The 56,507-nt window shown below is 57.5% G+C and carries 56 protein-coding genes and 1 pseudogene (2 of these 57 only partly in view); 33 read left to right on the forward strand and 24 right to left on the reverse strand.

Going from position 1 to position 56,507, the window contains the following annotated elements; translation table 11 throughout:
• Positions 1–199, reverse strand: the beginning of a protein-coding gene (locus tag ACA046_RS28930) for a sigma-54-dependent Fis family transcriptional regulator (RefSeq protein ID WP_497675415.1). It extends 1,706 nt beyond the left edge of the window; only the first 199 of its 1,905 coding nucleotides appear in the window; the start codon lies at positions 197–199; its stop codon lies beyond the left edge, outside the window.
• 290 nt (positions 200–489) lie between these two features.
• On the opposite strand from ACA046_RS28930, the gene exaC reads away from it, so the two are divergent.
• The 11 genes from exaC (at position 490) to ACA046_RS28985 (ending at position 12,241) form a co-directional block, all read left to right on the forward strand.
• Positions 490–2,010, forward strand: a complete 1,521-nt coding sequence (gene exaC, locus ACA046_RS28935) for an acetaldehyde dehydrogenase ExaC (RefSeq protein WP_003219398.1) — start codon at positions 490–492, stop codon at positions 2,008–2,010.
• 205 nt (positions 2,011–2,215) lie between these two features.
• The gene (eat, locus tag ACA046_RS28940) at positions 2,216–3,664 is read left to right on the forward strand and encodes an ethanolamine permease (RefSeq protein WP_497675416.1); all 1,449 of its coding nucleotides are present in this window, start codon (positions 2,216–2,218) and stop codon (positions 3,662–3,664) included.
• Between the two features lie 52 nt (positions 3,665–3,716).
• Entirely contained in the window at positions 3,717–5,111 is a 1,395-nt protein-coding gene (locus ACA046_RS28945) for an ethanolamine ammonia-lyase subunit EutB (protein WP_497675417.1), read from the forward strand.
• A complete protein-coding gene (gene eutC / locus ACA046_RS28950) occupies positions 5,108–5,956 on the forward strand; it encodes an ethanolamine ammonia-lyase subunit EutC (RefSeq protein WP_497675418.1) in 849 nt (282 codons plus the stop codon). The genes ACA046_RS28945 and eutC overlap by 4 nt, the downstream gene beginning before the upstream one ends.
• 92 nt (positions 5,957–6,048) lie before the next feature.
• Positions 6,049–6,507, forward strand: coding sequence for a GNAT family N-acetyltransferase (locus ACA046_RS28955; RefSeq protein WP_167665715.1), 459 nt, complete (start codon positions 6,049–6,051; stop codon positions 6,505–6,507).
• A gap of 239 nt (positions 6,508–6,746) precedes the next feature.
• A complete protein-coding gene (locus ACA046_RS28960; protein WP_076014107.1) occupies positions 6,747–7,403 on the forward strand; it encodes a DedA family protein in 657 nt (218 codons plus the stop codon).
• 6 nt (positions 7,404–7,409) lie between these two features.
• On the forward strand, positions 7,410–8,240 hold the full coding sequence (locus ACA046_RS28965) for a M90 family metallopeptidase (protein WP_459024054.1): 831 nt from the start codon (positions 7,410–7,412) through the stop codon (positions 8,238–8,240).
• Between the two features lie 93 nt (positions 8,241–8,333).
• The gene (ppa, locus tag ACA046_RS28970; protein ID WP_003176323.1) at positions 8,334–8,861 is read left to right on the forward strand and encodes an inorganic diphosphatase; all 528 of its coding nucleotides are present in this window, start codon (positions 8,334–8,336) and stop codon (positions 8,859–8,861) included.
• Between the two features lie 214 nt (positions 8,862–9,075).
• Entirely contained in the window at positions 9,076–9,852 is a 777-nt protein-coding gene (locus ACA046_RS28975) for a LexA family transcriptional regulator (RefSeq protein WP_497675419.1), read from the forward strand.
• Positions 9,853–10,221: 369 nt separating this feature from the next.
• A complete protein-coding gene (locus ACA046_RS28980; protein WP_497675420.1) occupies positions 10,222–11,433 on the forward strand; it encodes a tyrosine-type recombinase/integrase in 1,212 nt (403 codons plus the stop codon).
• Positions 11,434–11,533: 100 nt separating this feature from the next.
• Positions 11,534–12,241, forward strand: coding sequence for a hypothetical protein (locus tag ACA046_RS28985; RefSeq protein WP_497675421.1), 708 nt, complete (start codon positions 11,534–11,536; stop codon positions 12,239–12,241).
• On the opposite strand, the gene ACA046_RS28990 is transcribed toward ACA046_RS28985, so the two are convergent.
• Together ACA046_RS28990 and ACA046_RS28995 are read right to left on the reverse strand one after the other, a co-directional pair.
• A complete protein-coding gene (locus ACA046_RS28990; RefSeq protein ID WP_497675422.1) occupies positions 12,236–13,291 on the reverse strand; it encodes a YagK/YfjJ domain-containing protein in 1,056 nt (351 codons plus the stop codon). The two genes, ACA046_RS28985 and ACA046_RS28990, sit on opposite strands and share 6 nt — an antisense overlap.
• 491 nt (positions 13,292–13,782) lie before the next feature.
• Positions 13,783–14,052 (reverse strand): helix-turn-helix transcriptional regulator, encoded by a 270-nt coding sequence (locus ACA046_RS28995; protein WP_497675423.1) that lies wholly within the window; start codon positions 14,050–14,052, stop codon positions 13,783–13,785.
• A 767-nt stretch (positions 14,053–14,819) separates the two neighbouring features.
• Here ACA046_RS28995 and ACA046_RS29000 point away from each other — a divergent pair.
• Together ACA046_RS29000 and ACA046_RS29005 are read left to right on the forward strand one after the other, a co-directional pair.
• Positions 14,820–15,788 (forward strand): DUF932 domain-containing protein, encoded by a 969-nt coding sequence (locus ACA046_RS29000; RefSeq protein ID WP_497675424.1) that lies wholly within the window; start codon positions 14,820–14,822, stop codon positions 15,786–15,788.
• A gap of 67 nt (positions 15,789–15,855) precedes the next feature.
• Entirely contained in the window at positions 15,856–16,050 is a 195-nt protein-coding gene (locus tag ACA046_RS29005) for a hypothetical protein (protein ID WP_497675425.1), read from the forward strand.
• Between the two features lie 11 nt (positions 16,051–16,061).
• Here ACA046_RS29005 and ACA046_RS29010 read toward each other — a convergent pair whose 3' ends face one another.
• Positions 16,062–16,409, reverse strand: coding sequence for a helix-turn-helix domain-containing protein (locus tag ACA046_RS29010; protein ID WP_497675426.1), 348 nt, complete (start codon positions 16,407–16,409; stop codon positions 16,062–16,064).
• A gap of 285 nt (positions 16,410–16,694) precedes the next feature.
• On the opposite strand from ACA046_RS29010, the gene ACA046_RS29015 reads away from it, so the two are divergent.
• Both ACA046_RS29015 and ACA046_RS29020 read left to right on the forward strand, forming a co-directional pair.
• Positions 16,695–17,354, forward strand: a complete 660-nt coding sequence (locus ACA046_RS29015; RefSeq protein ID WP_497675427.1) for a hypothetical protein — start codon at positions 16,695–16,697, stop codon at positions 17,352–17,354.
• Between the two features lie 36 nt (positions 17,355–17,390).
• Positions 17,391–17,738, forward strand: coding sequence for a hypothetical protein (locus ACA046_RS29020; RefSeq protein ID WP_497675428.1), 348 nt, complete (start codon positions 17,391–17,393; stop codon positions 17,736–17,738).
• A 233-nt stretch (positions 17,739–17,971) separates the two neighbouring features.
• On the opposite strand, the gene ACA046_RS29025 is transcribed toward ACA046_RS29020, so the two are convergent.
• The 5 genes from ACA046_RS29025 to ACA046_RS29045 form a co-directional block, all read right to left on the reverse strand.
• Positions 17,972–19,780, reverse strand: coding sequence for an AIPR family protein (locus ACA046_RS29025; protein ID WP_497675429.1), 1,809 nt, complete (start codon positions 19,778–19,780; stop codon positions 17,972–17,974).
• Complete coding sequence (locus tag ACA046_RS29030) at positions 19,780–20,793, reverse strand: PD-(D/E)XK motif protein (RefSeq protein ID WP_497675430.1); 1,014 nt, start codon at positions 20,791–20,793, stop codon at positions 19,780–19,782. Before ACA046_RS29030 ends, ACA046_RS29025 begins: the two co-directional genes overlap by 1 nt.
• Complete coding sequence (locus ACA046_RS29035; RefSeq protein ID WP_497675431.1) at positions 20,793–23,612, reverse strand: Z1 domain-containing protein; 2,820 nt, start codon at positions 23,610–23,612, stop codon at positions 20,793–20,795. The genes ACA046_RS29030 and ACA046_RS29035 overlap by 1 nt, the downstream gene beginning before the upstream one ends.
• Positions 23,613–23,625: 13 nt before the next feature.
• Positions 23,626–25,071 (reverse strand): ATP-binding protein, encoded by a 1,446-nt coding sequence (locus ACA046_RS29040; protein WP_497675432.1) that lies wholly within the window; start codon positions 25,069–25,071, stop codon positions 23,626–23,628.
• A gap of 88 nt (positions 25,072–25,159) precedes the next feature.
• Positions 25,160–26,761 (reverse strand): DNA cytosine methyltransferase, encoded by a 1,602-nt coding sequence (locus ACA046_RS29045; protein ID WP_497675433.1) that lies wholly within the window; start codon positions 26,759–26,761, stop codon positions 25,160–25,162.
• A gap of 29 nt (positions 26,762–26,790) precedes the next feature.
• Between ACA046_RS29045 and ACA046_RS29050 the strand changes: the two genes are divergently transcribed.
• On the forward strand, positions 26,791–27,204 hold the full coding sequence (locus tag ACA046_RS29050) for a very short patch repair endonuclease (protein WP_497675434.1): 414 nt from the start codon (positions 26,791–26,793) through the stop codon (positions 27,202–27,204).
• A gap of 31 nt (positions 27,205–27,235) precedes the next feature.
• On the opposite strand, the gene ACA046_RS29055 is transcribed toward ACA046_RS29050, so the two are convergent.
• Positions 27,236–28,228, reverse strand: a complete 993-nt coding sequence (locus ACA046_RS29055; protein WP_497675435.1) for a hypothetical protein — start codon at positions 28,226–28,228, stop codon at positions 27,236–27,238.
• A gap of 282 nt (positions 28,229–28,510) precedes the next feature.
• On the opposite strand from ACA046_RS29055, the gene ACA046_RS29060 reads away from it, so the two are divergent.
• Positions 28,511–29,320, forward strand: coding sequence for a hypothetical protein (locus ACA046_RS29060; protein ID WP_497675436.1), 810 nt, complete (start codon positions 28,511–28,513; stop codon positions 29,318–29,320).
• A 334-nt stretch (positions 29,321–29,654) separates the two neighbouring features.
• Here ACA046_RS29060 and ACA046_RS29065 read toward each other — a convergent pair whose 3' ends face one another.
• Positions 29,655–29,966 (reverse strand): DUF6124 family protein, encoded by a 312-nt coding sequence (locus ACA046_RS29065; protein WP_459024059.1) that lies wholly within the window; start codon positions 29,964–29,966, stop codon positions 29,655–29,657.
• Between the two features lie 398 nt (positions 29,967–30,364).
• On the opposite strand from ACA046_RS29065, the gene ACA046_RS29070 reads away from it, so the two are divergent.
• The 4 genes from ACA046_RS29070 to ACA046_RS29085 all read left to right on the forward strand — a co-directional run bounded on the left by ACA046_RS29070 (position 30,365) and on the right by ACA046_RS29085 (position 36,486).
• On the forward strand, positions 30,365–31,009 hold the full coding sequence (locus ACA046_RS29070; protein WP_497675437.1) for an NAD(P)H-dependent oxidoreductase: 645 nt from the start codon (positions 30,365–30,367) through the stop codon (positions 31,007–31,009).
• Positions 30,948–31,292, forward strand: a complete 345-nt coding sequence (locus tag ACA046_RS29075; protein WP_497675438.1) for a MerR family transcriptional regulator — start codon at positions 30,948–30,950, stop codon at positions 31,290–31,292. The genes ACA046_RS29070 and ACA046_RS29075 overlap by 62 nt, the downstream gene beginning before the upstream one ends.
• Positions 31,293–31,487: 195 nt before the next feature.
• A complete protein-coding gene (locus ACA046_RS29080) occupies positions 31,488–36,101 on the forward strand; it encodes an RHS repeat-associated core domain-containing protein (RefSeq protein WP_497675439.1) in 4,614 nt (1,537 codons plus the stop codon).
• A 1-nt stretch (position 36,102) separates the two neighbouring features.
• Positions 36,103–36,486 (forward strand): hypothetical protein, encoded by a 384-nt coding sequence (locus ACA046_RS29085; protein WP_497675440.1) that lies wholly within the window; start codon positions 36,103–36,105, stop codon positions 36,484–36,486.
• An 84-nt stretch (positions 36,487–36,570) separates the two neighbouring features.
• Here ACA046_RS29085 and ACA046_RS29090 read toward each other — a convergent pair whose 3' ends face one another.
• Positions 36,571–36,726, reverse strand: coding sequence for a hypothetical protein (locus tag ACA046_RS29090; protein ID WP_497675441.1), 156 nt, complete (start codon positions 36,724–36,726; stop codon positions 36,571–36,573).
• Positions 36,727–36,896: 170 nt separating this feature from the next.
• On the opposite strand from ACA046_RS29090, the gene ACA046_RS29095 reads away from it, so the two are divergent.
• The 4 genes from ACA046_RS29095 (at position 36,897) to ACA046_RS29110 (ending at position 42,039) form a co-directional block, all read left to right on the forward strand.
• Positions 36,897–37,139, forward strand: a complete 243-nt coding sequence (locus ACA046_RS29095) for an exodeoxyribonuclease VII small subunit (protein ID WP_003209964.1) — start codon at positions 36,897–36,899, stop codon at positions 37,137–37,139.
• Entirely contained in the window at positions 37,136–38,023 is an 888-nt protein-coding gene (gene ispA / locus ACA046_RS29100) for a (2E,6E)-farnesyl diphosphate synthase (RefSeq protein ID WP_497675442.1), read from the forward strand. The genes ACA046_RS29095 and ispA overlap by 4 nt, the downstream gene beginning before the upstream one ends.
• Before the next feature lie 110 nt (positions 38,024–38,133).
• Complete coding sequence (dxs, locus tag ACA046_RS29105; protein WP_497675443.1) at positions 38,134–40,032, forward strand: 1-deoxy-D-xylulose-5-phosphate synthase; 1,899 nt, start codon at positions 38,134–38,136, stop codon at positions 40,030–40,032.
• A gap of 141 nt (positions 40,033–40,173) precedes the next feature.
• Positions 40,174–42,039 carry a TonB-dependent receptor domain-containing protein gene (locus tag ACA046_RS29110; RefSeq protein WP_497675444.1) on the forward strand — a complete coding sequence of 622 codons (1,866 nt, stop codon included), beginning with the start codon at positions 40,174–40,176 and terminating at the stop codon, positions 42,037–42,039.
• On the opposite strand, the gene ACA046_RS29115 is transcribed toward ACA046_RS29110, so the two are convergent.
• From ACA046_RS29115 to nrdR, 10 genes are all read right to left on the reverse strand, one after another.
• Complete coding sequence (locus ACA046_RS29115; protein WP_459024079.1) at positions 42,036–42,836, reverse strand: cobalamin-binding protein; 801 nt, start codon at positions 42,834–42,836, stop codon at positions 42,036–42,038. The genes ACA046_RS29110 and ACA046_RS29115 overlap by 4 nt on opposite strands.
• On the reverse strand, positions 42,836–43,255 hold the full coding sequence (locus ACA046_RS29120; protein ID WP_497675445.1) for an MFS transporter: 420 nt from the start codon (positions 43,253–43,255) through the stop codon (positions 42,836–42,838). Before ACA046_RS29120 ends, ACA046_RS29115 begins: the two co-directional genes overlap by 1 nt.
• The gene (gene ribA, locus ACA046_RS29125; protein WP_076016667.1) at positions 43,252–43,869 is read right to left on the reverse strand and encodes a GTP cyclohydrolase II; all 618 of its coding nucleotides are present in this window, start codon (positions 43,867–43,869) and stop codon (positions 43,252–43,254) included. The genes ACA046_RS29120 and ribA overlap by 4 nt, the downstream gene beginning before the upstream one ends.
• A gap of 128 nt (positions 43,870–43,997) precedes the next feature.
• Positions 43,998–44,951 carry a thiamine-phosphate kinase gene (gene thiL, locus ACA046_RS29130; RefSeq protein ID WP_497675446.1) on the reverse strand — a complete coding sequence of 318 codons (954 nt, stop codon included), beginning with the start codon at positions 44,949–44,951 and terminating at the stop codon, positions 43,998–44,000.
• 18 nt (positions 44,952–44,969) lie between these two features.
• Complete coding sequence (gene nusB, locus ACA046_RS29135) at positions 44,970–45,470, reverse strand: transcription antitermination factor NusB (RefSeq protein ID WP_076016665.1); 501 nt, start codon at positions 45,468–45,470, stop codon at positions 44,970–44,972.
• Positions 45,467–45,943 (reverse strand): 6,7-dimethyl-8-ribityllumazine synthase, encoded by a 477-nt coding sequence (gene ribH, locus ACA046_RS29140; protein ID WP_003209986.1) that lies wholly within the window; start codon positions 45,941–45,943, stop codon positions 45,467–45,469. Before ribH ends, nusB begins: the two co-directional genes overlap by 4 nt.
• Positions 45,944–46,033: 90 nt before the next feature.
• Entirely contained in the window at positions 46,034–47,125 is a 1,092-nt protein-coding gene (gene ribBA / locus ACA046_RS29145) for a bifunctional 3,4-dihydroxy-2-butanone-4-phosphate synthase/GTP cyclohydrolase II (protein WP_076016664.1), read from the reverse strand.
• A 16-nt stretch (positions 47,126–47,141) separates the two neighbouring features.
• The gene (locus tag ACA046_RS29150) at positions 47,142–47,804 is read right to left on the reverse strand and encodes a riboflavin synthase (RefSeq protein WP_497675447.1); all 663 of its coding nucleotides are present in this window, start codon (positions 47,802–47,804) and stop codon (positions 47,142–47,144) included.
• Between the two features lie 34 nt (positions 47,805–47,838).
• Complete coding sequence (ribD, locus tag ACA046_RS29155; RefSeq protein ID WP_459024088.1) at positions 47,839–48,975, reverse strand: bifunctional diaminohydroxyphosphoribosylaminopyrimidine deaminase/5-amino-6-(5-phosphoribosylamino)uracil reductase RibD; 1,137 nt, start codon at positions 48,973–48,975, stop codon at positions 47,839–47,841.
• Entirely contained in the window at positions 48,972–49,442 is a 471-nt protein-coding gene (gene nrdR, locus ACA046_RS29160) for a transcriptional regulator NrdR (RefSeq protein ID WP_003209990.1), read from the reverse strand. The genes ribD and nrdR overlap by 4 nt, the downstream gene beginning before the upstream one ends.
• 139 nt (positions 49,443–49,581) lie before the next feature.
• Here nrdR and ACA046_RS29165 point away from each other — a divergent pair, with 139 nt between their 5' ends.
• From ACA046_RS29165 to trxA, 3 genes are read left to right on the forward strand one after another with little or no spacing between them, the layout of a single operon-like run.
• On the forward strand, positions 49,582–50,040 hold the full coding sequence (locus tag ACA046_RS29165; RefSeq protein WP_076016662.1) for a YbaY family lipoprotein: 459 nt from the start codon (positions 49,582–49,584) through the stop codon (positions 50,038–50,040).
• Entirely contained in the window at positions 50,037–50,717 is a 681-nt protein-coding gene (locus ACA046_RS29170; RefSeq protein ID WP_459024091.1) for a class I SAM-dependent methyltransferase, read from the forward strand. The genes ACA046_RS29165 and ACA046_RS29170 overlap by 4 nt, the downstream gene beginning before the upstream one ends.
• A gap of 33 nt (positions 50,718–50,750) precedes the next feature.
• The gene (trxA, locus tag ACA046_RS29175) at positions 50,751–51,623 is read left to right on the forward strand and encodes a thioredoxin (RefSeq protein WP_497675448.1); all 873 of its coding nucleotides are present in this window, start codon (positions 50,751–50,753) and stop codon (positions 51,621–51,623) included.
• A 3-nt stretch (positions 51,624–51,626) separates the two neighbouring features.
• Here trxA and ACA046_RS29180 read toward each other — a convergent pair whose 3' ends face one another.
• Positions 51,627–51,974, reverse strand: coding sequence for a hypothetical protein (locus ACA046_RS29180; RefSeq protein WP_459024094.1), 348 nt, complete (start codon positions 51,972–51,974; stop codon positions 51,627–51,629).
• A gap of 135 nt (positions 51,975–52,109) precedes the next feature.
• Here ACA046_RS29180 and ACA046_RS29185 point away from each other — a divergent pair, with 135 nt between their 5' ends.
• The 5 genes and pseudogenes from ACA046_RS29185 to ACA046_RS29205 all read left to right on the forward strand — a co-directional run.
• The gene (locus ACA046_RS29185) at positions 52,110–52,721 is read left to right on the forward strand and encodes a DUF2796 domain-containing protein (RefSeq protein WP_459024095.1); all 612 of its coding nucleotides are present in this window, start codon (positions 52,110–52,112) and stop codon (positions 52,719–52,721) included.
• Positions 52,722–52,869: 148 nt separating this feature from the next.
• Positions 52,870–53,580, forward strand: a complete 711-nt coding sequence (locus tag ACA046_RS29190; RefSeq protein ID WP_459024097.1) for an ABC transporter ATP-binding protein — start codon at positions 52,870–52,872, stop codon at positions 53,578–53,580.
• Between the two features lies 1 nt (position 53,581).
• Positions 53,582–54,847 carry an ABC transporter permease gene (locus ACA046_RS29195; RefSeq protein WP_497675449.1) on the forward strand — a complete coding sequence of 422 codons (1,266 nt, stop codon included), beginning with the start codon at positions 53,582–53,584 and terminating at the stop codon, positions 54,845–54,847.
• 11 nt (positions 54,848–54,858) lie between these two features.
• Positions 54,859–55,380 carry a DUF3299 domain-containing protein gene (locus ACA046_RS29200; RefSeq protein ID WP_459024100.1) on the forward strand — a complete coding sequence of 174 codons (522 nt, stop codon included), beginning with the start codon at positions 54,859–54,861 and terminating at the stop codon, positions 55,378–55,380.
• 96 nt (positions 55,381–55,476) lie between these two features.
• Positions 55,477–55,725, forward strand: a pseudogene (locus tag ACA046_RS29205) (OmpW family outer membrane protein); the annotation flags it as partial.
• Positions 55,726–55,742: 17 nt separating this feature from the next.
• On the opposite strand, the gene ACA046_RS29210 reads toward ACA046_RS29205, so the two are convergent.
• Positions 55,743–56,507, reverse strand: a protein-coding gene (locus tag ACA046_RS29210; RefSeq protein ID WP_497675450.1) for an IS3 family transposase (it continues 386 nt past the right edge of the window). Within the gene, positions 55,743–56,507 belong to an annotated coding region that runs on past the window's edge; the region does not span the whole gene.

The raw sequence follows: 56,507 nt of genomic DNA on the forward strand, positions 1-56,507 counted from the left end.
GTTCGCGGCTTTCCAGCAGGCGGCCATGTTCGAGCACCGTGGGCGCGATGGTCAGCGCGGGGTCGAGGTGATAGTCCTCCAGGCAACGCAGCCAGGAGCGGGCGATGGACGGATCGCTGCCGGGGCCGTGCAAAGGGTCCTGGCCACGGGTGACCGTCAGGACTTGCTGGGCATGGCGACTGAAATGATCGTTTTGCATGTTTTTATTATTCTCCCTGCGTGAGCTACACCACCGCGCGCGAATGCCCAGCATCCTCCAGCGCCCCGACCAATGCAATCCCGACCAGACCCATGGGTCACAGGCTGTACCGTTTGTGGCACAAACTGTCACCCAAGCTGTACCAAGCCTGTCACAGCAACGGCTTGCAATAACCTCAAAACCCTTGATTTGCGGGGCCCGCAAGGCACTGGCCCGACCTTTGCTCTACGCTTTAACAAGCACAACCGTGCGTCCTCCAATAAACACAAAAAAGCCAGGAGATACCCACCATGCGTTACGCACACCCCGGTACTGAAGGCGCTATCGTTTCGTTCAAGGCCAAGTACGGCAACTACATCGGCGGTGAATTTGTCGCGCCGGTCGATGGCAACTATTTCACCAACACCTCGCCGGTCAACGGCAAGCCCATCGCCGAATTCCCGCGCTCCACAGCCAAAGACATCGACAAGGCTCTGGACGCCGCCCACGCCGCCGCTGACGCCTGGGGCAAAACCTCGGCTCAGGACCGCTCGCTGGTGCTGCTGAAAATCGCCGACCGCATCGAACAGAACCTCGAACTGCTGGCTATCACCGAGACCTGGGACAACGGCAAGGCCGTACGCGAAACCCTGAACGCCGACATCCCGCTGGCCGCTGACCACTTCCGCTACTTCGCCGGCTGCATCCGCGCCCAGGAAGGCAGCAGCGCCGAAATCAACGAACACACCGCCGCCTATCACTTCCACGAGCCGCTGGGCGTAGTCGGCCAGATCATCCCGTGGAACTTCCCGCTGCTGATGGCCGCCTGGAAACTCGCGCCAGCCCTGGCTGCCGGTAACTGCGTGGTGCTCAAGCCTGCCGAGCAAACCCCGCTGGGCATCAACGTGCTGATGGAACTGATCGGCGACCTGCTGCCGCCAGGCGTACTGAACGTGGTGCACGGCTACGGCAAAGAAGCCGGCGAAGCCCTGGCCACCAGCAAGCGCATCGCCAAGATCGCCTTCACTGGCTCCACACCAGTGGGCTCGCACATCATGCACGCGGCCGCCGAGAACATCATTCCGTCCACCGTTGAACTGGGCGGCAAGTCGCCGAACATCTTCTTCGCCGACATCATGAAAGCCGAACCGCAATTCATCGAGAAAGCCGCCGAAGGCTTGGTGCTGGCGTTCTTCAACCAGGGCGAAGTGTGCACCTGCCCTTCCCGCGCGCTGGTGGAAGAGTCGATCTACGACGATTTCATGAAAGTGGTGATGAAGAAGGTCGAGTCGATCAAACGTGGCGACCCGCTGGACACCGACACCATGGTCGGCGCCCAGGCGTCCGAGCAGCAGTTCGACAAGATCCTGTCCTACCTCGAAATCGCCAAAGGCGAAGGCGCCGAGCTGCTGACCGGCGGCAAGGTCGAGAAGCTGACCGGCGATTTGGCCACCGGCTATTACATCCAGCCGACCCTGCTCAAGGGCACCAACAAGATGCGGGTGTTCCAGGAAGAAATCTTTGGCCCGGTGGTGAGCATCACCACGTTCAAGGATGAAGCCGAAGCCCTGGCGATCGCCAACGACACCGAGTTCGGCCTGGGTGCCGGCCTGTGGACCCGCGACATCAACCGCGCCTACCGCATGGGCCGGGCGATCAAGGCCGGGCGCGTGTGGACCAACTGCTATCACCTGTACCCGGCGCATGCCGCGTTTGGCGGTTACAAGAAGTCCGGTGTGGGGCGTGAGACTCACAAGATGATGCTTGATCACTATCAGCAGACCAAAAACCTGCTGGTGAGCTACGACATCAATCCGCTGGGCTTCTTCTAACTCACAACCCGCTCCCACATTTGAAATGCAATAAAAATGTGGGAGCGGGCTTGCTCGCGAATGCGGTGTATCAGTGACTGAATTTTGAACTGCCCCACCGCATTCGCGAGCAAGCCCGCTCCCACACTTGATCTTCACAAGACCTTGCTACTCATTCGGCTTACTTAAGTAAGCCGGGACAAAACAATAAGAAAGGGATTCCATCATGCCTAGCGAACCGAATGGCGCTCCGGCGTCCGGGTCTTCCGTCGACTTTGAAAAGGTCGGCAACGAATACTTCCAACAACGGGAACTGAAAAAAGGCGCTGCCGGCTGGGTGCTCCTGGTCGGTCTCGGGGTTGCCTACGTGATCTCCGGCGACTACGCCGGCTGGAACTTCGGCCTGGCCCAGGGCGGCTGGGGCGGCATGTTCCTCGCCACACTGCTGATGGCCACCATGTACCTGTGCATGTGTTTCTCCCTGGCCGAACTGTCTTCCATGATTCCTACCGCTGGCGGCGGCTACGGCTTTGCCCGCAGCGCGTTCGGCCCCTGGGGCGGATTCCTCACCGGCACCGCGATCCTTATCGAATACGCCATCGCCCCCGCCGCCATCGCAGTGTTTATCGGCGCCTATTGCGAGTCGCTGTTCGGCATTGGCGGCTGGATCATCTACCTGGCGTTCTACATCATCTTTATCGGCATCCACATCTTCGGGGTGGGTGAGGCGCTGAAGCTGATGTTTGTGATTACCGCCGTCGCCGCCATTGCCCTGGGCGTGTTCCTGGTGGCGATGGTGCCGCACTTCAATATCGCCAACCTGCTGGATATTCCGGTGACCGAGGCCAAGGGCGCCAGCACCTTCCTGCCATTCGGGTATGTCGGCGTGTGGGCAGCGATCCCCTATGCAATCTGGTTCTTCCTGGCGGTCGAAGGCGTGCCGCTGGCCGCCGAAGAAACCAAGAACCCGAAACGTGACCTGCCCCGCGGCCTGATCGGTGCCATTGTGGTGCTGACCAGCTTCGCCCTGCTGATCCTGGTCATCGCGCCCGGCGGCGCTGGCGCCTATGCACTGATGGCATCGGGCAATCCGCTGGTAGAAGCCTTGTCCAAAGCCTATGGCGGTTCCACCTGGATGGGCCACTTCGTCAATCTGGTGGGCCTGGCCGGGCTGATCGCGAGTTTTTTCTCGATCATCTACGCCTACTCTCGGCAGATCTTCGCCCTGTCCCGCGCCGGCTACCTGCCGCGCAAGCTGTCGCAGACCAACAAAAGCAAGGCGCCCGTCCTGGCCCTGGTGATCCCCGGCATTATCGGGTTTGGCCTGTCGCTGACCGGCCAGGGTGATTTGCTGATCCTGGTGGCCGTGTTCGGCGCGACCATTTCCTACGTGCTGATGATGGCCGCACACATCACCTTGCGCATCCGCCGCCCCAAAATGGACCGCCCTTACCGCACACCGGGCGGCATCTTCACCTCGGGCGTCGCTCTGGTACTGGCCTGCATCGCTGTTGTGGCGGGCTTTCTGGTGGATCCGCGCGTGGTGATTGGCGCCGCGATCATCTATGGAGTATTAATTGCTTACTTTGCTTTCTACAGTCGGCATCACTTGGTAGCAGGCACGCCGGAAGAAGAATTTGCGGCGATCCAGGCCGCAGAGGCCGCCTTGCACTAAACGCCGTAAACCTCGGTGCGGGCCGCTGCCCGCGCCGCCAAGGAGACTCTGTATGGCAAGCTTTTCCCACGCGGTCGGTGCATTGACCTACCGCTTCGACAGCCTCAAGGACGTGATGGCCAAGGCTAGCCCGGCGCGCTCCGGGGATTTCCTCGCCGGTGTTGCCGCGCAGAACGACGGTGAGCGTGTCGCGGCGCAAATGGCCCTGGCCAATATTCCGCTGAAGCACTTTCTTGAAGAAGTGCTGATCCCGTACGAAAGCGACGAAGTCACCCGGCTGATTATCGACACCCACGATAAACAGGCGTTTTCCGTGGTAAGCCACCTGACCGTCGGTGGCCTGCGGGATTGGCTGCTCAGCGACGCGGCCGACGAACAAAGCCTGCGCGCCCTGGCGCCCGGGCTGACACCGGAAATGGCCGCCGCCGTGTCGAAGATCATGCGGGTGCAGGACCTGGTACTGGTGGCGCAGAAGATCCGCGTCGTCACACAGTTTCGCGGCACCATGGGCCTGCGCGGGCGCCTGTCCACCCGCCTGCAACCCAACCATCCCACCGATGAACCGGCGGGTATCGCCGCCAGCATTCTCGACGGCCTGCTCTACGGTAACGGCGACGCGATGATCGGCATCAACCCGGCCACCGACAGCATCGCCTCGATCTGCGCCATGCTGGAAATGCTCGACGCGATCATCCAGCGCTACGAAATCCCGACCCAGGCCTGCGTGCTGACCCACGTCACCACCTCCATCGAAGCCATCAACCGTGGCGTGCCGCTGGACCTGGTGTTCCAGTCGATCGCCGGCACCGAGGCGGCCAACGCCAGTTTCGGCAACAGCCTGAGCGTGTTGCAGGAAGGCTACGACGCGGGCCTGAGCCTGAATCGCGGCACCCTCGGGCAAAACCTGATGTATTTCGAAACCGGCCAGGGCAGCGCCTTGTCGGCCAACGCGCACTTTGGCGTCGACCAGCAAACCTGCGAAACCCGCGCCTACGCCGTGGCCCGGCACTTCAAGCCGTTTTTGGTGAACACCGTGGTCGGCTTCATCGGCCCCGAGTACCTGTACAACGGCAAGCAGATCATCCGGGCCGGCCTCGAAGATCACTTCTGCGGCAAGCTGCTGGGCGTGCCGATGGGCTGCGACATCTGCTACACCAACCATGCCGAAGCCGACCAGGACGACATGGACACCCTGCTCACGCTGCTGGGCGTGGCCGGGATTAACTTCATCATGGGCATCCCGGGCTCCGACGACATCATGCTCAACTACCAGACCACCTCGTTCCACGACGCGCTCTACGCCCGGCAAACATTGGGGTTAAAGCCGGCACCGGAGTTTGAACAGTGGCTGGCGAAAATGGGCATCTTCACGCAAGCCGACGGCAAGGTGCACTTCGGCAACAGCCTGCCACCGGCATTCCGCCACGCCTTGGCGCAACTGGGATGAAGAAGGAACCGCCTGTGCACATCGACACCCCGGAAAACAACGTGGACAACCCGTGGCTGGAACTGCGGCGCCTGACCCCGGCGCGAATTGCCCTGGGCCGTACCGGCACCAGCATTCCTACCGGCGCGCAGCTGGATTTCCAGTTCGCCCACGCCCAGGCGCGGGACGCCGTACACCTGCCGTTTGACCATGTAGGACTCAGCAGCCAACTGGCCGAACGCGGCCGCGACAGCCTGTTGCTGCACAGCGCCGCCGTCGACCGTCACAGCTACCTGCAACGCCCGGACCTTGGGCGGCGCCTGAGTGATGAATCGGCCCAGGTCCTGCGGGACTACGCCGAAGCCAACCCGGGCGGCGTGGACCTGGCGGTGGTAGTGGCCGACGGTTTGTCGGCGCTGGCGGTGCATAAACATACGCTGCCGTTTCTTACACGCATGGAGGAACAAACCCACGCAGAGGGTTGGTCGCTGTCGCCGGTAATTCTGGTGGAACAGGGCCGCGTGGCAGTGGCGGATGAAGTCGGCCAGTTGCTGGGGGCGAAAATGGTGGTGATTCTGATCGGCGAGCGGCCTGGGCTCAGCTCGCCGGACAGCCTGGGCCTGTATTTCACCTACAACCCCAAGGTCGGCCTCACCGACGCCTACCGCAACTGCATCTCCAATGTGCGCCTGGAGGGCCTGAGCTACGGCATGGCCGCTCACCGCTTGCTGTACTTGATGCGTGAGGCCTGCCGCCGGCAGTTGTCGGGGGTCAACCTCAAGGATGAAGCCCAGGTTCAAACCCTCGAGTCGGATGATCCCGACCTGATGAAAGGAAACTTCCTGCTCAGCCCGCCGAAGGACTGATCCTTGCACGATTGCGCTTTTTCTCCGCTTTAGGCAGCATCGAAACACGGCCGCTTGTGTGGTCATACCCCATTTGGAAGTTGAGGCCTGGCATGCGGATAACTCAAGCGACCCTGGAACACCTGGACCTGTTGACCCCGCTTTTCGTCAAATACCGTGAGTTCTACGGTGCGCTGCCTTTCCCTGATTCGAGCCGCGCCTTTCTGGAAAAACGACTGCGCCGCAAGGAATCCGTGATCTATCTGGCGTTGGCCGACGATGACGACAAGAAACTGCTCGGTTTCTGCCAGCTGTATCCAAGCTTTTCATCGCTGTCCCTCAAGCGCGTGTGGATCCTCAACGACATCTACGTCGCCGAAGACGCACGCCGTCAGTTGGTGGCCGACAACCTGATGCGTACCGCGAAGAAGATGGCCAAGGAAACTCACGCCGTGCGCCTGCGTGTGTCCACCAGCAGCGACAATCAGGTGGCGCAGAAGACCTACGAGTCCATCGGTTTTCGGGAAGACACCGAGTTCAAGAACTACGTACTGCCCATCAGCGATGACTGACATCTATTAACCAAACTTCATGCATCGGTTGTGGGAGGCCCTCCCACACTGACTCCGTGCCTGGAATAAGATCGATGTCGCGACATCCCCCGCTACAAAACCAACACGCTTTTCACGACTCTATCCGTATAATGCGGACCTTTCAGGGTCGTAAGAATTACGCCGCAACCTTGTAGCCCTTATTACCCGAAGCCTCCGCACAGGCCCGCTGAGCCAGGCCATTCACACAGGTGCCATCCATGGATTTCAACCCGCTCGACCTTATCCTGCATCTCGACGTGTACCTCGACATGCTGGTGAGAAACTACGGAGTGTGGATATACGCCATTCTGTTCCTGGTTATCTTTTGCGAAACAGGCCTGGTGGTCATGCCCTTCCTGCCGGGTGATTCCTTGCTGTTTATTGCCGGCGCCATCGCCGCGGGCGGTGGGATGGACCCGGTATTGTTGGGCGGTTTGCTGATGCTCGCGGCCATCCTGGGTGACAGTACCAACTACGTGATCGGACGAACGGCCGGGGAACGCTTGTTCAGCAACCCCAACTCGAAAATCTTCCGCCGCGACTACCTGCAAAAAACCCACGACTTCTACGACAAGCACGGCGGCAAAACCGTGACCCTGGCGCGCTTCCTGCCGATCCTGCGGACATTCGCACCGTTCGTCGCCGGCATCGCGAAAATGCCTTACCCGCGCTTCTTCGGTTTCAGCGTGTTCGGCACCATCCTGTGGGTCGGCGGCCTGGTGACACTGGGCTACTTCTTCGGCAACGTACCGTTCATCAAGAAAAATCTGTCGCTGCTGGTGGTGTTCATCATCCTGCTGTCGCTGGTGCCGATGATCATCGGCGTGTTCCGCAGCCGCTTTGGCCGCTCGTCCTCCGAAGCCAAGCCGCAGTAACCTGCGATGTGGTCCCTCAGCGCCTGGCGTCGCCGGCGCCTGCTGGCCAAGCACCCGATTGCCGATGAAACGTGGCAGCGGGTGCGCCATCACCTGACCTTCCTCGACGGTATCACCGCAGAAGAAGACCAGTGGCTGCGGGAAGCCTGCGTGGTGTTCCTCGCCGAAAAACACCTCACCGCCCTGCCCGGCGTCGAACTGCACCAGGAACAACGCCTGCTGCTCGCCGCCCAGGCACAACTGCCGCTGATGAACCTTGGCGACCTGGACTGGTACCAGGGCTTCCACGAGATCGTGCTGTACCCCGACGACTTCCTCAGCCCCCAGCGCCATCGCGACGCCAGCGGCGTGGAACACGAGTGGGACGGCGAACACAGCGGCGAAGCCTGGCAGCAAGGCCCGGTGATCCTCGCCTGGCCCGGCGTACTGGCCAGCGGCAACTGGGAAGGCTACAACCTGGTGATCCACGAACTGGCCCACAAGCTGGACATGCTCAATGGCGACGCCAACGGCCTGCCGCCGCTGCACCACGACATGCGCGTGCAGGAATGGGCCAGCGTCATGCAAAGCGCCTTCGATGACCTCAACCGCCAACTGGACCACAACCCGGACGCCGAAACGCCCATAGACCCGTACGCCGCGGAAAACCCGGCCGAGTTCTTTGCCGTTACCAGCGAATATTTCTTCAGTGCCCCGGATTTGCTGGTCAGTAGTTATCCACAGGTGTACGAACAACTGCGCCACTTCTACCGCCAGGATCCCCTGGCGCGCCTGCACCAGCTGCAGGCCGGCGACGTGCGGTACCAGACTGAACGCCAAGCGTCCTACGACGTCTGACGCATGGCATCGGCGTCAGAATATGCCTATAATCGCCGCCACTTTTAGGCCAATCCGGCCATGTTTCATGGCCAACTACGGGGGCAACGCCCAATGAGCTACAGCAAGATTCCGGCTGGCAAAGACCTGCCGAACGACATCTACGTCGCCATCGAGATTCCGGCCAACCACGCGCCGATCAAATACGAAATCGACAAAGACAGCGACTGCCTGTTCGTTGACCGTTTCATGGCCACCCCGATGTTCTACCCGGCCAACTACGGTTTCATCCCCAACACCCTGGCAGACGACGGTGACCCCCTCGACGTGCTGGTCGTGACCCCTTACCCGGTTACCCCAGGCTCGGTTATCCGTGCTCGCCCGGTCGGCATCCTGAACATGACTGACGACGGCGGCGGCGATGCCAAAGTTATCGCAGTGCCACACGACAAGCTGTCCCAGCTGTATGTCGACGTGAAGGAATACACCGATCTGCCGCCACTGCTGCTGGAACAGATCAAACACTTCTTCGAGAACTACAAAGACCTCGAAAAAGGCAAATGGGTGAAGATCGACGGTTGGGGCAACGCAGACGCCGCCCGCGCCGAGATCATGAAGTCGGTCGCTGCCTACAAAGGCTGATACCGTTACTCGTTTTAAAAAAGCCCCGATTAATCGGGGCTTTTTTTGTGGGAAAAATATAAACATCCGATCACTTTAATAAACATATTTACATCAACTGTTTAACTAGCTTAGTTAAGAAATAGAACATTCCCTCAATAAGGAAACACCTACATACGGCAACTCAACGCATGGTTTATTTGATCTATTTTTACGGCCAGTAAACTCTGCGTTTATGAATACATCAGGTGATCGCTTAAGAGCGCTATTACGGGAAGTTCATCTTTCCGCTTCCGACTTCGCCAAGAACCGCGATGTTACGCCTCAGCACGTAAACAACTGGTTCAAACGCGGCGTCCCCATGGGCCGGCTCAACGAGTTCGCAGAACTGCTGTGCGTCACCAGCCGTTGGCTGCGCACCGGCGAAGGCCCCAAACATCCACCCGCTAACTACCTACTGGAAGGAACCGATGCAGACGCCTCACACCGTATTGCCCGCGAAAACAGCGGCAACTACATCACCCACCCGGTCTCAGGCCCGGTAAAAATCGACGTGGAGATTCCCCTCCACCCCACCTTCACCTCAACCGAAAGCATCCGCCTCTCCCTGCACGCCCTTGAAACCATCGGCGTAAGCCCGGAGCGGGCACTCGGTGCCTACATGGTTGGCAACAGCATGATCGACATCATCCAGGACGGAAGTACCCTCGCCATCGACTGTGGCCGCAAACAGATCATCGACGGCGAAATTTACGCGGTAGAGCACGACGGAATGCTGCGCATCAAATACCTCTACAACCGCCCCGGAGGCGGCCTGCGGATGCGCAGCCACAACAGCGCCGAGCATCCGGACGAGTTTTTGACCTACGAACAGCGGCACGAGCAGAACTTTGAGATTCTGGGTTGGGTGTTCTGGTGGGCAACGCTGAATAACCGCCGCCCACCAGTGCCGCTGGATGAGCATTTATTGGGCTACGAAGGCTCTAAATCGGATCCGAAGCTGGGAAATTGAGGCGAATGTGGGTATTATCCGCCGCACATTTGGTAGGGGGTTGGCGTGAAGCCGGTCCGCCCTGCCTGGCGATGCGGAGGAGTTCCCGCTGATGCCCCTTATCACCCGGGCGCGAGTTTGGGTGAACGATTTGAAGGCTGGTGAGGTTTACCAAAAATAAGCTGAACCAGTCCCCGAGAAGCCGGCCACAAGCCGGCTTTTTAATTGTCCGAAATAATCCTATCCCATCCAAGAATCTTCCTGATAGCTTAGCTATTCCGGGGATTTCAGGCATTTCCCTGTCCGATGGTGTTCAACGCCATTTGACCTCATCCGACGATGAAGTGGGGGGACAGGTGGGGGGACAAAAGGGACGACAGGGGAAATCCAATGGGTAAGCTGAATCCGAAACAAGTCGAAAACCTGACCGAACCCGGCACCTATGAAGATGGTGCCGGGCTTCGCTTGGTCGTCAAACCTACCGGGCGTAAATCCTGGCTGCTTCGCTTCCAACTGGCGGGCCGTCGCAGAGAAATGGGTCTGGGCTCATTCCCTGAGGTGAGTCTCAAGAAGGCCAGACAAGATGCCAGCGCTAAACGCACCCAATTGAGTGATGGCATAGACCCATTAGCCGCTCGCGACATAGAGCGCGCAGCTCAACGGGAAGCCCAACGAGCAAGTGAAGCCAAGCAACTGAAGTTCGAGACCCTTGCAACGGAATACCGTGATGCTCACGGCGCGGCGTGGTCGGAAAAGTGGCGTAAAGGGTGGCTGCGGAAGCTGGAGCTGTATGCGTTTGATCACATAGGCAAGCTGTCAGCCGAAGACATCGGTACTCCCGAAGTGCTCAAGGTGCTGCAACCCATCTGGGCTACCAAAACGCGAACCGCCGATGAGGTACGTGGGCAAATTGAGCAAGTTTTGGACGCCGCCAAGGCACGCAACCTGCGACAGGGGGAGAACCCTGCTCGCTGGCGCGGGCACTTAGACAATCTGTTGAGCCGTGCTGAAAAGAAGAAGGCTCGGAAGCGTGAGCACTTTGAAGCTTTGCGCTGGCAGGATGTACCGGCTCTGATTAGCAAGCTCCAAGCAGACTCAACGCCCGCGTCTGTAGCCGCCCAACTACTGATCATGACCAGCGCACGTGCGCACATGGTGAGGTTTGCGCGTTGGGATGAGTTTGACTTGGAAGCGGGTACTTGGTCGCTGCCAGGTGAGCGAATGAAGATGCGGGTAGCCTTCGTGATTCCGCTTGCTGAGGAGGTCGTGAAGCTGGTGAAGAGCATTCCGCGAGATGAGGGAAGCGCCTTTCTATTCCCCGGCCAAGGTAAGACGGGGGCCATACACGCAAACGCTGTACGAACGCTCCTGCACGGCATGGGATACGAACACATCACGCGTCATGGCTTCCGGTCTTCGTTCCGGGACTGGGCTAGTGAATGCACCCCCCACCCCCGTGAGGTATGCGAAATGGCGCTGGCACATGATGAACGAGACCAAACCGAGGGAGCCTATTCCCGATCCAACTTCTTTGACAAGCGTCGGGCGCTAATGACCGAATGGGCCACATTCATCATCTCAGGTGCCACAACGAAATCTTAAGAAGATACTCTGCCACACTGTCCACAATGCTGAAATCCGTCAGCAGAGGAGAACATACTGAAAAATGGCCCATTCAAACATTTAAGGCTAAGGAACAAAAATGTCGATTAACGGGATTGAATCAATGTTAAGTAGGTGGGCAATCTGCTCATTCGATGGTTGTATCAAGCTATTGGATGAACACCTCAACGATCTATTAGAAAAACACTACCCAAACACCACACCAAGCAGAATAAAAAACACAATAGTCGAAAGACTAGAAAAAAAAGAGATCACCAGCACATCCCTAATAATAGGTTTTGACTATATAACTAAATTCCCAGGAAATCTCGAAATCACTAGCCTTCACTATTTGGAGAGTCACTTCGCCGCCAGGTCATATGCAGAAAAGCTCTATGCTGACGGAGAATCAACAAAGGCGTTTTCTGTTCTTACACTGAGCGCGCTCAATATTGGCCAACTCGATGAACTTTTTGCAAATGCTCATGCCTGCGTACTGCCTTCATACGACGATATCAGAAGAAAAGAGACAGCGACCTTAGGGGGCGCCAAGAAAAATGAGGGCAGTAAGATTGCACAAGAAAAACTAATCGAACTACTTATTCAAAAGAAGCCAACTCATGGCTGGCCCTCCAGAAGCAACGCAGCGGCCGTTGTAGCTAAATTCTTGTATGAATTCACCAAAACGAATGCCCCCCTTCTCTCAGAAACTGCGCTTCCCAAAACAATAGAACGCTGGATGAGAGAGGATGAGACAGTAAAAGCCGCAATATTATCTACATTGAAAGAAAAACCATCCCGATCATGACTTTCGAGGCCGTCCAGCGAGGCACTTTTTCGAGGGCTCGCCTGACTTACCAAAAGTTCTCCATCCTTTTGGTAAGTTTGGCCTTACTAAGAGATCAAGCTTCACCAAATAACCAGCAGCCCTCTTAATATTTATTATCTTATCCTGCTCACCCCAACTAGTCATGCCCAGCGCATGATAGGGATAAGGCTTCTTCCCGAGACGATTATTGCAATTATAATAAACACCCTCCCCCCTAGTTATATTATTTCTCCACTCATCACCGAGCCCCTTAGCAATAGTTACATCTTCCCTAAATCTCGAACCATCTAAAAAAAGCATTACATGATAATGAAACTGCTTAACCGGACCAAACTCCAGCTTCCAAATATAACCACACACCCCATCTTTCACAACCCCACTTCTAAGACACTTCAAAAACAAAGTAAAATCATTCTTTACTCTCTCCGAGCTCATGACCCCATCCAATGAGAGCAAATAGTCAATTGAATACCCTAAATCAATTCTAATTATTAACATTCTGGAATGTTTCATAAAAAGCTTATCAATAAACGTGTTCACGCCAATACTGTTCTTTCTTACCGACCTCTCATAGTTCCTCATATAACGTTTGAACACAGGCGTCGCCGCCTCAGCCCTTATTGAGTTAACCATCGACTCAACAGCAGCAAATGCATCCTCATGGAGAGGGCTTTCGCTAATCACAGGCTCGAATAAATCCTTATCTTTAAGATGATTCCTTGCCTTTTCAAAAACAGAAACATATGGGTTAACTCGATTGGACACAAAACAATCCATGATTAAGTTCAAATCGACGCTAATTGCATGAAGTATTTCCTTCCCAAACTTATTTAGTTTAAGCCCTCCCTTGCCCCCTTTGACCGTATACTCAGCATCGCACGCGATAGACATAACAATCTTAATCAAAGACGCCATATCTTCCACACAGCTAGCTTCAGCTCCTACAAATGACCTCTTTTTATCGCCACAATCATCTATGATGTATTGATCGATAGTCGCCACTTCGAACAATCCGTCTTCATAAAACATTAACGACCTCCATCAAACGACCTTTCGCCCAAACCTTGCATCTGCAATCGGTGTAAATTCGTCTGCATCCCACCCTCCCGTATTTTTTACCACGGTGACTTGGTACCCTGCGATGCATGGAAGAACTCGACTCCTGAGCCACTCCCCCACGGTAGACGTATCACATTCAGGAACATCATGAGAATAATCCTCAATCTTTCTTCTCTTTGGCGCCCTAACGACTATACGAATACGTTCAATCTTCCAAATCTTCTCTTCAAAGCTCTTGATAGAAACCAAGACATCGCTCCATTAAAATATTGAATCTCATATGCAAATAGCGCCATCTAAAAGCTACTGCATACATCTGTATACCTAATAAATATAGACACCAAAATTGCACTGAAACCCGACCCAAAGAAACATAGGGGCAATTGATGTTTTTACCCTGTAGATCTAGTGCAATTCATCCCAAAACAAGATAAAAGTTAGCGAACATATCCAACCTATCCCTAGTCAAAATTTGATAGTTTTACCTGCTGCCTAATCCAAGCCTCTATGCTCTCTTCTAAGAAACCCACAGCGGATAGACCAATTTTCACCGGACGAGGAAAGGTGCAGTCATATCTAGGCGAGCATCGATCCAATCGGTCGTAAATTGTTGACCTCCCTAATCCAGTACGCTCCTGAACTTGTCTAATACGCAGCATTTTTGATGGTGCTTTATGCTCACAAAGCATCGCTCGACTCCTTGATCTATATCGGAGACCAAAGTCTTGCATGCTTAAGCCTTTCAACACATACGTGTGCCTAGCACCTGCATGCAGGTGCTAGGCACACGTATGCTTTTGCTGAGCAGACGCACCATATTTCGGAGACAAATCGCTGCCGGAGAACTAACTTTTTTTGTGGAGTACTAACTTTCAGAGCCCCAGCGTAGCGCTGACGCACCTAAGAGGCTGCAGTCTGTGATGAACGCATCTGATGTCGTCACTATTTCACCGACGATGCTCCCAGAGCAAACCCAATAGATTTCAACCCTACATAACCTTTACGAGACTGCTTGAGTCTCTTCCTTTTTCTACTTTCAGAATCGACTGGTGATTGAAATGATCAAGTGTCCGACGTGTGGCTCACCTTCCGTAATGAAGCGATACACGGCTAGTTCAACTGGGGCATTTCTCGGGGGGATTAGCGGCGCTCTGCAAGGGGCGGCGATTAGTATTCGTTCTTCCAACACCATCATTGGTATCTCTGCGCCAAGTAAACTGAGCAAAAGTTTGAGCTATATAGGGGCAGTCGTCACTGCGGCTTTAGTTAAAGGAGCTGCCGGCTGTGTTGCGGGAGCACAAGTCGGAGAGTTTCTCGATCAAAGCATTTTCGATACTCATATTTGCCCTGACTGCGACGCAGCATTTCAGCGAGCTCCAGCCTCGTCTCAAGAAGCAACTAGCAAGCGACCGTCATAGCTATCACTTTTTAATAAAAATTTACGCAAACCTGCTGCCTAGAGGCGGGGTTATGTACGCTAATCAAACGAGGAACACTCATGGCTCACCTGATCGATCAAATGGCCTATGTCGGTACCACACCTTGGCATGGCCTCGGCTCCGCACTTTCGCCGAAACAACCTTTGGAAATATGGCAGCGCGAAGCCGGCATGGACTGGCAGATTCAGGAAAGCCCAGTCCACTTCAAAGCCGATGCTATCGGCCACCTGGGCAGCATTCACTCTTTCCCAGAGCAAAAGGTACTGTACCGTTCCGATACCAAAGCCGCCCTGTCGGTGGTCTCTAACCGTTATCAGGTAGTACAGCCCCGCGAGGTGCTGGAGTTTTACCGGGATCTGACAGAGGTGTCTGGTTACGAGCTGGAAACCGCTGGCGTGCTGAAGGGCGGTAAGAAGTTCTGGGCGCTGGCGCGTACCGGGCAATCGGCTGAGCTTAAAGGCAATGACCAGGTTAACGGCTACCTGCTGCTGGCCACCTCCTGCGACGGCACGTTGGCCACCACGGCGACACCGACCACAGTAAGAGTGGTGTGCAACAACACCCTTTCCATCTCCCTGAACGGCGCCACCCACGCCATCAAGGTTCCACACAGCACGCGCTTTGATGCGCAAACGGTAAAGAAGCAGCTAGGTATCGCCGTCTCGCAATGGGACGAATTCATGTACCGGATGCGCGAACTCGCCGAGCGTAAGGTTCAATGGCCAGAGGCCATGAGCTTTTTTATGAGTGTGATGTGCGATACCCAAGTCGATGACCCGGTCCCCGACGTAATACGCAACAAGCGAGCGCTGGAGAAGATTCAAAACCTATACGAAGGCAAAGGTCGAGGATCTGAATTGGAGTCCGCTCGCGGCACCGCATGGGGCCTGTTAAACGCCGTGACTGAGTATGTAGATCACGAGCGCCGAGCCAGGAGCTCAGAGTATCGGGTTGACTCCGCTTGGTTCGGGCAGGGAGCGCAGATCAAACAGCGCGCACTCAACTCAGCTCTACGATTGGTAGCCTAACGTCGATCTCGACCATTACGCATGGGCGGTCGTCGCTCATGCATCTCTCAGCCTGAAGGAAAACGCGATGAATTTCATACGCTTTATGGGTCTGCTTTTTATGTTTTTCGGCATTTTGGCCAGCTGCCTGTTAGCGGTGGTACTGGCGATCCTCATGGCACGTTCCTGGCCAATCCTGATTGCAGTGCTGCTAGCTGGTTTGTTATTCGAGCTAATCACTGCAGAAGCAGGGATCGAATTATCTGCAAGCACCCAATCCTGAGCTTAAACAAGCTACTTCTGCTTCATGTAACTAACCAACTGCTCAACCATGCTCATGATAAGCAACCTTTCAGCGTGGTCGAGATCACTAATCAAATCAGCCATGCGACTGGCCTGATCTGTAGAGCGGGTACTGGTTTCTGTCAGCAACTCCGCTGTCTCGCAGTCAAAAATTGCGGCGAGCTGCATCAGTCGTGCAATGCCTGGCATGACGATACCGCGTTCCGTACGCGACACGACGTCAAAGCTCACCCCCAATTTTTCCGCGACCTCATTTTGAGTTAAGCCGCAGCGTTTGCGTTGCTTGGCAATGGCCCGTCCCACGACCACTGCCAGTTGTCTTTCTTCAGTGCCCGACATACCGCCCTCCAATTGGAGCGGAATGGTTGGGCATTGCCCACTGGACAGGAATAGCGTCACATGTCGATACTCGACATAATACGCCTACATCCAGCTATTTATGCCGAAACAAGGAGCTCACCGTGCATGACAGCCCAGCCTCGCAGAAGAAAACCGTGCTCCACAGCCCCCACGCAGCACCACCGAACAGCAAATCGTCGGCCCTACCAATCTGAACACTGCCCTAAAGCGTAGTTTTTGGGCGCTATGCAAACCCAACCCCCAATCAGAAAACTGAGCATTAAGATGAACATTAAAACCTCACTAATTAACGCAATGCTAATAGTCGTTTTACAGGCAGGTATAGCTATCACAGCCGCTGCGGATGTGGACGTTCGCGTATGCGATAAGACACCGACCCCCGCGCCGATATTATCGATCAAACATATCAACTGTTCTCTTCCAAACTCCGTATATCAATCGGTGAACCGGCCTTACGTGGATCAAAATGGAAACCGCTTCATTAAAGCGGTTCCCGGATTTCGACTTACCAGTTGCGATAGCGCAGGAACATGCGCACATCAAGGCGAGTTTATGGGAAATGCACCCGCTGGACTCTACGGTGTTACTACTGGATGGTACTTGGGCACGGATACTTCAGGCGGCGTAGTCTCTTATAAAGAGGGGACTGGCCCAGGCTACGGAGGAAAGCGTTACGAAGCACAGGCAATGAAAAAGCCATCATCAAACCGTGTAGACGTAAGCAAACTCGACGTTGTGTGCATGGCAACAGCAGTTTTTAACTGTTCGATCAATGGGCAAGACATCGAAGATCAAGACTTACCTAAATATCTTCCGCTGGTGGACAAAAAAGATGCAAAGAAACAAGGTGGCAACTGCGACTCAGTACCACTTTGCTACGACAAGAACATGATGCTCATGGGTCTCAACAAAGACTTGTTCTAAGCGTCATAAATGCCACTGTTTGCAAATGGAGACAACATGGATATTGGTGTTTATTCAGCCAGCGAAATTTCTAATGAGAACATTTCTTCAATGATCTCAGAAAAACGCTCATTCAAAATAAAAAACATCGAAGCTGATTTTTTCGCCGACACGGTGGAGACCATCGAAAAGCTAATAGAATCTCAAGGCCTTAAGTGCAGGGTATATACGGCTGGCCGTATAACAGCCCTGGGGGTTAGCGCACTCAGTATCGTTGGCGGCGTTGCCGCCGGATTAACAATCGCAGCCCACAATCTCGCTACGTTTAATCCTGATTACGAAATAGCGAAGCTATACGCGACTAAAACACTGGCTATCACTTATAAAAAAAGCCAAGCCAGCTAGCATAATCCCCATGGATGCCTTGGCTGAGCTGCAAAGCATCCATGGGGTATTCGCTACAAACATTTAATCAAGCTCCATCTGCTCACTCTGCCGATTGGACCAAGAGAACTTCCCTTGGTGCAGGCTACGCGTTGCCAGCCACACCCCAAGTCCCGATGCGCCCTCTAATGCTGGGAGAGCATCTCTCGAAACTAGGTAGCAGATAGTTCCGCCTGAAACTTGCAATGAGCCATTCAGGATATTTCCGGAATATCAGTCGCCGCCTCCGAATACCTGAAATCTCTGACTTGCCACCAGCAGTCAAGTTTCTTGGCCCATTCGGAAATCATCTTCCCGTCAGCACCACGATGAAGCGCTTCATTCACCTCATGCGCCCAAGCAGCCAGCTGTCTTTGCAGTTGGGGAGAAATGGCCTGCTCCTGCCAGACTCTATCAAAATTGAAATTTTGTCCCAGCTTGAGTGCAAGAATGGAGATCGTGTAAACCGTTATATTGCCCTGAAATGCAGGAAATAGGGGTCTGATTATCTTCTGAGCGGACTTGAACAGAATGGCCTTTGCAATCATGTCCTTAAACTCCTTCTGGTCCGGAATCACGTCCTCTCCGATATTCTCCCGCTCTCCCAGCTCATCCATAAAGGCCTGAAAGTTCTTCTGACTCCCTAACCCTACAACGTGTGGTTTCTGCTCCCATGTGAACAGAAACTTCGCCAGATCCGGTTTGGTGATCTTGCGATAGGGTGGAATGGCTAGCTGCAGCTTTTTCTTTTGAACAACAGTTGTCGCTTCTTTTTCTAGCATCACCTTATAACTACCAGCGGACCGCTCATAGAACCAGCGCCCCACACCATCCGGGCAGTATGTGCGCATTGAAAGCTTTTCCAGCTCGCGATGAAATGGCTTGTTTGCGGAAAGATCGGATTGTTTTACGACGTTCTGGCTATTGGCATAGCGAGAAATGTTAGAGATCAGTTCCTCGTCATTTCCCTGACCATTTCGAAGCACAATGATCTTCGCAGGAACTCGGACGCTGCTCAGATCTATGTCGGGATTTTTTTTCTTTGCGAAATAGATGGATGCTGTCGTCTGCCCGCCGTTAACGATTTGCATACCCTGAAGCCACAAGATACCCGTCGAACCATCAGCGGTACGATCCAGCTTGGCAGCATCAGCTACAACAACGATGCCATTGTTGTAGGCCATGAAACGGTCCGGATTGTTCCGCAAGCTATCCCGAATCCCCTTATTGACACCTCTGCTGCCAACCCCCAAAAACGAACGCACATTTGCTTCGAGAATGCGCGGCCCGTACTTCTCGTAGAGAAAGCGCAGAGCCTCACCGGGTATTGCAGTCAGGGCATAATCGTATTCGTCGTCACCAGCACCGGGAACCCATACACTCGGCAATGCGGTACCGCAAAGATCCTGAAAGTTCACCACTAGCTCATCCCGTGGCCGGCCCTGCTGCCAATGGTTGAACAGACGGTGAATGTCCATGACTTCAAGGCGTACCTGCTTGCCCTCAATATCTTGGGGCGCATAGTTCCTCGTTTTAACCTGACCGTCAGTAATTACGAAAATCCGGATGCTATCCAGCGTTTTGAATATACGTTCAACTTCTGTGACAAGCGGATAAGCCTCGTTGGTTTCATCAAGCTCTTCTGAAAGCTTGCCTGTAGCGCAAAATTTGAGAAAGTGCAGACCTTGCTTCGCCGCTCTGCCAATTTCAGGGTCCGGGATGTCTTCAATGTCCTCAAGCCCCTTATAGAGACTCACGAACAGATCCAGTCGATCAGGATTCCCCTGTTCGTCGGTTGTGTCCGAGACAGAATAGCCACTGATTTTGACCTTGTAAGATCCGACCTTAGCACCGTAGTGGCAGACCGTTGGCTCAAAGGTTATTCCCTCGTCGGCCATATGCGTCATCACATGTTCAGTAAATACGGCCTCTGCAGGCACAGGAGCTTCCCCCGGTGCAGCATCCTTCACAATCTCTTCTCGAATCGATGCCTGCGTGTCCCGCAGAAAATCCACAAGTTCCATCAAACGACTCCAAGTTGCTCAAGCACATCCGCCAAGGGATGGTTATCGGCGAGTATTAATGCCAGGTCGAGCTCGTACTGGGCTCGACGAATGGCTGTCGGGATGCCGAAAGGAGTCAGTCTAGGAAACTCCGCATCAACGAGATGCACCCTTAACTCGCTGAGCGAAAAGCGACGACTGTAGTTCTCTGCCTGCATATCCAGATACCCCGCCAGATGAAGTGCCTGCTCGAAAAGCCTGGTAGCTGCGGAATCAGGCTCCAGCAGACAGCGCAAATCCGCCACAGATTCGGGAAGTGACATTCCAGAATCCGTCGATCCGAAGCGAAGCGCTGCAAGGAAGAGTGGCGGACACTGGGATTCGTCGAGTTGATCTAGGGAGGCGATTCTCACCGGAAAGCCTTCCGTTGCCATTGTGGACTTGACCTCTATCGCCCCCATACCAATTTGAAAGTCATGAAGCCCGTCGAGCGGCCCTTTCCAACCTTGTACAGCCGAGAAAAGCAGCACGCCTTCATCAAGCAGCTTACGCAGCAGACAGAGCTCACCCACAAGCCCCAATTCGGCTTCGGGCCCGAGTCCTTCACGTCCTTTCCGCATAAATTCCTGCCACCCGCGCACCCTTCCAAGCAGTCGTTGATACACAAGTTCTTCAGTACAGCCGTTGGCGGATTCCAGCAGTCCGCATACATCGGAGACAACGGCCGCAAACAGCTCTAGGCTGCCTTCAGGTTGACGGACGATTGCAAGCCACTGGTAATCACCTGCGGCCTCCCCCAGGCCGACCCTTTCAATGCGAAATCCCTGCCCCTGAGGCAACTGCGAGGTCGGCGCCATCCTGCAGTTCGCAAAACCGACCAGAACAGCCTCCTCATTGCCCGGCGCATGCCTGGCTGCCTTGATCCTGATTGTTGCTCTTTGAAACAGATCAATCGACCGCCATCCCGGAGCCGATGCGTTGCCAGGAAGGGCCCGCCAGATACCAAGCAACTCGGAACTACTCACTGCCGCCATTACTGTTGCTGCTCCCACATTAGATTAGTGACGACATAGGGCACAGATTTTCCCGCATTGCTGGAAGGAAAGCTGATTGCAAATGCGACGACAGGCTCATCAACCCCCGAGACTTTAGAATCCTCTGGGTCAAGAAGGTACATAAGCAAAAGTCCTCTTTCGGGATGCGGTGCTACTTGCCCACGTCCCTGACCACGAACACGTCTGATGTAAGGTCCGCTTGGCATTTCGGGCAATTCCTTGCCTCTAGAACGGCCGGGGTCGGGCTTCCAATCCGTCCTAGTCCACTCAAGTGCGGCATTCCACGAGGATTCATCAAGGTCCAGAGCTTCATCCTGAGGCGACAGCAGACGACCTATCGAATACTTTTGGTCAACCTCCTGTGACTTGTTTATTCGCTTCATTCGCTTTACCGGAAAGCCTGCGACATCTTCGGTGCGGGCAACCCCGCCCCCGATGACGGCAACTGTCCAAGAGGTAAGCTCGCCCGATCGGCTCATCTCCTCAATGAAGTTCGCAAGCAGGTCACTTCTCACTTTTCGGGAGTCCGGGTGCGTCTGATACGCCCTCAGAAAGTCGACGATGGGCTGTGCCTGAATACCATCCCAACGAACCCCGCTCCACTTATCGCTCCGGCCGTTTCGACTCTGCGGAGGAATCGATGATCCCTTGCCTATGGTGCTTACAAGAGAGTTGAAAGCCGAGAGATTCTGTTCGAGCTGGGTGGGTTCCTTGAAGAAGCTAACCGTCTCGACAATGTCCCCACTGAAAGACAGATACAGTGTTTTGGCGGTCCTCATTTTCAGGGGAGAGGTCACCATCAACACCGGGTGAGAGACGACCTTGAGACCATACTGACGTGGTGTCAGCCCGCTATCTCTCATGAAGTCGAATTCGGCTCGCAACTCTTCCGCTGCGTCGGCAATGTGCTCGAACCAATCAACCAGATCCGTCGTGGTGTAGAGACGACACAAGTCCAAGTAACCCGGTCGATAGCCGAACCACCGTCCCATCTGCATCAGCGTGTCGTACATTTTGGAAGCCCGAAGAAAATAGCTAACACACAGGCCTTCAAGCGTAAGTCCTCGAGCCAGCTTGTCTCCTCCAATTGCGATGACCTTCAGCCCCGTGGCGCTGTCTACATAGTCCAACGCATCCTTTGCAGTGCCATTGATCATGCGCACATCGATCTGCTCCAACAGATCAGGTAACGCTCGTTCTATCTCGAACCAATCGTCAGCTTTACACCGAGACCCCTCTCCCATCTGCTTTTCAATTTCGTGGCTTGTCGTCCGGATGTCTCTCTCCCACAGATTGCAGAGTTCGGCCAAAACGCCCTCATGGTCAATGCGCCTTCTGAGCCGCTGCTTCAACTGCATGATGTAACTGCGAACCTGCCCGTGTACATGCTGCTGGACCAGGTTGAATCGCGTGACATGTACTAGCATCGAGCTGTGTTCGGCCCCCTGTCCGCGCAGTTGACGAATGGTGCAGGCCAGTACGAATGCGTGTATTGCCTCGACCAGCGAAGGAGGCATGACGTCGGAAGGCACATAACTGCTTTTATGGCCGACAGGCATCCAGCCGCCCTTTCCATCAGTGGAGCAGTGATCTGTGACCGGCCGAACCAGATCGAGAGTGCCGATGCGTCCATTCTCTCCCGCTAGTCCGAACACCCTTGACGGGCCGATGTAGCTGGATGGCGCGGACAGATTAGTGATAAATGCTGCTGGGAACAGATCGGGTCCTTCCTTTACCGTCTCTCCCTGCTCGTGGATATAGATGTTTGCAAACGGAGTGGCTGTATAACCGATATAGGCCTTTCTCGAGAAAGAGTGCAGTATCTGGCGAATCAGACTGTTAATAGCAGTGGGTTCATGTTCGAGATCAGGCTGGCCGTTCTCGTCCACGACCTTCTCACCGGTATCCACCGATGCATGATCCGCTTCGTCATCAACGATCAGCAGAGGAAGATGGGTTACAAGTGGACGACCGGTTTCCGGATCCGTCGTTTCTGCAACATGCTTGTGAATCCATTTCAGCAGACGCTGCAAAACTGTCTTGTTCTTCTTTACGACGAACAGCCACGGTTTTTGCTCTGGCGAGACACCAAGATTTCTCACAAACTTTGTGTTGAAGTCCCCAGTCTCGGTCCTATTGGTAACGTACTGGGGACGCAACGCAGGAGAAGGGTCAATTTTTCCAACTCCGATGGCTACGTTTCCCTCTCCCTCTATTGGGCTGGTTTCATAGCCGAGAAACCCCTCATCCAGTCTCATCTGAGTTTGGGAGCGCAGGTTATTGTGAAGCCCTGCCAGCACGATTATGATTTTGTATCCAGCATCCGCCGCCTTGCAGATAAGCCCCGTATAGTTCCCGGTTTTGCCGGACTGCACGTGGCCGACAACCATACCGCGACGATCCCAAGGACCTTCACGCCCGGGATCCTCCAGCATTGAAAGAACGTTATCGGTAGTTTCATCGAGTGCTTCTACAGCACTCCATGGCAACTTCTTTTCCTGCCACTCTCTATACCGGCGCCAGTAACGCCACTCCTTCTTGACCTCACTGGTCAGCCAAGGGACATGTCCGGCCATGTCGACAAGATAGGAGTCCTTGCCAACCCAGATACTGAACCTTCTGATGAGCTCGTCAGTGACGGCCTCACGATCCAACCCCTCAGCCTTGTTCGGCATGATCTTAAGCACCATGTCGATTTTTTGCGAAATGAGTGCAGGGGTAATCGCCAGCTTGCCCTGCTCGTCCACAATCATCTCTTGGACAAACTTAACCACACTCCATTTGTTGTCTTCGGACATTCGTCGCAGCTCCTTAAAAATTGTCTGGCAGGGCATCCACCAATGAAGGAAAAGCATGGAAAGGCTCTGTTGTCCGAAGCTGCTCCCTGGCAGAAGACGCGGAATATCCTTTCTTCTCGATCATACTGCGGTACATGACCATCAAGACCTCATTGACCTCACTGGACGGGGTCTTCTCAAAGCCTGTGCAGGGCGTATCCTTATTTTCCGCAGTATCGATCCATATCCGCTGAACAGGGACCGTCTCCTCGATGACCCGCAACATAGCTCTGATCTGCGGAAGCAATCCTCCAGCATCATCCAGTACGTCTCGTATCGCGGGGTGGTCACTGTCTATCCGGTATCGTATTCCACTGGCGAGGCGCTCAACCTTCCAGGCTTCGGCAACCTGTTTATTTCCAAGCAAGGTGGGCCGGCCTCTGTGAGCAAAGGCTCGGCGCGCACGTCCACGCGTAGCTTCGGCAAGACGGGTCAGCCATTCTCGAAGATAGACAGGGGGTCTGGCCGTGGACTTGCGGATATCAATCTTCCAGTCGGCGTCGGCAGAGTTGGGTATATCCAGACGAATTCTTGCCAATCGGTGAGCTTCGTCCTTTGTCCAAGACCTACCGGTCCCCAGACCCAGCCAACTGCCTGCAACGAGAAGGCGCTCGTTGCGATAAACATAAAACCCCTGCTGGGCCGTCCAGCCTTCAGGGCCACCAAGCACTTCAAAATCCTCGCCAGAAAGCATGTCCTTGTGCGGTAAAACATGACATTCGACTTCAATCCCCTTGAGTGTCGGGTGCTTGAATACGGGAGGGTTGTAGGGTTTCCCCGGATGGTCCGTCATGAAAGGATCCCAGGGTTTCACCGGCTGTCCGTTGAGCAGAATTCTGAGACGTGGTCGGGTTCCCTCTAGATACCTGTGGAACACCATTCCAAGATGCTGCTCGACCTTGTCGGCCAGGTTCAAAAAGTCCTGAACAGTGCTTCCCGGAGTAACGATCCGATCCAGCTCCTCCCAAAGGACCAAAGTCCCGCGACCGGCTTCAGTAAGCGGCTCTAGATACCCTTCGGAACCGGGATGGGCCCCCTCCAGCAGATGCCAGCCGCCATCGGAGCTGTTTGCAAGATAGTCAAGGTCCCAGCGCAGAGCTTGTATGCCATCCACACCTATAGTCGCCACGGTTAGTCTGCGGCACTGTGAAAAAGACGCCGTCTTAAGGCCCAGCCCAAAGCGACCAAGATCGGACGTTGCTCTCTCTTCAAGAGGGTTGCGTTCACCAAGCCTCATCGCCAGATCAAGCCCGGCAGCCGACATTCCCGCGCCGTTGTCCAAGCAGGTAATTCGACTCTCTGTCTGAGCCCAAACGAACTCGATTCTGACTTCTGAGGCGCCTGCTGCAACGCTGTTGTCAATGATGTCAGACAGTGCTGTCTGCGTGTTGTAACCCAGCCCTCGCAAAGCTTCGACCATTGCGCTGGCCTTGGGCGGAGCATTTCGGCTCTTGAATGTGTGTGACAAAATAACGCTCCCTGTCGTGCCTGCGGTGGTGGGTCAAACTCTACTTCACGTTTTTTCCGCTTCGAACGATCCGGGCAACAACATCGGCAATCTGCCGAGCCAAAAGCGGCGGAACTGCATTACCCACTTGATGGAACTGTTGCGTTCTATTGCCCAAGAAAAAGTAATTGTCGGGGAAAGTCTGCAGTCTTGCAGCCTCGCGAACAGTCAGACTTCGGCACTGCCTAGGGTCGTAATGAATAAAATAGTGACCATCCTTCGCGATATGGCTAGTTATTGTCGTGGAAGGAATACCTGCTCTCTGCACACGAAAACGGTCACTAAATTTTCCGCTTGTCCAGTTCTTGTGATCCGGCGCCAGCCCGGGAAGGTTAAAGTTCTGGTGGCCCTTGGGCGAGTCCCTGTAAGTCTCGGCAAAAGCGGCAGCGTAAACATACCTACGCAGATCGGAACTCATGTGCCCCCTAGCCTCATGATTTAGCCAGTACTTCAATCTCGGGTCATGCAGCCAGCTATCGAGAAGCGTTCCTGTCACTCCATTACCGGCGTTTTTTTTCAGTACCCGCAGTCCGCCAGAGTTTAATTCGCGACTGTCATAACTGCTGGCAAGAATGCCAAGCCTAGTCGCCAGCGCGAGCCTTTCAGGTGTCTCACTTACTAACTGAAGACACTCATGATTCAGCTCCTTCAAATGCTGACGCACTATGTCCGCCCACGCATCGGGAGAGTCTTTCAGCTTGGTAAGGGTGCTGCGCAATGGCGGCAGACGCCCAATTACCTGATCTATTGTCGGCCCCAAAACAGGGGACAGCCTGTGATCGCCAAGTGCATCGAGGTACTCCTCCGAAACACCTAGAAGTATCACTCGATGCCTGGCTTGGGGAATGCCGTACTCTTCAGCCCGAATGATGTAGTTGCTTGGTTCGATGCTGTCCGGATCTGCTCCACTTTCGTAGATGTCATCGGCGACGAGAGAACAGATTCTATACTTCGGACCATTACCACTTTCTCCAAACGCCGCGTCAGGGTCAGCAAGGTCTCGCAAAATCTGGGGAAACATCGGCTCGCCAGCGACCTGTGACGAAAGAATGCCTTTCACGTTTTCCATCACGAAAACTGCAGGCCTCTTTTTTTGAATGATTCTCAAATATTCGCGATAGAGGAAATGTCTGTGATCATTTTCTGCACGATAATCCACCTTTCCACGATTTCTGGCTCGACCTACTATTGAATAGGCTTGGCACGGCGGGCCCCCAATGAGAACCCATGGCCTAGTCTCATCAAGACGGCTTGCCAGCATTTTATCTAGTCCGGTATTGCCCGCTTCGGTACCGAGCTCCAACAATTGTGCTTCGTTGTCGGCATGTCTCCAAGCCTCAAGACTCTTGGTCGTATAGGGCTCAGGAACATCAGCAGTTTCACAAAAGTTATAGTAATCCTCGAGGGCTTCGGGTTGTCTACTCTTCAGCAGACGATAGAAGGCCCTGAGCCGGAGGGTGGAACGCGCGGAAACCTCCATTTCGGCCGATACCTTGATCTCGAAGGTGTCACCGTTAATGTCCGAATGAGAGGAAAAGCCCTCTCCTAGACCTCCGGGACCAGCAAAGAGATCCACAACCTGAATGGGATAGGTACGACTCATGAAACCACGCTATTTTGAGAAAGTACGAAATGGATGTAGTTGACCGCGCCACCAGATCCCGAATGATGTCCGGGATCAAGGGAAAAGACACCAAACCGGAACTGGCTGTCAGGCGGTTTCTGCATGCACATGGTTACCGCTTCCGACTTCATCGCAGGGACCTGCCAGGAAAACCGGACATTGTACTGCCTCGACTGAAAGTCTGCATTTTTGTGCACGGATGTTTTTGGCATCGTCATACCGGCTGCAAATACGCAGTTTTGCCTAAAACACGTGTCGATTTCTGGACAGAAAAACTGGAATCTAATGTAGATAGAGATCGCAGGGTAATGCAGGAACTGTTCAGCAACGGATGGTGCGTTTTTACAGTATGGGAATGTGAGCTCAAAAATCCGGATGCGGCATTGCGCGCACTGCTCGAACGCCTGAAAACTCTGGAGTAGCAGCACCCGAGGGCAACGGGGATTAACGCCCTCACAAGGCCTCATCCAAAACGAGCAATACGCCCGCAACCCAGGGGTGGCATACCCACCCACCTGATTGGTTTTTTTTCAGATAGTGGTTCAAAGATCCCGATAGAATTTTATTAATATCCGTCACGTTATACCCCAACACGAGCTCCGCGTGAGCCGCTCGATCTCCCGGATTGTCTGCAAAGTATCGCAGGAGATCTAGGGCTACCGTGCCGAGTTTGGCGGTACGTTCTACAAGCACCCTCTCCTCAGGCGATCTTGTGCGTGCAGATGAAGGAGGGATTGACTCTTCATTTAAAAGAGCTCCGTCAAAGGGCCCGACTAAACCTGGAATAACTGTGCCTTTTTCCGAAGAGCGGTAGCTGCCGATAGCTCCCTGTATTTGGCCTGCAACGGCCCTCAGGTCTCTATCGTCTATTTCGGGGATCTGTATCTCATCTGCTGCCGTCCAGTCCCAACCCTGCAGACTTTCATCTTCGGCAACTGCATCACTTTCTATATTTGTCTCAGAGGTAATAAACGTAGGATCTGAATTCGCTGAACAAACAACAGCACTTGATATTTCGCTGCAAAATAATTGGGTCTGCAGCTGTCTGCTTAAACTTATAGCGTCGTATTTCTCGCATAAAAAGTCGACTAGCAGCTCGCGTGCATCCTGCTCTAGCCCCATGAAAGCAAGGGATGAAAATGCGCGCACAACCCCATCAGGCAGGTTGTCTTTGAAAATCACGCGAAGAAGCTCGGAGCATTCCTCTCGACGCTCGGGGAGTGACTTCGGCACCAGATGTGCGACAAGCGCTCCCCATTCGGGCCGACCAGGGCGCTGATCGGGACCTGAGATTTCAATCCCGTTTTCGACGTGAATGCAGCCGTCCTCTACTGGACACAGCCGCTCTCTGTAGATAACGGCAAGCCGCCGCCCATCGATCTGGAGAGGGCATGCAATGCGGTCAACCTCCTTCCCGCAAGACATCACCCTTACCGTCAATTCCATATCCCTCTCGCCCAAATCGGTAAGTTAGCACCACCCGGCATCCGAATGCTGGCCGTACGCCGCATCATGCCCACAAAGAATGCTTTTTCCAAGAAGAGTTGATTCCGGCCAGACCAGAAAAAGCTCACATGGGCCAGAACATGAGGTCGGCTTTCGCCTCGTACTAAAAGCCCTCCTTCAAGTAGACTTGTTACGTAAAAACTCTTGCCACACAGGAACAATGTTCCCAGCATTACGCAAGGCAAAACGCAGCGGTGCCCTATAGGGGCGGAGCAGGAAGACATGACAATCAAAAAACAAGCTAAACCTACTGAAACACTTTTGACCTTCGAGGTTTTTTTCAATGGTGAGCTGTTTCAAACCGTCGAGTTTTCCAGCCTCCGCAAATGCAACAACTGGCGCGAAAATAGCCTAGAGACACCGTTCCTTTATGTGATCAAAACACCTGACTGCAACCGTGAGAGCTGCATCGAGCTTTCCAAACGCTACTTCTCGACCAAACACCGTGTGTACCCGGATCTATTTGAGCGCCCTGAGTGGGACGTCGTGACGGAGGCAGAGCTGCAACAACTTGCAGAGACTCGCATTGTGCGGGAAGCCCGCGAGCGCACAGGTGTACCGCTTTCCGTCCAAGTCGGAAGCGGTAAATACGACGTCACCATCGTTCACTTTGACAAGCCCATGCGTGACCGTGTTGAGATCATCAAGGGTCACCTGAGCCGCGAAGAAGCTTACGAATTCATTCGCCACTACGGCACCGATGTCGTTACAAAAGTAGGGACGCCAACTGAAGAGGAAATGAGGCCAGTGACTGAAATGGATCAAACCGAGCGCCAGCAGCTGATCCTGAACACGCTGCTAGACACTATCAAGCCAGAAAAAACCGGCTGGCGACAAATCATCAAAGCTATTGAAGCGCTGAACGTGGTCAAACCAGACGGCTGGCTGGAAGTACGCGAGATGCTTCAATACGCTTTGGATCAAGGTCGTGTAGCTCGCCCTGAATTCGATCCACATGCCGATGACGAGTATTACTTCGCAGTCACCCCCGCAACCCCTGCAAACACGGAAGCTGAAGAATACCGTTCGTAAAGAGAAAGAACCGATGATGAGCTTTAGTGCGTGTGTTGCATGGAGCTCATCAAGAAACTCCTAAGAGCGAAGCCCGGCACTAGGGTGTCGCACGGCTGTTGCGTACGAATCTCCGGCGCAGAGCAGCTAGCAGCACAAGACCGTTCTCCCTTCCACTCCCTGCCGAGGTTAACCCTATAATTTGGTAACGCAGAACGTCAGTGGGGGGACAAATGGGGGGACAAAGTAAAAAACACGAAAAAAAACCAACAAAACAAGGCTAAAACCGATAAATAATGCCGCCCACAAGCCGGCTTTTTAATGCCTGGAAAAAAGTGGGGGGGGCGAAGTCACCTCACCTCGGCTGCAAACAATCCAACGCTCGATCTACCACCACCTTCGACATCTCCACCAAATGCATGACTGCCCGCTGCGCGCCATTCAGCGGCTCGGTCGACGCCTGGGCGGTCGCCACGGCGCAATGCAGCAACTCGGCAGCATGGGCCAGCGCATCTTCGAAACTCAGTTCGTCATCAACGGTAAACGGGGTGGGTGAAGGCGGTGCTTCAGGTGCTTTGAGGTAGTGATCGATAGCCCGCCGAGTGGCGTCATTGTCGCTGAGTAAGGCTTTACGGAACGTGGGTGGATCGGGGGTAACTTTGACCATGGTAAATCTCCAATCAAACATTTGGAGCCACCACGCCTCGCGACTAAACGAAGGTGGCAGCTGTACGCAGGTTAGTCGACCGGTCGATTGGAAACCCGGCGCGCCCGGGGGCGCCCTGCGCACAGCCACCATAAAAGTGCAGGCGAAAAACGGCCTGACTCATGAACTGATCGTGCGCCAATCGAATCCGGGCGACTAAACCCGATCACCGAATATGCGGTGACGGAACGCAGACTAGTCGCGGGATTTTGCTGGCGCAAGCGCTTGGAATTCTCTAGGAAACGTCCTGCAAATGAAAGGGATGAGTCTTCCTGGCCATTCCCAATCACGCCACTTCTTGACTCTCCCCCTAAGGTCACACCTCACCCTGAAGCACTTACTTTCAGGACTCCACCACCATGAGCCAACGCATCCTGGTCATCCTCGGCCATCCTTCGAGCACCAGCTTCTGCTCTGCCCTCACCGACACCTACATCACCCGTGCCAAAACTGCCGGCCACGAAGTACGCGTTCTGTGCCTGGGCGACCTGACGTTCGACCCCATCCTGCACAACGGCTACAGCCAGGTCCAACCTCTGGAGCCCGACCTGCTCAACGCCCAATCCGACATCCTGTGGGCCAATCACCTGACGTTTGTTTTCCCCATCTGGTGGGGCGGCATCCCGGCGTTGATGAAGGGTTTTATCGACCGGATTTTCCTGTCCGGTTTCGCCTTCAAATACCGCAAGGGCAAGGCCTTTCCCGAGAAACTCCTGAAGGGCCGAACCGCGCATTTGCTGGTGACCCTCGACACGCCGCCGTGGTATTACAGGTGGTTCTACCGCATGCCTGCGCTGCATCAGATGCGCAAGACGACGCTGGCGTTTTGTGGCATCCAGCAGATCAAGACGTTGCAGTTCGGACCGGTGCTGGGCTCCACGCCAGCGCAGCGCGAACAGTGGCTGAAACAGGCCGGCGCTCTCTTTGGGAAAAGGACTTTTCATGTACATCGGCAAAGCCGCGCAGTTGTCGGGCACCACGATCAAGGCGATTCGTCACTATGAGGCGATCGGCCTGTTGCCGCCGCCGCAACGGGAAGGCCGTTATCGGATTTACTCCACGCAAAGTGTCGAGCTGCTGACGTTCATCAAGTGCGCCCAGCAGTTGGGTTTCAAGCTCAAGGAGTTGCAGGCAATTCTGGGTGGGCATCACGGTGATGGGCTGCCCTGGGAGCTGGCGGACAAGGCGATCGCCAACAAGAAACAGGAGTTGGTGCGGCAGATCGAGGCGTTGCAGAGGATGCACGGAGGACTGGTCGAGTTTGAGGCCAGTCTCAAGGATGCTTAGGGCCAATGCACCGCACCACTGAAAACGCCACTGCCGTCAATGAGCTGAATCGCAGTTCTACGTAGTGCCGGGCACCAGCTCGGCACGGAAAAAATCTCCCTCCTCGTAAGCCCAATCTGATTTTCCGGACCACTCGTCCAGGCCCCGTTTTGCTGTTGCAGACTCCGACGCCTCCCCTTTGCAGAGACGTCATGGATGACAGCTTCTTCGTCCCACATTGCCCACATCGAACACGAACTGGATGGCTTTCATCAGAGCCTGGCGGTGTATCGCCAGCAGGTGGGCGCCTGGTATTCGCAGGCGCTGGACAAGGTCAGCCATAGGGCAGATTTACCGTCGTTGCTGGGAATGGACCGAATCATTCGGGGGGGAGATTCGAGCAAATCGGTGAGCATGACCGATGACAATTTCTCGACGGTGGTGCGCTGTGAGGTCGGCGGCGTACTGGAGATCGAGAGCAAGTTCGAGTCGGTGTATGACGTGCCGCTGGGAGGTATCCCGGTTGAGGTGATTGGGCTGGATGACGGCAGCTCTACCGTCGTCATGCTCGATGAACAGGGGAAAGGCTCTCACCATTGTGTGGCCGGCAAGCGTTACCGGGTGCAGGTGCAAGGCGGTGTTTCGGACGAGCAGGTCGAGGCGCTGTTTTCGTCTTACGACGGTTTGACCGCCGACCTGGAAAGCTGGCTTCGCGAGCAATGGGGTGGTTTCAGGCCGCACTGGGAAAGGTCCACTTCAAGCGCGATTGGCAATGGGGTGCTGGCGGGAAGTTGGGCAGCAATTACTGGCGTGTGGGACGCCATCAAGCAGGTGCAGGAGATCTTCAAGGATCCGGGCAAGCTGTTTGAAAGCCTGGGAGCCAAAGCCAGCGAACTGATGGAGCTGGCCCGCACTGCGCCAAAGGTGATGGAACAGGCGATGTTGCTGGCCAGTGATGAGGCGGCGCTGTACCTGATGCTGCGCACAGCGATGATTTGGCTGTCGGCGTTGCCACCAAGTGAGATCGCCGGCAGTACCGCCGAGGCGGTGGCCGGGTTTGTGGTGTCGTTGCTGATCGACTTGTTGGTGGCTGCGTTGCTGACGGTTGTTTTGCCGGCGGCGGGCATCGCTTATTTGAGTTCGCGCGCGCTCAGGTATGGCGCCCGGATTGTTGAGGCGGCCATTCGGTTTGTGAAGGGCATATTCAGTGTTCTTCAGAGCTTTATGGGAGCAGTGGGACGGTACAAGACAGTAGCGGTTCGGGGCGCTGTTGAGGGGTTGAAAAAGGGGGGTGTGCAGATGCGCTGGGGGCCGCGTCAGAACACCGTGGTTCGGGAGAAAGCGCATGTCGACGATGCGCCCTCCTCTGCCAAGAACCCCGGCGGCGATGCGGCCGCTCCCGCATACAAGACCGCAACCAATGGCTGCCCGGTATCGATGGTTACCGGTGAGGAACTGCTGACGCTCACCGACGGCTCGTTGGATGGGGTGTTGCCCTTTGCCTGGACGCGGTTGTATCGCAGCAGTGCGGTGGAAGTGGATTGCGGGTTGGGGCTTGGCTGGAGTCATGCGCTGGCTCAGCGGTTGGCGGTTAGCGGCGAGTTGGTGATCTGGACCGACCATGAAAACCGCAGTACGACCTTTCCCCTTCCCTCTGCTACGCGGCCAGCCATCACCAATAGCCTGGCGGAAGCAGCGATTTATCTGGGCGCTTTGCCTGATGAATTGGTACTGGCTCAAACCTCTCTTTTCTATCACTTCCGAGACGGTGTGCTGACGTCGATCAGCGACGCATACGACAACCGGCTGCGCATTTCCCGCGATTATTCCGGACGGATTCAGCGGATTGATAACCACGTCGGCCAAGGATTGCTGCTGCGGTATGACCGCGGACACATCGTTGCCGTCGACTATCAGGTGCAGCGGGAACTGGACTGGGTTACCGAGCAGAACGTTGTTTCCTACAAGTATGACGACGCTTGGCGGTTGGTTGAGGCGACCAACGCTGTCGGCGAAAGCGAGCGTTATCGGTACGACGATCAGCAGGTGATTCTGGAACGGCAACTGGCCGGTGGGGCAAGTTTCTTCTGGGAATGGGAACGGTCCGGTAAATCTGCAAGGTGTATCCGCCACTGGGCCAGTTTTTCCCAGATGGACACACGGTATGTGTGGGATGACAACGGCACTGTCACCGTGCACAACGCCGATGGCAGCCAGGAAGTCTACGTCCACGACCAGCGCGCACGGCTGGTGCAGCGGATCGATCCGGACGGCGCGCAGCACTTCAAATCCTACGATGAAAAAGGCCGGCTGACGGTCGAGCAGGATCCGCTGGGGGCGGTGACGGCGTACCAGTACGACGAAGCCGGTCGGTTGATTGCGCTGTTTCCCGGTGATGATGCACCCACGTCCTACGAGCATGACAACGGGTTCGTACGGGTTGTGCGCCGTGGTGACGCGGTGTGGAAATACCAGCGTAACGATCAAGGCGATATCACCCGTAAGACTGATCCGGACGGCAATTACACCGAGTACACCTACACCCAACACGGAAAACTCTCCGGCGTCTGGCACCCGGACAACAGCAGCCAGCGCTTTATCTGGAACGAGCGTGGCCAGCTCACCGAAGAGAAGCTGGCCAATGGCGGCGTGCAGCGTTTTCGCTATGACGACCTAGGCCGGCAGGTAGCTTGCGAGGATGAGCACGGTGCGCTGACCCAGTATCAATGGGACGCCGTAGGGCGCTTGCTGAAAGTGATTCAGCCGGGCGGCGCCACTCGCGAATTCAGCTACAACCCGTACGGAAAAATCACCGCCGAGCGCGACGAACTGGGCCGCGTCACCCGCTACGAATATGCCGACGGCCTGCACCTGATCAGCCGTCGCATCAACCCCGACGGCACACAGCTCAAATACCGCTACGACAATGTCCGGTTGTTACTGACCGAGATTGAAAACGAAGTCGGCGAAACCTATCGGCTCGACTACCACGCCAACGGATTGATCCAGCAGGAAACCGGGTTTGATGGGCGCCGCACGGCTTACGTTTATGACCTCGCCGGCCATCTGCTGGAAAAGACCGAATATGGCGACGATGGCAGTCAGCTGGTTACCGGTTATCAGCGAGACAGCGCCGGCCGCCTTGTACGAAAAATCCTGCCCGACCGCAGCATTGTCGATTACACCTACGACCGCCTCGGCAATCTCCTCAGTGTCGACGACGGCCACTGGCCGCTGCACTACGAATACGACCTGCAAAACCGCCTCACCGCCGAACACCAAGGCTGGGGTACCCTGCGCTACCGCTACGACGCATGCGGGCAACTCAACTACCTGCGACTGCCCGACAACAACCGCCTCGCCTTCCATCACGACAAAGGCGGCGACCTCGCCACCATCGAACTGAATGGCAACCCGCTCACCTCGCACCTGTTCAAATCCGGCCGCGAACACCAACGCCAACAGGGCCAACTCCTCAGCCACTACCACTACGACGACCAGGGCCGCCTGCACGCCCATGCCATCACCCAACAGGAACAGCGCCATCAGCGCCGCCAATACGACTACGACCAACGCGGCAACCTCACCCGCATCCTCGACACCCGCAAAGGCCAGCACGACTACCACTACGACCCGCTCGGCCGCCTGACCCGCGCCAACCACTCGCATGACCTGCAGGAACGCTTCTTCCACGACCCGGCGGGCAACCTGCTGATGCAAGACCGCGTAGGGCCGAGTGTGATCAAAGGCAACCGCCTGTTGATGCAAGGCGACCGTCATTACGACTACGACGCCTTTGGCAATCTGCTGCGTGAACGCCGGGGCCGCGACCAGCAGTTAGTTACCGAATACCGCTACGACTGCCAACACCGCCTGACCAGCGTCACCCAACCCGACGGCAGCCAGGCCAGCTATCGCTATGACCCGTTTGGACGGCGCATCGCCAAAACGACAAACGGCCAAACCACTGAGTTTTTCTGGCAAGGCGACATACTGATTGCCGAGCACAGCGCCGATCACCACCAAAGCTACCTCTACGAACCCAACAGCTTCCGCCCGTTAGCGCTGCTGAAAGGCTACGGCCCGGAAGCAGCAGAACCCTTCCACTACCAACTCGACCACCTCGGCACCCCACAAGAACTCACAGCACCCGACGGCGAAATCGTCTGGTCCGCGCACTACCGCGCCTACGGCCAAATCGCGAAGCTGGACGTCAACACCCTCACCAATCCGCTGCGCTTCCAGGGCCAATACTTCGACCCGGAAAGCGGACTGCACTACAACCGCCATCGCTACTACAATCCGGACGTTGGTCGGTATCTGACGCCTGATCCGGTGAAACTGGCGGGTGGGCTGAACGGATACCAATACGCGCCCAACCCGACGGGGTGGGTGGATCCGTTGGGGTTGAATACCTGTCCGGGTGGGGATGGATGCAAACCGGCAACAGAGGTGGAGGATCCGGCGAACAAGACAGGGGCTGATAAAGGTGAGCCCGTTGTCCCCGCCGCCTCGAACACTCCAGCCAACATGGGTTACCACAAGGAAACCTACGCAAATAAACCGGTAAGGCCCCAAGACGCTACTCAAAAATGGGAGGATTTCCTAGGTGATGGCCCCCATACAAATACTCATCCGAGGACCGGGGAATCAGACCCTGACAGACTGGTTTCTGCAGATGGGAAAAGAAGTATTCGTTATGGTGCTCATGAAATGTACAGCAAGCCAACCAAACATCATTATCACGAAGAAATATGGACCCTTGAGCTTGAAACCAAGACGATGAACGTGGATAACACGGTAGTCAGAGTTCCCTTACTGAAGAAATAGAATGATTGTAAAAATAGCGGACGTATTTTCAAAAGACAGCACATTGCATGTGAGTTTTCGCTCACCTGCCGGCAACGGGGTAGCAGTGTGGATTGGAAGCGCTCCTGAAGTAGGTCAACAATGCGATGTTGAGTTGAATCTAGATGATATTTTTTACTGGGGAGAAAATATTAAACCCGCAGACTCAAACGTTGATCTCTTGTATTTCAAGAACGGAACTACGCACTTGGTGGCCGAGCTAATCTCTGTCGATGACGATAATTGCGCAGCTATAAGAATTGGCGGATCTGTCGTTCTTATTGAAATAGACGAGGCGCCAGCCCAAAAGCCAAGCTATGTGGATTTAACAACAACTGAAATCCACCTCCAACCAACATACGTTTAAACAAAAATAGGATCTCCCGGCAAGATAGCTTTATCAGCAAGAAACGCCCCCCCTCAACACCGTCTCATCCCATCGACGACCGCTTCATAAAACGTCGCCCCGCTCTACTACCTTAACCACAGCAAACTCCTGGTCGACCTGACTCAACCGGATGACCTGCGCTAAATCGCCAACGACCACCTTCATCTCCCTGATAAATGCCTTGCCCTCTACCTCCAAAAACCCGATGACCGGCTTCATACGACTTCTGATCGACGGTGAGCCGAATAACCTGGCTAATCGGCTCATTCGGTGAGCCGAATAAGTCCATTATTCGGCTCACGCACACCTGCAATTCCCCCCACTCATTTGCCCCAATCCCCCATGTCTGCTAGTGTCGCGCCGGTTTACCGTCTACCGGAATAGCCGCCATGGCCCGCAAAAAAGTTGCACTCGATTTCGAACAATCCCTCGCCGACCTGCAAACCCTGGTCGAGCGTATGGAGAACGGCGAGTTGTCGCTGGAAGACTCGTTGACCGCATTCGAGCAAGGCATCGGCCTGACCCGCGACTGTCAGAGCGCCTTGGCGCAAGCGGAGCAGAAGGTCCAGGTGTTGCTGGAGCGCGACGGGGAGTTGGCCGAAGAACCTTTCGATGCGGAACAGCCTGAATGATCGACGCTTATCAGGCCGGCAGCCAGGCCCGGGTCAATGCTGCGCTGGAACCGCTGTTTATTGCACCCAGCCCTGAGCTGAACCGCCTGTATGAGGCCATGCGCTACAGCGTGATGAATGGCGGCAAGCGCGTTCGCCCGTTGCTTGCCTACGCGGCCTGCGAAGCACTTGGCGCGCAACCGGAAGAAGCCAATGGCGCCGCCTGTGCGGTGGAGTTGATCCACGCCTATTCCCTGGTACACGACGATTTGCCGGCGATGGACGACGACGATCTGCGTCGCGGCCAGCCCACCACCCATAAAGCTTTCGATGAAGCCTGCGCGATTCTCGCCGGTGACGGTCTGCAAAGCCTGGCGTTCAGCGCCCTGCTGGACCCGCGCCTGAGCAGCGTCAACGCCGAGATCCGCCTGCGCATGGTCACCGCGCTGGCATTGGCAGCGGGCCCGGCCGGTATGGTCGGCGGCCAGGCGATTGACCTGGGTTCGGTCGGCCTCAAGCTCGATCAGCACGCTTTGGAATACATGCACCGTCACAAGACCGGCGCGCTGATCGAAGCCGCCGTGCACCTTGGCGCCCTGGCCAGTGGCCGTGCCGAAGCCGCGCAACTGGCGGCGCTGCAAACCTACGCGCGGGCCGTGGGCCTGGCGTTCCAGGTGCAGGACGACATTCTCGACGTTGAAAGTGATACCGCAACCCTCGGCAAACGCCAGGGTGCCGATATCGCACGGGACAAGCCGACTTATCCTTCGCTGCTCGGCCTGCAAGCCGCCAAGGCTTACGCTCTGGAGCTGCGGGACCAGGCGCTGGATGCCCTGCGACCTTTCGACGCGGCTGCCGAGCCACTGCGTGACCTGGCGCGGTATATCGTCGAGCGCCGTCACTGACAGCAGCGGCCTTTTCCACCGCATATCAGCCAAGTTCGGCGCTCTGCGTGGGCAGTTTGCGATGCTTGAGGTAAACTGCCGCCTCTTCTATACCTATAACGATTCGCCTGATGCCCACGACGTTCCAAGAGATTCCCCGCAAGCGCCCGGCCACGCCCCTGCTGGACCGTGCCAACACGCCAGCCGGCCTGCGCCGCCTGGGTGAAGCCGAGCTGGAAACCCTGGCCGATGAGTTGCGCCTGGAATTGCTCTATACGGTCGGCCAGACCGGTGGGCATTTCGGTGCTGGCCTGGGCGTCATCGAGCTGACCATTGCGCTGCATTACGTGTTCGACACCCCGGACGACCGGCTGGTGTGGGACGTGGGTCATCAGGCCTATCCACACAAGATCCTCACCGGACGCCGCGAGCGCATGGCCAGCCTGCGCCAGAAGGACGGCATCGCCGCCTTCCCGCGCCGCTCCGAGAGCGAGTACGACACCTTTGGCGTCGGCCACTCCAGCACCTCCATCAGTGCAGCGCTGGGCATGGCGATTGCCGCCCGCCTGCAGAACAGCGATCGCAAGGCGATTGCGGTGATCGGTGATGGCGCGTTGACCGCCGGCATGGCCTTCGAGGCGCTGAACCATGCGCCGGAAGTGAACGCCAACATGCTGGTGATCCTCAACGACAACGACATGTCGATCTCGCGCAATGTCGGCGGCCTGTCGAATTACCTGGCAAAAATCCTCTCCAGCCGCACTTACGCCAGCATGCGTGAAGGCAGCAAGAAGGTGCTCTCGCGTCTGCCCGGCGCGTGGGAAATTGCCCGTCGTACCGAAGAATATGCCAAGGGCATGCTGGTTCCCGGCACCCTGTTCGAAGAGCTGGGCTGGAACTACATTGGCCCGATCGACGGCCACGACCTGCCAACTTTGATCGCGACCCTGCGCAACATGCGTGACCTGAAAGGCCCGCAGTTCCTGCACATCGTCACCAAAAAAGGCAAAGGCTTCGCCCCGGCGGAAGTCGACCCGATTGGTTACCACGCGATCACCAAGCTTGAACCGTTGAACGCACCGGCTGCTGCGCCCAAGAAAGCCAGCGGGCCGAAGTACTCCGGCGTGTTTGGCGAATGGCTGTGCGACATGGCCGCCGCCGATCCGCGCCTGGTGGGCATCACCCCGGCGATGAAGGAAGGCTCCGACCTGGTAGCGTTCAGCGAGCAGTTCCCGCTGCGCTATTTCGACGTAGCGATTGCTGAGCAACACGCGGTGACCTTCGCCGCCGGCATGGCCTGTGAAGGCGCCAAGCCGGTGGTAGCGATCTATTCCACGTTCCTGCAACGTGGCTATGACCAATTGATTCATGACGTCGCGGTGCAGAACCTCGACGTGTTGTTCGCCATCGACCGTGCCGGTTTGGTGGGCGAAGACGGCCCGACTCACGCCGGTAGTTTCGACCTGTCGTACCTGCGCTGCATCCCCGGCATGCTGGTGATGACCCCGAGCGACGAGAACGAACTGCGCAAGATGCTCAGCACCGGCCATCTGTACAACGGCCCGGCGGCGGTGCGTTACCCGCGGGGCAATGGCCCGAACGCGGTGATCGAGAAAGACCTTGAGCCTATCGAGATCGGCAAGGGCATCGTCCGTCGCCAAGGCAGCAACGTTGCCTTGCTGGTGTTTGGCGTGCAGTTGGCTGAAGCCTTGAAAGTGGCCGAGAAGATCGACGCCACGGTGGTGGACATGCGTTTCGTCAAACCACTGGATGAGGCGCTGGTACGCGAGATCGCCGGTAGCCATGAGCTGCTGGTGACCCTCGAAGAAAACGCCATCATGGGCGGCGCCGGTGCGGCGGTCAGTGAGTTCCTGGCGCGGGAGAACGTCCTCAAGTCCGTGCTGCATCTGGGCTTGCCGGATGTGTATGTCGAGCATGCCAAACCGGCGCAGATGCTGGCCGAGTGTGGGCTGGATGAAGCGGGGATCGAAGCTTCGGTTCGTCAGCGCATGACCCTGCTGGGTCTGTAGAAACGCGATTAAAAATGTGGGAGCGGGCTTGCTCGCGAAAGCGGTGAGTCAGTCAACAGATGTATTGACTGACACGGCGCCTTCGCGAGCAAGCCCGCTCCCACATTTGTTTATGCCAACCTCAAATGCTACGGACAGCCCATGAACCGCCTTCGCCTTGCCCTGCCCCTTCTGTTATTGCCAGCCACCGACCTGCTCGCCGACAGCTTCGAGCGCGACGAAGCCCTCAAGCTGCCCGACGTGGTGATCAGCGCCAACCGCCAGGTGCAGGCGCGTAACGACAGCAGCGCCGCCAACACCGTCTTCACCCGCGACGACATCGACCGCCTGCAACCCACCAGCGTGACCGACCTGCTGAGCCGCGTGCCCGGCGTACAGGTTTCACAAGCCGGTGGCCGTGGCAGCCTGGCAAGCATTTACATTCGTGGCACCAAATCGGCCCAAAGCCTGGTGTTGGTCGATGGCCAGCGCATTGGCAACTCGACCTCCGGCGACAGCAACCTGCAGCACCTGAACATCCAACAGATCGAACGGGTGGAAGTGCTGCGCGGTTCGCGTTCGGTGATCTACGGCAGTGATGCGATTGGCGGGGTGATTCAGATCTTTACCCGACGCGGCAACGAGTCCGGTCTGCAACCCCGCCTGCATGTGGGATTTGGCAGCAACCAGACGTGGGAACGCAGCCTGGGCCTGTCCGGCGGTGACGAGCAAACCCGCTTCAACCTCGGCGCCAGCCTGGATGACACCGCCGGGATCAATCGCACGTATGCCTCGTACCCCAGTGACCGCGACCATGACGCTTATCGCAACCAGTCCACCAGTTTCAGCCTGAGCCATGCCTTCAACGATGACCTCGAAGCCGGCATTAACGTGCTGGATAACCGCGGCAAAAGCGAATTCGACAACTCGTTCTCCCCGCAAAAGCCCTATTCCAACTTCACCGTGAGCAGCGTCAGCAGCTATGTCGACGCACGCATCAATGAAACGTGGAAGTCCCGGCTGGAAGCGGGCCACAGCGAAAACCGCGAAGAAACCCGGGACAAGCTCAGCACCGAACGCAGCGTGTTCAACACCTACCGCAACTCGCTGAACTGGCAAAACGACCTGACCCTCAATGCGCAGAACAGCCTGATCCTGGGCGGCGACTGGTACGAGGACCGGGTCAACAGCAGCACCGCGTTCGCCGAAGACAGTCGCTGGAACCGCGCCGCGTTTATCCAGCACCGTTTCCAGGCGCAGTCTTTCTCCACAGAACTGGGCCTGCGCCGCGACCAGAACCAGCAATTCGGTGGCCACAACAGCTGGAGTGGCACCTTCACCCTGCCGCTGAATCCGGACAATGACCTGTTGCTGAGCTACAGCGAAGGCTTCCGGGCGCCGACGTTCAACGATCTTTACTACCCGGACGAATTCGGCTTTAAAAACAGCAACCCGAACCTCAAGCCCGAAACCTCGAAAAGCTACGAAGTGCAGTGGCGCAGCCAACTCAGCGATACCAGCCGACTGGAAACCTCGCTGTACCGCACCGATATTCAGGATGCGATCGTGTTCGCCAGCAACGGCCCGCAAAACGTCAGCTCCGCGCGCATCAAAGGCTTCGAGGCGGCGCTCAAGCAAGAGCTGTTCGGCTGGCAAAGCAGCCTCGGCATTGCGCTGATCGACCCACGGGACCGCGACACCGGGCGCACACTGGCGCGTCGGGCCAAACGCACCTTGAGCCTGGACCTGGATCGTCAATTCGATCAGTTCGGCGTCGGCGCCAGCTGGCAAGCGGTGAGCAGCAGCTACGACGATGCGGCGAACCAGCAACCCATAGGCGGCTATGGCTTGCTCGGTCTACGGGGAAGTTGGGCGGTAAATCGTGGGATCAGGCTGGAAATGAAGCTCGATAACCTGCTGAACAAAGAATACAGCCGGGCGCTGTATCAGTATCAGGGCCAGCAATATGGCTATCGGGAAGAGGGCCGGGCGTTGATGTTCGGGGTGACATGGACGCCAGCGCTCTAATCGGCGCTGGCTGCAATCACACTGCACAACCGCGCCACTGCTTCCAGCATCTGCCCGCTGGGCCGTTCCAGGCCCTTGTCGGGCACCAGCAGCAGATGCCCGTTCGTCACCGCCGCCACCTGTGGCCAGGCCTTCCACGCATCCAGTTGCGATTGATCGCCCGCCAGAATCACCTCGGGATTGCGCTGCAACACCGACTCAATGCTGACCTGCGGCGCCGGCAGCTTGAGGTCATCAAACACATTGCGCGCCCCGCACACACTCAGTGCATCGCTGATGATCTGCCCGCCGCCAACGGTGTACAGGGGCTGGTTCCACACCTGATAAAACACCCGCCACGGCTCGGCTCGGTAATAGCGCAAGCGCAACTCGGCCAATCGCTGGCGCAACTGCGAGGCCAATTGCCGGCCGGCATCAGCCCGCCCCAGTTGCCGGGCAATGGTTTCAACTTGCGAGGTGAGTTGTTCGAGGCTGTGGGGTTCGGCGACAAACACCGGAATGTTCAGGCGTTGGAGCTGCTCACGCTGGGCCGGGCCGACGCTGCCGGGCCAGAGCAGAATCAGGTCCGGCTTGAGGCTGAGCAGCCGCTCCATGTCCAACTGCCCGTAGTTTCCTACCGAAGGCACGTTCGCCAAGGCCTGTGGCCGCTCGCCGCCGTCCAGCACGCCCACCAGCAAATCAGCAGCGCCCAGCTCAACGACGATTTCAGACAAGGAAGGAGCAAGGCTGACAACCCGCTCGACCGCCGCAGCCTGAGCCGCAACGACCAGCAGCAACACCGCCAGCCAGGCGCGCATCAACCCAACTGACGCGGAATGCGATAGAGGTAGAACAGCACCAGGGTCGACAGTGCCAGCAGAAACAGCGGAACCGCTTCCAGCCCGACAAACACTGCCAGCGCGCCAACCCAGGCCGGCAGCGCGGCCACCAGCAACGCCACACGGCGACGGGCCGCGAGGGTGATCCAGGCAGCCGGTTCTTCAGGGGTATCGAGGGCTTTGCCGGTGGCGATCAGCGCGTGTTTATAGCCATGGAAGTAACGCAGGCTGAAAAACATCGAGGCCACGCCGGCGATGAAAAACGGCATCGCCAGCACTGGCAGCAAGGGCTCGGCCTTGCCAAACACCAGGTTGACCACAAACAACGGCATCAGCGCCAACGCCAGGTATTGCCACCAGTTAAACGACAGTCGCCGCTTGACCTGGCCGCGCGTCACGCCCGGTCGGCCTCGCCTTGGTGCTCGTTGCCCATCATGTGGTCGAGCTTGCTGGCCTTGGTGGCCAGGTACAGCTTGTTATGTGGGTTGTGGCCGGTGTGCAGCGGCACGCGCTCGGCGACGGTGATGCCCATGTCGGTCAAGGCTTTGACCTTGCGCGGGTTGTTGGTCATCAGGCGCAGGGACTTGACGCCCAGGTGCTCGAGCATCGGCAGGCAGATCGCGTAATCACGCTGATCGGCTGCAAAACCCAGGCGCTCGTTGGCTTCAACGGTGTCGGCGCCGCCATCTTGCAGCTCGTAGGCGCGGATCTTGTTCAGCAGGCCGATGCCACGGCCTTCCTGACGCAAGTACAACAATACGCCACGGCCTTCGCGGGCGATGGCCTGTAACGCGGCTTCCAGTTGCGAGCCGCAGTCGCAGCGCTGGCTGAACAGGGCGTCGCCAGTCAGGCATTCAGAGTGCAAACGGCCGAGAACCGGAGCACCGTCGGCCACATCACCGAGGCTCAGAACAACGTGTTCGCGCCCGGTGGCTTCTTCAAGAAAACCATTCATGGTGAACGTGGCAAAAGGGGTTGGCAGCTTGGAAGCGGCAACGAAAACGACGGGCACCGTGTGCTCCTGATTTCTGATTTCACAGGGGATAGATTGTAACAGCAGGTTCCTACAGACGCTTAAGCTGAATTGTCGCTGATAAAGATCAATAGGTTCGATTGGCCTTCAGCTTGGTTCTATGCCTTTCAGAAATGTTGATAGCCATGGATGGCGGGGGTGATGTCCTGGCCAGCCGCGTCCAGCAGGGTAACGCCCTGCCCTGCCTCGACCCGGCCGATCACATGCACCGGCACACCGGACGCCAGCAACGGCGCCAGTTCTGCCGGCGGCAAGGTGAACGCCAGCACGTAGTCGTCACCGCCGCTCAACGCGGCCACCCGGGCATCCGCGTCGCCGACAAAGGCGAGCAAGGCCGCCGACAACGGCAACTTTTGCTGCTCGATCAACAAGCTGACAGCTGACGCCTTGGCAATATGCCCGCAATCTGCCAGAAGGCCGTCGGAAATATCCATGGCAGACGTGGCCTTGCCCCGCAACGCCAAACCCAGTGCCAACTGCGGTTGCGGCGACCAGTAATGGGCCAGCAGCGGCTCGGCGATCGCAGCCTCTGCCGTGCGCTGCCCCAGTACCAGCGGCAGTGCGCCCGCCGCGTTACCCAGCTCACCGCCAACACACAGCAAGTCGCCGGGCCGCGCGCCGCTGCGGGTCAAGGCCTGGCCCGCCGGCACCCGGCCAAACACGGTCAGGGTCAGACTCAGCGGCCCACGGGTGGTATCGCCACCCACCAGAACCACGCCACACCCCTGCGCCATGGCGTTCAAACCCTGGGCATAGCGTTGCAGCCAATCGGCATCAACCGTCGGGGTGGTCAGGGCAAGGGTAAACGCGAGGGGATTGGCGCCCATGGCAGCCAGATCGCTGACTGCCACGGCCAGCGAGCGCTGGCCGAGCAGAAACGGATCGCAGGGGTCGGCAAAGTGCACGCCGGCCACCAACGTATCAGTGGAAATCGCCACCTGTTCCCCGGGAGGAACCGCCAGCAAGGCGCAGTCGTCGCCAATCCCCAGTGCAATGCCTTCGCCGCCCTGCGCACAAGGCGCGGCGGCGAAGTAGTTGCGGATCAGCTCAAACTCGCCCATTGCGTCAGCAAGCGCCAGTTAGCGCTTGTACGCCTTCACTTCGGCTTCACGCAGGCGCGGGGCCAGCTTGTCGAGCACGCCGTTGACGAACTTGTGACCGTCGGTGGAACCGTAGACTTTCGCCAGTTCGATCCCTTCGTTGATCACCACGCGGTACGGCACGTCGACGCGCTTGAGCAGTTCCCAGGTGGACAGGCGCAGTACGGCCAGTTCAACCGGGTCCAGCTCTTCGATCGCCAGGTCCAGGCACGGCGACAATGCAGCGTCGATCTCCGCCAGGTTAGCCGGAACGCCGTGCAAGATGTCGTGGAAATAGCTGGCATCGGCCGCGCTGAAATCGTTATCGACGCGAAATTGCGCTTCGATTTCGTTCAGAGAGGTTTTAGCCATGTGGCGCTGGTACAGCGCCTGGGTCGCGAGCTGACGGGCCGCACGACGCTTTTCGCTCTTCGAGGGCTTGCCGGCGTCTGCTGGGCGCGGGTCCTGGGGGTTGAACTGATCGCTGTCGTCGCTAATCACTTGGCCTCCAACTGTGCCAGCAGGCTGACCATTTCCAGGGCGGACAGGGCAGCTTCGGCACCTTTGTTACCGGCCTTGGTGCCGGAACGTTCGATGGCTTGCTCGATGGAATCAACGGTCAGCACGCCAAAGGCGACCGGCACGCCGAACTCCATGGACACCTGGGCCAGGCCCTTGGTGCATTCGCCAGCCACGTATTCGAAGTGCGGAGTACCGCCACGAATGACCGCGCCCAGGGCGATGATCGCCGCGTATTCACCCTGCTGTGCAACTTTCTGCGCAACCAGTGGAATTTCGAAGGCGCCGGGAGCGCGGATAATGGTGATATCGCTTTCGCTCACACCGTGGCGAACCAGGGCATCCACAGCACCGCTTACCAGGCTTTCAACCACGAAGCTGTTGAAGCGGCCAACCACCAGGGCATAGCGGCCTTTGGGGGCGATGAAGGTACCTTCGATGGTCTTCAGGGTCATTCGACAAATCTCTTAAAGAGCCGGGACGCGCTTAGTGCGCGCCCCTCAGTGATATTTGAACCGCGAACAAGGGGTAAACAACGCCGGCCTTTATTCGGAGGGCACGTATTCTACTACTTCCAGGTCGAAACCGGATATGGCATTAAATTTCATTGGCGCACTCATCAGGCGCATTTTGCGTACGCCCAGGTCCCGCAGGATCTGCGAACCGGCACCGACGATGCTGTAGGTGGTCGGTTTTTTCACCGGCACGTGGTCGGCGGTTTCGCGGATATGCGCCAGCAACACGTCGCCATCCACCGGGTTACCGAGCAGCAATACCACGCCGCTGCCAGCCGCGGACACCGCGGACATCGCGGCCCGCAGGCTCCAGCGCCCCGGTTGCTTGACCATCAGCAGGTCGCGCAGCGGGTCCATGTTGTGCACCCGCACCAGGGTCGGTTCTTCAGCGCAGATGGTGCCCAGGGTCAGGGCCATGTGCACGTCGCCTTCCACGGAATCACGATAGGTCACCAGGTTGAACTGGCCCAGCTCGCTGTCCAGCGGCTGCTCGGCAATCCGCTGAACGGTACGTTCGTGGATCATCCGGTAGTGAATCAGGTCGGCAATGGTACCGATCTTGATGTTGTGCACCGCGGCAAATTCTTCCAGCTCGGCGCGACGGGACATGGTGCCGTCGTCGTTCATCACTTCGCAGATCACACCGCTCGGCTCGAAACCGGCCATGCGCGCCAGGTCGCAGGCGGCTTCGGTGTGGCCGGCGCGAGCCAGGGTGCCACCCGGTTGGGCCATCAGCGGAAAGATGTGGCCAGGGCTGACGATATCTTCGGCCTTGGCGTCTTTCGCGGCAGCGGCTTGTACGGTGCGGGCGCGGTCAGCAGCGGAGATGCCGGTGGTCACACCGGTGGTGGCTTCGATGGACACGGTGAACTTGGTGCCAAACCCCGAACCATTGCGCGGCGCCATCAACGGCAGCTTCAGCAGTTCGCAGCGCTCGCGGCTCATTGGCATGCAGATCAGGCCACGGGCGTGCTTGGCCATGAAGTTGATGTGTTCCGGCTGGCACAACTCGGCGGCCATGATCAGGTCGCCTTCGTTCTCGCGGTCTTCGTCATCCATGAGGATGACCATCTTGCCTTGGCGGATGTCTTCAACCAGTTCTTCGATGCTGTTGAGCGCCACGCGGCACCCCCTTGGGTCAGGATTTAAGGTAGCCGTTAGCGGCTAAAAAACTTTCAGTGATGTTCCCAGCGGTAGGCTCTGCGGCCTTGTCGCCCAACAGAAGGCGCTCCAGGTAACGGGCAAGCAAGTCGACTTCCAGGTTCACCCGGCGACCCGGCTGGTACGACGCCATGATGGTTTCGCTCAGGGTGTGGGGAATGATGGTCAGTTCAAATTCGGCGCCATTCACGGCGTTCACGGTCAGGCTGGTGCCGTCGACGGTGATCGAGCCTTTGTGGGCGATGTACTTGGCCAGCTCTTTGGGCGCGCGGATACGGAATTCCACGGCACGCGCGTTTTCGCTGCGGGCGACGACTTCGCCGACACCGTCGACGTGACCGCTGACCAGGTGCCCACCGAGGCGGGTGGTCGGGGTCAGGGCTTTTTCCAGGTTCACCGGGCTGCCGCTCTTGAGATCGTTCATCGCGGTGCAGTCCAGGGTTTCCCGGCTGACATCGGCGGCAAAGCCGTTGCCAGGCAATTCGATGACGGTCAGGCACACACCGCTGACGGCGATGCTGTCGCCCAGTTTGACGTCGCTCAGGTCGAGCTTGCCGGTTTCAACCAGCAGGCGTACGTCGCCGCCTTTTGGGGTCATTGCACGGATGCTGCCGATGGATTCGATGATGCCGGTGAACATGCCGTTCTCCTGAAGACGTGGCGCAGGCCGGGAATTATACGCTCGCTGATGGCAGAGGGATGGCAGTGACTCGCCAGTCGTCGCCCACAGCGCGCATTTCAGTGATCTTGAGTTGGGGGGCGTCGGCCAGTTTCTCAAGCGGCCAGTCCAACAAAGGCCGGGCAGCGGAGCCGAGGAACTTGCCGGCGACGAATATCACGTACTCGTCCACCAGGCCTTGCTGGGCGAAGGCGCCAGCCAGGCTTGGGCCGGCTTCAACCAGCACCTCGTTGACGCCACGGGCCGCCAGGGCCACCAGCGCGGAACGCAGGTCGACCTGGCCGTCGACACCCGGCACCACCAGGCACTCGGGGCCGGTGGGGTACTGGTTGTCCGGTGTCACGCAAGTGATGACCAACGCCGGGCCAGCCTTGAAGAACGGCGCGTTCAGCGGCACCCGTAGGCGACCGTCGATCAATACGCGCAGCGGCGGACGGGACATTGCCAGGGCGGTGGTTTCTTCATCCAGGCCCAGCTCGGCGGCGCGCACCGTCAGGCGAGCGCCATCGGCCAGCACCGTGTCGGCGCCGGTCAGCACCACACTGGCCTGGGCCCGCAGGCGTTGCACGGCGGCACGGGCGGCCGGGCCGGTGATCCACTGGCTTTCGCCATTGGCCATGGCCGTGCGACCGTCCAGGCTCATGGCCAACTTGACCCGCACAAACGGCAGGCCATGCTCCATGCGCTTGAGAAAGCCCGGGTTAAGCGCCCGCGCTTCGTTTTCCAGCAAGCCGCTGTACGTCTCGATCCCGGCTTGGGCCAACCGACGCATGCCACGCCCGGCGACTTCCGGGTTCGGGTCCTGCATCGCCGCGACAACACGGGCCAAACCGGCATTCACCAAGGCATCGGCGCATGGTGGCGTATGCCCGTGGTGGCTGCACGGCTCAAGGGTCACGTAGGCCGTGGCGCCCCGGGCCTTGTCGCCCGCCGCCCGCAGGGCATGGACTTCCGCATGGGGTTCGCCGGTGCGCACGTGCCAGCCTTCGCCGACAATCTGCCCGTCACGCACGATCACGCAGCCAACCCGTGGGTTGGGGTGAGTGGTGTATAGGCCATTGCGCGCCAATTCCAGGGCACGGGCCATGTAATGAGCGTCGAGTACCGCTTGTTCTGCCGAAGGTGGGTTCATTCTTTTACCGGCTCACGGGCCAGGCGGTCGATCTCTTCGCGGAACTCGTTGAGGTCCTGGAAGCGTCGATACACCGAGGCGAAACGGATATAGGCGACTTCGTCGAGCTTTTGCAGCTCGCCCATCACCAATTCTCCAACAACCAGGGATTTGACTTCGCGCTCGCCAGTGGCGCGCAGCTTGTGCTTGATATGCACCAGCGCCGCTTCCAGCCGCTCGACACTCACCGGGCGTTTTTCCAGGGCGCGCTGCATTCCGGCGCGCAGTTTTTCTTCGTCGAAAGGCTGGCGACTGCCGTCGGTCTTGATCAGACGTGGCAATACCAGTTCGGCGGTTTCGAAGGTGGTGAAACGTTCACCGCAGCCAGAGGCCAGGCATTCACGCCGGCGACGCACCTGTTCGCCCTCGGCGACCAGACGCGAGTCAATGACCTTGGTGTCGTTGGCACCGCAGAAGGGACAGTGCATGGTGGCAGGCAACAAAAAATGGGAGGGCCATGGTAGCGCATCCCTGTGGCAAGACAAGCCATAGCCTTTACGGTATATAGGCTGACTATTATGTTTCATATTTTTTAAGCCACGGATTTTGTCCTTTCTGGAGCCGTACATGCAGTTACGACCACTTGTTTTGCTCACGTTGCTCGGTTTTCTGGTCGCCTGCAGCAGCCATGCCCCAAAACCGGCGGCACCCGTTGCCGCCCCTCAACAAGAGAAAAAAATCCCGGGCGTGGAAGAGGACCTCGGTCCGCTGCCCGCCTACCAGCGTGAAGTCAGCGGCCAATTGAACGGCGTGCCAGCGGGTGCCGAAGTCGAACTGGCGCTGCTGGTGATCGACGACCGTTCGCGCCCGCAACAACTACTCGCCAGCAGCGTGCTGATCGGCAATAACAAGCCGTTGGCCTTCCGTCTGCGTTTCAACCCCGAAGCGTTCCCGGTGGGTGCCCGCGTTGAACTGCGCGGTCGCGCCAGCCAGTCCGGCCAGTTGATCCTGCACCTGCCGCCGGTGCGCATCACCCAAGCGATCACCCAGACCACAGGCCCGCTGCAACTCGTCACTGCACCATGACGCCACCGCTGGACCTGCAGCGCGCCCTCAGCGAACTGATCGGCGACGCCCAACTGGTGCCTTGCCCTCTGCCGGGTACCGAGTTGTCGCTGTGGCTGCTGGACGCCGACAACATGGACCGCGCCTTCAGCCCCGAAGAAACCCGACGCATCCTGCATGAGCCGCCGTACTGGAGTTTCTGCTGGGCCAGCGGTTTGGCGCTGGCCCGGTATCTGGCGGCTAATCCCGAGTGGGTCGCGGGCAAGCGGGTGCTGGATTTCGGCGCAGGCTCGGGCGTCGCCGGGATTGCCGCAGTAAAGGCTGGAGCGCTGGAAGTGGTGGCTTGCGACCTTGATCCACTGGCATTGGCAGCCTGCCGGGCGAATGCGGAACTCAATGGCGTGACGTTGGGTTACTCCGCAGACTTCTTCGCCGAAGCCGACCGGTTTGACCTGATCCTGGTCGCCGATGTGCTGTACGACCGGGCAAACCTGCCGCTGCTGGATGAATTCCTGACTCGAGGCCGCGAAGCGCTGGTCGCCGATTCCCGTGTGCGGGACTTCCAGCACCCGGAGTATCAGCGCCTGGACATCCTCGACGCCCTGACACTGCCCGACCTGGCCGAGCCCTGGGAGTTTCGCAAGGTGAGCCTGTACCATTCGCAGCGCGCTTTCAGCCAACCCCACCAACCCTTATAGTTGCCCCATCCCCTGCTTTCTTCGAGATACCCCATGAGTGAGCCCACGCCGTACATCTTCGACGCCACCACTGCCACGTTCGACCAGGCAGTGATCCAGAATTCCTTCGAAAAACCCGTGCTGGTGGATTTCTGGGCCGAGTGGTGCGCGCCGTGCAAGGCGTTGATGCCGATGCTCGCGCAGATTGCCGAGAGTTATCAGGGTGAGTTGCTGCTGGCCAAGGTCGATTGCGATGCCGAGCCGGACGTGGTCTCGCGCTTTGGCATTCGCAGCCTGCCCACCGTGGTGCTGTTCAAGGATGGCCAGCCGGTGGACGGGTTTGCCGGTGCGCAGCCAGAATCCGCCGTGCGCGCGATGCTGGAGCCACATGTGCAGATGCCGCCGCCGGCTGCTGCCGATCCCCTGGAGCAAGCCCAGGCGTTGTTTACCGAAGGCCGTATTACCGACGCCGAGGCCGTGCTGGTGACCTTGCTCGGGGAAGACAACACCAACGCCGCCGCGCTGATCCTGTACGCCCGCTGCCTGGCAGAACGTGGTGAGCTGGGCGAAGCGCAAACCGTGCTCGACGCGGTCAAGAGCGATGATCACAAGGCGGCACTGGCCGGCGCCAAGGCGCAGATTACTTTCCTACGCCAGGCCGCCGACCTGCCGGACGCCGCGGATCTCAAGGCCCGCCTGGCGCAAAACCCGCAGGATGACGAGGCGGTGTATCAACTGGCCGTGCAGCAACTGGCGCGCCAGCAATACGAGGCCGCGCTGGATGGCTTGCTCAAGCTGTTCACCCGCAACCGCAGCTACAGCGAAGGCTTGCCCCACAAGACGCTGCTGCAGGTGTTCGAATTGCTCGGCAACGATCATCCACTGGTCACCGTTTACCGCCGCAAGCTATTCGCCGCGCTGTATTAAGCCTTACTCGATCCAGCTGTACAGCGGCGTATCCCCGCCGCTGGCCACCTTGACCTTGGCGCTATGGCGCAGGCGCACCAGCAGGCGCTTGCCCGCCGAGGCGCTGCCGGCCAAGCCCTCCAGTTGATCAAGCAATTCCAGGCCGTTGAGTTGCCCGGCCTTGCGCAGCAAATCCTGGGCGGCCTGCCACAGGCTCTCGTCCAGATTACCCGCAGCCGGCGCCACCACGGGCTCGGTACTCGGTGGTTTGCTGGCCTGCAACTGCGCGCCCAGCCGGGCCCAGTCGCCGTCGTCCAGCTCCAGGGTCAAGTCCACCGGCAGGTCGCCGACGGTTCCACGAATTCTCAACATCGCACTTACTCCCGCACTTTTCTGACGAGCATGCTCCCACGCGCCTTGCGCTACGCCAAGCAGGCGGTCAAACTCCTCGCAAAATTGTTATAAGATCACATAACAAAACTTTCATCTTTGTTCGGGAGCTCCACCATGCGCCGTTTGCTGCTCGCTTTGCCGTTTGCCCTGTTGCCACTGGCCATCGCCCAGGCTGCCGACGAGCACGACCATGATCACGAGCACGGCAGCCTGGGTGCCCACGAACACGGTGTCGGGCGCCTCAACGCAGTGCTCGACGGCCAGGCCCTGGAGCTGGAACTGGACAGCCCTGCGATGAACCTGGTGGGTTTTGAACACCTGGCTACCACGCCGACCGACAAAGCCAAGGTCGCCGCCGCCCGTAAGCAACTGGAGCAACCCCAGGTGCTGTTCAGCCTGCCCAAGGCCGCCGGTTGCGTAATCAGCACCCAGGAACTGAACAGCCCGCTGTTCGGCGACAAGCCTGAAGCCGACCATGATGAAGACGATGACGACCACGCCACCGATGGCAAAGGCGCCGCCGCCCACGAGCACCACCACGACCACAGCGAAATCCACGCCCACTACCAGTTCACCTGCGCCACGCCGACCGCGCTGAGCAACCTCGACCTGACCCAGGTGTTCAAGACCTTCCCCGCCACCCAGAAAATTCAGGTACAACTCATTGGCCCGAGCGGCCAGCAGGGTGTGGAAGCGACGGCCACAGCAGCCACCTTGAAATTCTGAGTTAATGCCCCGGTTAATGTGGGGGGGCTTGCCTGCGATGGCATCGCTGCGGTGTTTCAGAAATACCGAGGCGCTTGCATCGCAGGCAAGCCAGCTCCCACATTTGATCAGTGTCATCATCCAAATCGAGCCAGACCACTGATTCCCTATGACCCAAGCACTTATCGAACTGTCTGACCTGGGCTTCAACTGGCCGGGTCACCCACAGCTGCTGGACATCCCGACGTTTCGCCTGGAGCCGGGGGAAACCCTGTTCCTCAAGGGCCCCAGCGGCAGTGGCAAGACCACCCTGCTGGGCCTGCTGGGCGGTGTGCAAAAGCCCAGTCGCGGCAGCATTCGGCTGCTGGGCCAGGAGCTGACCGAACTCTCGGCCGGCGCCCGCGACCGCTTCCGCGTCGACCACACCGGCTACATCTTCCAGCAGTTCAACCTGCTGCCGTTTCTCTCGGTGCGCGAGAACGTCGAACTGCCCTGCCACTTCTCCAAACTGCGGGCGCAACGGGCAATCCAGCGCCATGGCAGCGTCGACCAGGCCGCCGCGACGTTGCTCGCCCACCTGGGCCTGAAAGACAAGGACCTGCTGGAACGCCGCGCCGACTCGCTGTCCATCGGCCAGCAACAGCGGGTGGCCGCCGCCCGCGCGTTGATCGGCCAGCCGGAGCTGGTGATCGCCGACGAACCGACGTCAGCCCTGGACTACGACGCCCGGGAGGCCTTCATTCAGTTGTTGTTCGCCGAATGCCGCGAAGCAGGCGCCAGCCTGTTGTTCGTCAGCCATGACCAGAGCCTGGCGCCGCTGTTCGATCGCAACCTGTCGCTGGCCGAACTCAATCGCGCCGCCACGCCCGTAGAGGTTTGAGATGTATTTGTTTCGACTAGCCATGGCCAGCCTGGCTAACCGCCGCTTTACCGCAATCCTCACCGCCTTCGCCATCGCCCTCTCGGTGTGCCTGTTGCTGGCGGTTGAACGGGTACGCACCGAAGCCCGCGCCAGCTTTGCCAGCACCATCAGCGGCACCGACCTGATCGTCGGCGCGCGCTCCGGCTCGGTGAATTTGCTGCTGTATTCGGTGTTCCGCATCGGCAATGCCACCAACAATATTCGCTGGGACAGCTACGAGCACTTCGCCGCCAACCCGCAGGTGAAATGGGCAATCCCGATTTCCCTCGGCGACTCCCACCGCGGCTACCGCGTGATGGGCACCAACGAATCCTATTTCGAACACTACCAATACGGCCGCCGGCAGAACCTCGAACTGGCCAGCGGTCGCGCCTTCGCCACCGACCCGTTCGAAGTGGTGCTCGGCGCCGAAGTGGCCGATGCCCTGCATTACAAGCTTGGCGACAAGCTGGTGCTGGCCCACGGCGTGGCGGTGGTCAGCCTGGTCAAGCACGATGACAAGCCGTTCACCGTGGTCGGCATCCTCAAGCGCACCGGCACCCCGGTGGACCGCACGCTGCATATCAGCCTCGGTGGCATGGAAGCGATTCACATCGACTGGCACAACGGCGTGCCCGCCCAGGGCAAAGGCCGGATCAGCGCCGACCAGGCCCGCAACATGGACCTGACGCCGCAAGCCATCACCGCGTTCATGCTCGGCCTGAACAACAAGATTTCCACCTTCGCCCTGCAACGGGAGATCAACGAATTCCGTGGCGAGCCAATGCTGGCAATCCTGCCGGGCGTGGCCCTGCAAGAACTGTGGAGCATGATGGGCACCGCTGAAAAAGCCTTGTTCGTGATCTCGCTGTTCGTGGTGCTGACCGGCTTGATCGGCATGCTCACCGCGATCCTCACCAGCCTCAACGAGCGCCGCCGGGAAATGGCGATCCTGCGTTCAGTGGGCGCGCGGCCCTGGCACATTGCGACCTTGCTGATCTTCGAAGCCTTTGCCCTGGCGCTGTCCGGCGTGATCGCCGGCGTTGGGCTGCTGTATGTGTGCATCGCCGCGTCTCGCGGGTATTTGCAGGCCAATTACGGCCTGGACCTGCCATTGTCGCTGCCGAACGAATATGAATCGACCCTGCTCGGCGGTATTCTCGTCGCAGCCCTGCTGATGGGCAGCGTGCCGGCCTGGCGCGCCTACCGCCAATCGTTGGCCGACGGCCTGTCGATACGTTTATGAGGAAGCTGTTGATGCGTCGCGTCGTGCTCGCGCTGTTACTGCTGGTGGCCCTGCCCGCTTGGGCCGAAGACCAGCCCAGGGACCTGGCCTGGCAGGAGATGATCCCGCCGGACGCACCGCCGGAAATCCCCAACATGAAACCGCTGCACGACTTGTCGGGCATGGCTGATGCGTTGTCGGTGGAGTCTGCGCCGGCCGCCAAGCAGGACCTGCCCAACGCGCCAGTGGTACAAAGCCTGGACGGTAAGCACATCCGCCTTCCGGGTTATATCGTGCCGCTGGAAGTCAGCGAAGAAGGTCGCACCACGGAGTTCCTGCTGGTGCCGTATTTCGGCGCGTGCATCCATGTACCGCCACCGCCGTCGAACCAGATCGTGCATGTCAAAAGCGAAGTCGGTGTGAAGCTCGACGAGCTGTATCAGCCGTACTGGATCGAAGGCCAGATGCAGGTCAAACCGTCGAGCAGCGAACTGGCCGACGCCGGCTACCAGATGGATGCCGACAAGATCTACGTGTACGAATTGCAGGAGTAGCGCGTTATTACCGTTTCATTGAGCTGAGTCAAAAGCCCAGCCTGAACGATCTTTACCATTGGATGTATCTCTTTTAATACATCCTCTGGAGCTCCCATGAACAAGTCCCTGCTCGGCGCGTCGCTTGTCGCGCTCGCCCTCGCTGCCCCCGTTGCCCACGCTCACGAAGCGGGCGACATCCTGATTCGCGCCGGTGCCATCACCGTCAACCCGAAAGCGGACAGCAGCAGTGTCAAGGTTGACCAGGGCCCGCTGGCCGGGACCAACCTGGGCGGCAAGGCGACCATGAGCAGCGACACTCAACTGGGCTTGAACTTCGCCTACATGTTCACCAGCCACTGGGGTGAATCGCCCCGGATTCTCTAGACACCTTGCAAGCTCATTGCGTAACGTTTTTCAAACTCTACCGGTGACAGCTGATTGTTGAAACCATGGCGGCGTTTTGCGTTGTAGAACATTTCGATGTAATCAAACACATCACTGCGAGCATCTTCCCGCGTGGTGTAGATTTTTCGCTTGATCCGTTCCCGTTTCAGAAGCTGGAAAAAGCTCTCGGCCACGGCGTTGTCATGACAATTGCCTCGGCGGCTCATGCTGGCAACCAAATTGTTTGCCTTCAAAAAACTGCGCCAATCGGAGCTGCTGTACTGGCTGCCCTGGTCGGAATGAACCATCACCTCTTGTTTCGGTTTTCGCCTCCAAACCGCCATCAATAACGCATCAATGGCCAAATCACTGGTCATCTGCGCCTTCATTGACCAGCCAATGACCTGACGAGAAAACAGATCCAGCACCACCGCCAAATACAACCAACCTTCATACGTACGAATGTAGGTGATGTCGGTGACCCAAATTTTGTTAGGTTCTACGACATCGAACTGGCGCTCCAGTAAATTGGGTGAGGCGACCGCTGGCTTACCGCCGTATTTGCCAGGACGGCGTCGATACCCTGTCTGAGAGCGCAGACCTTCAAGACGCATCAGCCTCGCCACACGATGCCGACCACAAGCTTCACCGACCTCGCGCAGGTCGTCATGGATTTTGCGATAGCCATAAACTCCGCCGCTCTCCAGCCACGAGTGCTTGATCAAACCCAGCAATCGCTGGTCGTCTTTAGCGCGTGCAGA

Source organism: Pseudomonas sp. LBUM1641 (assembly GCF_059716235.1).

What these genes read in the sequence shown, in the direction of transcription:
- ACA046_RS28985 (WP_497675421.1), top strand. Translation starts at nt 11,534, where the DNA reads ATGTCGATTAACGGGATTGAATCAATGTTAAGTAGGTGGGCAATCTGC.
- ACA046_RS29110 (WP_497675444.1), top strand. Translation starts at nt 40,174, where the DNA reads ATGAACCGCCTTCGCCTTGCCCTGCCCCTTCTGTTATTGCCAGCCACC.
- ppa (WP_003176323.1), top strand. Translation starts at nt 8,334, where the DNA reads ATGAGCTACAGCAAGATTCCGGCTGGCAAAGACCTGCCGAACGACATC.
- ACA046_RS28990 (WP_497675422.1), bottom strand. Translation starts at nt 13,291, where the DNA reads ATGTTTTATGAAGACGGATTGTTCGAAGTGGCGACTATCGATCAATAC.
- ACA046_RS29195 (WP_497675449.1), top strand. Translation starts at nt 53,582, where the DNA reads ATGTATTTGTTTCGACTAGCCATGGCCAGCCTGGCTAACCGCCGCTTT.
- ACA046_RS29030 (WP_497675430.1), bottom strand. Translation starts at nt 20,793, where the DNA reads ATGGCGGCAGTGAGTAGTTCCGAGTTGCTTGGTATCTGGCGGGCCCTT.
- ACA046_RS29150 (WP_497675447.1), bottom strand. Translation starts at nt 47,804, where the DNA reads ATGTTCACCGGCATCATCGAATCCATCGGCAGCATCCGTGCAATGACC.
- ACA046_RS29075 (WP_497675438.1), top strand. Translation starts at nt 30,948, where the DNA reads ATGTACATCGGCAAAGCCGCGCAGTTGTCGGGCACCACGATCAAGGCG.
- ACA046_RS28960 (WP_076014107.1), top strand. Translation starts at nt 6,747, where the DNA reads ATGGATTTCAACCCGCTCGACCTTATCCTGCATCTCGACGTGTACCTC.
- ACA046_RS29035 (WP_497675431.1), bottom strand. Translation starts at nt 23,612, where the DNA reads ATGTCCGAAGACAACAAATGGAGTGTGGTTAAGTTTGTCCAAGAGATG.
- ACA046_RS29065 (WP_459024059.1), bottom strand. Translation starts at nt 29,966, where the DNA reads ATGGTCAAAGTTACCCCCGATCCACCCACGTTCCGTAAAGCCTTACTC.
- ACA046_RS29185 (WP_459024095.1), top strand. Translation starts at nt 52,110, where the DNA reads ATGCGCCGTTTGCTGCTCGCTTTGCCGTTTGCCCTGTTGCCACTGGCC.
- ribD (WP_459024088.1), bottom strand. Translation starts at nt 48,975, where the DNA reads ATGAACCCACCTTCGGCAGAACAAGCGGTACTCGACGCTCATTACATG.
- trxA (WP_497675448.1), top strand. Translation starts at nt 50,751, where the DNA reads ATGAGTGAGCCCACGCCGTACATCTTCGACGCCACCACTGCCACGTTC.
- ACA046_RS29025 (WP_497675429.1), bottom strand. Translation starts at nt 19,780, where the DNA reads ATGGAACTTGTGGATTTTCTGCGGGACACGCAGGCATCGATTCGAGAA.
- ACA046_RS29055 (WP_497675435.1), bottom strand. Translation starts at nt 28,228, where the DNA reads ATGGAATTGACGGTAAGGGTGATGTCTTGCGGGAAGGAGGTTGACCGC.
- exaC (WP_003219398.1), top strand. Translation starts at nt 490, where the DNA reads ATGCGTTACGCACACCCCGGTACTGAAGGCGCTATCGTTTCGTTCAAG.
- ACA046_RS29050 (WP_497675434.1), top strand. Translation starts at nt 26,791, where the DNA reads ATGGATGTAGTTGACCGCGCCACCAGATCCCGAATGATGTCCGGGATC.
- ACA046_RS29015 (WP_497675427.1), top strand. Translation starts at nt 16,695, where the DNA reads ATGAACATTAAAACCTCACTAATTAACGCAATGCTAATAGTCGTTTTA.
- ACA046_RS28975 (WP_497675419.1), top strand. Translation starts at nt 9,076, where the DNA reads ATGAATACATCAGGTGATCGCTTAAGAGCGCTATTACGGGAAGTTCAT.
- nrdR (WP_003209990.1), bottom strand. Translation starts at nt 49,442, where the DNA reads ATGCACTGTCCCTTCTGCGGTGCCAACGACACCAAGGTCATTGACTCG.
- ACA046_RS29180 (WP_459024094.1), bottom strand. Translation starts at nt 51,974, where the DNA reads ATGTTGAGAATTCGTGGAACCGTCGGCGACCTGCCGGTGGACTTGACC.
- ACA046_RS29085 (WP_497675440.1), top strand. Translation starts at nt 36,103, where the DNA reads ATGATTGTAAAAATAGCGGACGTATTTTCAAAAGACAGCACATTGCAT.
- thiL (WP_497675446.1), bottom strand. Translation starts at nt 44,951, where the DNA reads ATGGGCGAGTTTGAGCTGATCCGCAACTACTTCGCCGCCGCGCCTTGT.
- ACA046_RS29170 (WP_459024091.1), top strand. Translation starts at nt 50,037, where the DNA reads ATGACGCCACCGCTGGACCTGCAGCGCGCCCTCAGCGAACTGATCGGC.
- dxs (WP_497675443.1), top strand. Translation starts at nt 38,134, where the DNA reads ATGCCCACGACGTTCCAAGAGATTCCCCGCAAGCGCCCGGCCACGCCC.
- ACA046_RS29000 (WP_497675424.1), top strand. Translation starts at nt 14,820, where the DNA reads ATGGCTCACCTGATCGATCAAATGGCCTATGTCGGTACCACACCTTGG.
- ACA046_RS29045 (WP_497675433.1), bottom strand. Translation starts at nt 26,761, where the DNA reads ATGAGTCGTACCTATCCCATTCAGGTTGTGGATCTCTTTGCTGGTCCC.
- ACA046_RS29165 (WP_076016662.1), top strand. Translation starts at nt 49,582, where the DNA reads ATGCAGTTACGACCACTTGTTTTGCTCACGTTGCTCGGTTTTCTGGTC.
- ACA046_RS29115 (WP_459024079.1), bottom strand. Translation starts at nt 42,836, where the DNA reads ATGCGCGCCTGGCTGGCGGTGTTGCTGCTGGTCGTTGCGGCTCAGGCT.
- ACA046_RS29080 (WP_497675439.1), top strand. Translation starts at nt 31,488, where the DNA reads ATGACAGCTTCTTCGTCCCACATTGCCCACATCGAACACGAACTGGAT.
- ACA046_RS28965 (WP_459024054.1), top strand. Translation starts at nt 7,410, where the DNA reads ATGTGGTCCCTCAGCGCCTGGCGTCGCCGGCGCCTGCTGGCCAAGCAC.
- ACA046_RS29060 (WP_497675436.1), top strand. Translation starts at nt 28,511, where the DNA reads ATGACAATCAAAAAACAAGCTAAACCTACTGAAACACTTTTGACCTTC.
- ACA046_RS28980 (WP_497675420.1), top strand. Translation starts at nt 10,222, where the DNA reads ATGGGTAAGCTGAATCCGAAACAAGTCGAAAACCTGACCGAACCCGGC.
- ACA046_RS29090 (WP_497675441.1), bottom strand. Translation starts at nt 36,726, where the DNA reads ATGAAGCCGGTCATCGGGTTTTTGGAGGTAGAGGGCAAGGCATTTATC.
- ACA046_RS28995 (WP_497675423.1), bottom strand. Translation starts at nt 14,052, where the DNA reads ATGCAAGACTTTGGTCTCCGATATAGATCAAGGAGTCGAGCGATGCTT.
- ACA046_RS29070 (WP_497675437.1), top strand. Translation starts at nt 30,365, where the DNA reads ATGAGCCAACGCATCCTGGTCATCCTCGGCCATCCTTCGAGCACCAGC.
- ACA046_RS28955 (WP_167665715.1), top strand. Translation starts at nt 6,049, where the DNA reads ATGCGGATAACTCAAGCGACCCTGGAACACCTGGACCTGTTGACCCCG.
- eutC (WP_497675418.1), top strand. Translation starts at nt 5,108, where the DNA reads ATGAAGAAGGAACCGCCTGTGCACATCGACACCCCGGAAAACAACGTG.
- ACA046_RS29005 (WP_497675425.1), top strand. Translation starts at nt 15,856, where the DNA reads ATGAATTTCATACGCTTTATGGGTCTGCTTTTTATGTTTTTCGGCATT.
- ACA046_RS29040 (WP_497675432.1), bottom strand. Translation starts at nt 25,071, where the DNA reads ATGGTCGAAGCTTTGCGAGGGCTGGGTTACAACACGCAGACAGCACTG.
- ACA046_RS28945 (WP_497675417.1), top strand. Translation starts at nt 3,717, where the DNA reads ATGGCAAGCTTTTCCCACGCGGTCGGTGCATTGACCTACCGCTTCGAC.
- eat (WP_497675416.1), top strand. Translation starts at nt 2,216, where the DNA reads ATGCCTAGCGAACCGAATGGCGCTCCGGCGTCCGGGTCTTCCGTCGAC.
- ACA046_RS29200 (WP_459024100.1), top strand. Translation starts at nt 54,859, where the DNA reads ATGCGTCGCGTCGTGCTCGCGCTGTTACTGCTGGTGGCCCTGCCCGCT.
- ACA046_RS29010 (WP_497675426.1), bottom strand. Translation starts at nt 16,409, where the DNA reads ATGTCGGGCACTGAAGAAAGACAACTGGCAGTGGTCGTGGGACGGGCC.
- ispA (WP_497675442.1), top strand. Translation starts at nt 37,136, where the DNA reads ATGATCGACGCTTATCAGGCCGGCAGCCAGGCCCGGGTCAATGCTGCG.
- ribH (WP_003209986.1), bottom strand. Translation starts at nt 45,943, where the DNA reads ATGACCCTGAAGACCATCGAAGGTACCTTCATCGCCCCCAAAGGCCGC.
- ACA046_RS29095 (WP_003209964.1), top strand. Translation starts at nt 36,897, where the DNA reads ATGGCCCGCAAAAAAGTTGCACTCGATTTCGAACAATCCCTCGCCGAC.
- ACA046_RS29020 (WP_497675428.1), top strand. Translation starts at nt 17,391, where the DNA reads ATGGATATTGGTGTTTATTCAGCCAGCGAAATTTCTAATGAGAACATT.
- ACA046_RS29190 (WP_459024097.1), top strand. Translation starts at nt 52,870, where the DNA reads ATGACCCAAGCACTTATCGAACTGTCTGACCTGGGCTTCAACTGGCCG.